At 69.7% G+C, this 57,193-nt stretch carries 47 protein-coding genes, 1 tRNA gene, 2 pseudogenes and 1 riboswitch (1 of these 51 cut by a window edge); of the genes and pseudogenes, 28 read left to right on the forward strand and 22 right to left on the reverse strand.

The features are described from left to right. Positions 1-3 precede the first annotated feature (3 nt). Positions 4-651 (forward strand): TetR family transcriptional regulator, encoded by a 648-nt coding sequence (locus ACZ4VI_RS11860; protein WP_467999013.1) that lies wholly within the window; start codon positions 4-6, stop codon positions 649-651. An 8-nt stretch (positions 652-659) separates the two neighbouring features. Here the strand turns inward: ACZ4VI_RS11860 and ACZ4VI_RS11865 are convergent, their stop codons facing one another. The 3 genes from ACZ4VI_RS11865 to ACZ4VI_RS11875 form a co-directional block, all read right to left on the reverse strand. After that, a complete protein-coding gene (locus tag ACZ4VI_RS11865) occupies positions 660-1,196 on the reverse strand; it encodes a hypothetical protein (RefSeq protein WP_467999015.1) in 537 nt (178 codons plus the stop codon). Positions 1,197-1,280: 84 nt separating this feature from the next. Beyond that, positions 1,281-1,514 carry a ferredoxin gene (locus ACZ4VI_RS11870; RefSeq protein ID WP_467999016.1) on the reverse strand — a complete coding sequence of 78 codons (234 nt, stop codon included), beginning with the start codon at positions 1,512-1,514 and terminating at the stop codon, positions 1,281-1,283. Continuing rightward, positions 1,514-2,983, reverse strand: coding sequence for an aldehyde dehydrogenase (locus ACZ4VI_RS11875; RefSeq protein WP_467999018.1), 1,470 nt, complete (start codon positions 2,981-2,983; stop codon positions 1,514-1,516). Before ACZ4VI_RS11875 ends, ACZ4VI_RS11870 begins: the two co-directional genes overlap by 1 nt. Before the next feature lie 133 nt (positions 2,984-3,116). On the opposite strand from ACZ4VI_RS11875, the gene ACZ4VI_RS11880 reads away from it, so the two are divergent. From ACZ4VI_RS11880 to ACZ4VI_RS11910, 7 genes are all read left to right on the forward strand, one after another. Further along, entirely contained in the window at positions 3,117-4,157 is a 1,041-nt protein-coding gene (locus ACZ4VI_RS11880; RefSeq protein WP_467999020.1) for an MBL fold metallo-hydrolase, read from the forward strand. A gap of 85 nt (positions 4,158-4,242) precedes the next feature. Continuing rightward, a riboswitch (cobalamin riboswitch) is annotated at positions 4,243-4,314 on the forward strand. 99 nt (positions 4,315-4,413) lie between these two features. Further along, entirely contained in the window at positions 4,414-5,673 is a 1,260-nt protein-coding gene (locus ACZ4VI_RS11885; protein ID WP_467999021.1) for a prenyltransferase/squalene oxidase repeat-containing protein, read from the forward strand. Beyond that, positions 5,670-6,329, forward strand: coding sequence for an SCO2322 family protein (locus tag ACZ4VI_RS11890; protein WP_467999023.1), 660 nt, complete (start codon positions 5,670-5,672; stop codon positions 6,327-6,329). Before ACZ4VI_RS11885 ends, ACZ4VI_RS11890 begins: the two co-directional genes overlap by 4 nt. Continuing rightward, positions 6,326-7,417 carry an energy-coupling factor transporter transmembrane component T gene (locus tag ACZ4VI_RS11895; RefSeq protein WP_467999024.1) on the forward strand — a complete coding sequence of 364 codons (1,092 nt, stop codon included), beginning with the start codon at positions 6,326-6,328 and terminating at the stop codon, positions 7,415-7,417. Before ACZ4VI_RS11890 ends, ACZ4VI_RS11895 begins: the two co-directional genes overlap by 4 nt. Then, entirely contained in the window at positions 7,414-9,438 is a 2,025-nt protein-coding gene (locus ACZ4VI_RS11900; protein WP_467999025.1) for an ABC transporter ATP-binding protein, read from the forward strand. Before ACZ4VI_RS11895 ends, ACZ4VI_RS11900 begins: the two co-directional genes overlap by 4 nt. Beyond that, positions 9,435-10,301, forward strand: a complete 867-nt coding sequence (locus tag ACZ4VI_RS11905; RefSeq protein WP_467999027.1) for an ECF transporter S component — start codon at positions 9,435-9,437, stop codon at positions 10,299-10,301. Before ACZ4VI_RS11900 ends, ACZ4VI_RS11905 begins: the two co-directional genes overlap by 4 nt. 263 nt (positions 10,302-10,564) lie before the next feature. Further along, positions 10,565-10,990 carry an aggregation-promoting factor C-terminal-like domain-containing protein gene (locus tag ACZ4VI_RS11910; RefSeq protein WP_467999028.1) on the forward strand — a complete coding sequence of 142 codons (426 nt, stop codon included), beginning with the start codon at positions 10,565-10,567 and terminating at the stop codon, positions 10,988-10,990. A gap of 85 nt (positions 10,991-11,075) precedes the next feature. Here ACZ4VI_RS11910 and ACZ4VI_RS11915 read toward each other — a convergent pair whose 3' ends face one another. Further along, positions 11,076-11,669: a TetR/AcrR family transcriptional regulator gene (locus ACZ4VI_RS11915; RefSeq protein WP_467999029.1), complete on the reverse strand. Its 594-nt coding sequence runs from the start codon at positions 11,667-11,669 to the stop codon at positions 11,076-11,078. A 122-nt stretch (positions 11,670-11,791) separates the two neighbouring features. Here ACZ4VI_RS11915 and ACZ4VI_RS11920 point away from each other — a divergent pair, with 122 nt between their 5' ends. After that, positions 11,792-12,412 (forward strand): flavodoxin family protein, encoded by a 621-nt coding sequence (locus ACZ4VI_RS11920; protein ID WP_467999031.1) that lies wholly within the window; start codon positions 11,792-11,794, stop codon positions 12,410-12,412. Continuing rightward, complete coding sequence (locus ACZ4VI_RS11925) at positions 12,409-13,494, forward strand: NAD(P)H-dependent flavin oxidoreductase (protein WP_467999032.1); 1,086 nt, start codon at positions 12,409-12,411, stop codon at positions 13,492-13,494. Before ACZ4VI_RS11920 ends, ACZ4VI_RS11925 begins: the two co-directional genes overlap by 4 nt. 132 nt (positions 13,495-13,626) lie before the next feature. Here ACZ4VI_RS11925 and ACZ4VI_RS11930 read toward each other — a convergent pair whose 3' ends face one another. Next, a complete protein-coding gene (locus tag ACZ4VI_RS11930) occupies positions 13,627-17,157 on the reverse strand; it encodes a DNRLRE domain-containing protein (RefSeq protein ID WP_467999034.1) in 3,531 nt (1,176 codons plus the stop codon). Positions 17,158-17,553: 396 nt separating this feature from the next. Between ACZ4VI_RS11930 and ACZ4VI_RS11935 the strand changes: the two genes are divergently transcribed. Continuing rightward, the gene (locus ACZ4VI_RS11935) at positions 17,554-24,876 is read left to right on the forward strand and encodes a polymorphic toxin-type HINT domain-containing protein (protein ID WP_467999036.1); all 7,323 of its coding nucleotides are present in this window, start codon (positions 17,554-17,556) and stop codon (positions 24,874-24,876) included. Positions 24,877-25,240: 364 nt separating this feature from the next. Here ACZ4VI_RS11935 and ACZ4VI_RS11940 read toward each other — a convergent pair whose 3' ends face one another. Beyond that, complete coding sequence (locus ACZ4VI_RS11940; protein WP_467999038.1) at positions 25,241-26,419, reverse strand: steroid 3-ketoacyl-CoA thiolase; 1,179 nt, start codon at positions 26,417-26,419, stop codon at positions 25,241-25,243. A gap of 265 nt (positions 26,420-26,684) precedes the next feature. Here ACZ4VI_RS11940 and ACZ4VI_RS11945 point away from each other — a divergent pair, with 265 nt between their 5' ends. From ACZ4VI_RS11945 to ACZ4VI_RS11960, 4 genes are all read left to right on the forward strand, one after another. Then, the gene (locus tag ACZ4VI_RS11945; protein ID WP_467999040.1) at positions 26,685-27,932 is read left to right on the forward strand and encodes a cytochrome P450; all 1,248 of its coding nucleotides are present in this window, start codon (positions 26,685-26,687) and stop codon (positions 27,930-27,932) included. A gap of 136 nt (positions 27,933-28,068) precedes the next feature. Next, positions 28,069-29,157, forward strand: a complete 1,089-nt coding sequence (locus ACZ4VI_RS11950) for a DUF2330 domain-containing protein (protein WP_467999042.1) — start codon at positions 28,069-28,071, stop codon at positions 29,155-29,157. Then, positions 29,154-29,822, forward strand: a complete 669-nt coding sequence (locus ACZ4VI_RS11955; protein WP_467999044.1) for an O-methyltransferase — start codon at positions 29,154-29,156, stop codon at positions 29,820-29,822. Before ACZ4VI_RS11950 ends, ACZ4VI_RS11955 begins: the two co-directional genes overlap by 4 nt. Positions 29,823-29,911: 89 nt before the next feature. Continuing rightward, positions 29,912-30,397 (forward strand): GNAT family N-acetyltransferase, encoded by a 486-nt coding sequence (locus tag ACZ4VI_RS11960; RefSeq protein ID WP_467999306.1) that lies wholly within the window; start codon positions 29,912-29,914, stop codon positions 30,395-30,397. On the opposite strand, the gene ACZ4VI_RS11965 is transcribed toward ACZ4VI_RS11960, so the two are convergent. Beyond that, the gene (locus tag ACZ4VI_RS11965; RefSeq protein WP_467999045.1) at positions 30,394-32,451 is read right to left on the reverse strand and encodes an MDR family MFS transporter; all 2,058 of its coding nucleotides are present in this window, start codon (positions 32,449-32,451) and stop codon (positions 30,394-30,396) included. The two genes, ACZ4VI_RS11960 and ACZ4VI_RS11965, sit on opposite strands and share 4 nt — an antisense overlap. A gap of 138 nt (positions 32,452-32,589) precedes the next feature. Here ACZ4VI_RS11965 and ACZ4VI_RS11970 point away from each other — a divergent pair, with 138 nt between their 5' ends. Both ACZ4VI_RS11970 and ACZ4VI_RS11975 read left to right on the forward strand, forming a co-directional pair. Continuing rightward, complete coding sequence (locus ACZ4VI_RS11970) at positions 32,590-33,465, forward strand: peptidoglycan-binding domain-containing protein (protein WP_467999047.1); 876 nt, start codon at positions 32,590-32,592, stop codon at positions 33,463-33,465. A 134-nt stretch (positions 33,466-33,599) separates the two neighbouring features. Beyond that, entirely contained in the window at positions 33,600-34,250 is a 651-nt protein-coding gene (locus ACZ4VI_RS11975) for an HAD family hydrolase (RefSeq protein WP_467999049.1), read from the forward strand. A 194-nt stretch (positions 34,251-34,444) separates the two neighbouring features. On the opposite strand, the gene ACZ4VI_RS11980 is transcribed toward ACZ4VI_RS11975, so the two are convergent. Next, complete coding sequence (locus ACZ4VI_RS11980) at positions 34,445-35,191, reverse strand: ABC transporter permease (RefSeq protein WP_467999051.1); 747 nt, start codon at positions 35,189-35,191, stop codon at positions 34,445-34,447. Between the two features lie 244 nt (positions 35,192-35,435). Between ACZ4VI_RS11980 and ACZ4VI_RS11985 the strand changes: the two genes are divergently transcribed. The 4 genes from ACZ4VI_RS11985 to ACZ4VI_RS12000 all read left to right on the forward strand — a co-directional run bounded on the left by ACZ4VI_RS11985 (position 35,436) and on the right by ACZ4VI_RS12000 (position 39,230). After that, positions 35,436-36,098 (forward strand): HNH endonuclease family protein, encoded by a 663-nt coding sequence (locus tag ACZ4VI_RS11985; protein WP_467999052.1) that lies wholly within the window; start codon positions 35,436-35,438, stop codon positions 36,096-36,098. Between the two features lie 91 nt (positions 36,099-36,189). Further along, a complete protein-coding gene (locus tag ACZ4VI_RS11990) occupies positions 36,190-37,839 on the forward strand; it encodes an alkaline phosphatase D family protein (RefSeq protein WP_467999054.1) in 1,650 nt (549 codons plus the stop codon). A gap of 185 nt (positions 37,840-38,024) precedes the next feature. Beyond that, positions 38,025-38,492 (forward strand): DoxX family protein, encoded by a 468-nt coding sequence (locus tag ACZ4VI_RS11995; protein ID WP_467999056.1) that lies wholly within the window; start codon positions 38,025-38,027, stop codon positions 38,490-38,492. Positions 38,493-38,612: 120 nt separating this feature from the next. Further along, the gene (locus tag ACZ4VI_RS12000; protein WP_467999307.1) at positions 38,613-39,230 is read left to right on the forward strand and encodes a DedA family protein; all 618 of its coding nucleotides are present in this window, start codon (positions 38,613-38,615) and stop codon (positions 39,228-39,230) included. Here the strand turns inward: ACZ4VI_RS12000 and ACZ4VI_RS12005 are convergent. Next, positions 39,184-39,438 carry a DUF2277 domain-containing protein gene (locus tag ACZ4VI_RS12005; protein ID WP_467999057.1) on the reverse strand — a complete coding sequence of 85 codons (255 nt, stop codon included), beginning with the start codon at positions 39,436-39,438 and terminating at the stop codon, positions 39,184-39,186. The genes ACZ4VI_RS12000 and ACZ4VI_RS12005 overlap by 47 nt on opposite strands. Positions 39,439-39,469: 31 nt before the next feature. Next, a complete protein-coding gene (locus tag ACZ4VI_RS12010) occupies positions 39,470-39,694 on the reverse strand; it encodes a hypothetical protein (RefSeq protein ID WP_467999059.1) in 225 nt (74 codons plus the stop codon). Between the two features lie 192 nt (positions 39,695-39,886). Here ACZ4VI_RS12010 and ACZ4VI_RS12015 point away from each other — a divergent pair, with 192 nt between their 5' ends. Continuing rightward, on the forward strand, positions 39,887-40,645 hold the full coding sequence (locus ACZ4VI_RS12015; RefSeq protein ID WP_467999061.1) for a GntR family transcriptional regulator: 759 nt from the start codon (positions 39,887-39,889) through the stop codon (positions 40,643-40,645). A gap of 52 nt (positions 40,646-40,697) precedes the next feature. Here the strand turns inward: ACZ4VI_RS12015 and ACZ4VI_RS12020 are convergent, their stop codons facing one another. Beyond that, positions 40,698-41,456 (reverse strand): MBL fold metallo-hydrolase, encoded by a 759-nt coding sequence (locus ACZ4VI_RS12020; RefSeq protein ID WP_467999063.1) that lies wholly within the window; start codon positions 41,454-41,456, stop codon positions 40,698-40,700. After that, positions 41,453-41,986, reverse strand: coding sequence for a DUF4231 domain-containing protein (locus ACZ4VI_RS12025; RefSeq protein ID WP_467999064.1), 534 nt, complete (start codon positions 41,984-41,986; stop codon positions 41,453-41,455). Before ACZ4VI_RS12025 ends, ACZ4VI_RS12020 begins: the two co-directional genes overlap by 4 nt. 148 nt (positions 41,987-42,134) lie before the next feature. Here ACZ4VI_RS12025 and ACZ4VI_RS12030 point away from each other — a divergent pair, with 148 nt between their 5' ends. After that, positions 42,135-43,520, forward strand: coding sequence for an FAD-binding protein (locus tag ACZ4VI_RS12030; RefSeq protein ID WP_467999066.1), 1,386 nt, complete (start codon positions 42,135-42,137; stop codon positions 43,518-43,520). A 7-nt stretch (positions 43,521-43,527) separates the two neighbouring features. Here the strand turns inward: ACZ4VI_RS12030 and ACZ4VI_RS12035 are convergent, their stop codons facing one another. After that, the gene (locus tag ACZ4VI_RS12035; protein WP_467999067.1) at positions 43,528-44,223 is read right to left on the reverse strand and encodes an MOSC domain-containing protein; all 696 of its coding nucleotides are present in this window, start codon (positions 44,221-44,223) and stop codon (positions 43,528-43,530) included. 701 nt (positions 44,224-44,924) lie between these two features. Between ACZ4VI_RS12035 and ACZ4VI_RS12040 the strand changes: the two genes are divergently transcribed. Both ACZ4VI_RS12040 and ACZ4VI_RS12045 read left to right on the forward strand, forming a co-directional pair. Next, positions 44,925-46,172 carry a GTP pyrophosphokinase gene (locus ACZ4VI_RS12040; protein ID WP_467999069.1) on the forward strand — a complete coding sequence of 416 codons (1,248 nt, stop codon included), beginning with the start codon at positions 44,925-44,927 and terminating at the stop codon, positions 46,170-46,172. Positions 46,173-47,308: 1,136 nt separating this feature from the next. Further along, positions 47,309-47,821, forward strand: coding sequence for a CHRD domain-containing protein (locus ACZ4VI_RS12045; protein WP_467999070.1), 513 nt, complete (start codon positions 47,309-47,311; stop codon positions 47,819-47,821). 1,420 nt (positions 47,822-49,241) lie between these two features. On the opposite strand, the gene ACZ4VI_RS12050 is transcribed toward ACZ4VI_RS12045, so the two are convergent. Beyond that, entirely contained in the window at positions 49,242-49,661 is a 420-nt protein-coding gene (locus tag ACZ4VI_RS12050) for a DUF6578 domain-containing protein (protein WP_467999072.1), read from the reverse strand. Between the two features lie 130 nt (positions 49,662-49,791). Here ACZ4VI_RS12050 and ACZ4VI_RS12055 point away from each other — a divergent pair, with 130 nt between their 5' ends. After that, a complete protein-coding gene (locus ACZ4VI_RS12055; RefSeq protein ID WP_467999074.1) occupies positions 49,792-50,325 on the forward strand; it encodes an SMI1/KNR4 family protein in 534 nt (177 codons plus the stop codon). 88 nt (positions 50,326-50,413) lie between these two features. On the opposite strand, the gene ACZ4VI_RS12060 is transcribed toward ACZ4VI_RS12055, so the two are convergent. The 6 genes and pseudogenes from ACZ4VI_RS12060 to ACZ4VI_RS12085 all read right to left on the reverse strand — a co-directional run bounded on the left by ACZ4VI_RS12060 (position 50,414) and on the right by ACZ4VI_RS12085 (position 53,713). Then, the gene (locus ACZ4VI_RS12060; RefSeq protein WP_467999076.1) at positions 50,414-50,662 is read right to left on the reverse strand and encodes a hypothetical protein; all 249 of its coding nucleotides are present in this window, start codon (positions 50,660-50,662) and stop codon (positions 50,414-50,416) included. 344 nt (positions 50,663-51,006) lie between these two features. Next, positions 51,007-51,431 (reverse strand): annotated as a pseudogene (locus ACZ4VI_RS12065) (UTRA domain-containing protein); the annotation flags it as partial. A 13-nt stretch (positions 51,432-51,444) separates the two neighbouring features. Then, positions 51,445-51,590 (reverse strand): annotated as a pseudogene (locus ACZ4VI_RS12070) (helix-turn-helix domain-containing protein); the annotation flags it as partial. A gap of 36 nt (positions 51,591-51,626) precedes the next feature. Further along, the gene (locus ACZ4VI_RS12075) at positions 51,627-52,577 is read right to left on the reverse strand and encodes a reverse transcriptase family protein (protein ID WP_467999077.1); all 951 of its coding nucleotides are present in this window, start codon (positions 52,575-52,577) and stop codon (positions 51,627-51,629) included. 126 nt (positions 52,578-52,703) lie between these two features. Beyond that, complete coding sequence (locus ACZ4VI_RS12080) at positions 52,704-53,405, reverse strand: hypothetical protein (protein ID WP_467999079.1); 702 nt, start codon at positions 53,403-53,405, stop codon at positions 52,704-52,706. 233 nt (positions 53,406-53,638) lie between these two features. Further along, positions 53,639-53,713: transfer RNA gene (locus ACZ4VI_RS12085), tRNA-Val, on the reverse strand. Between the two features lie 594 nt (positions 53,714-54,307). Here ACZ4VI_RS12085 and ACZ4VI_RS12090 point away from each other — a divergent pair. Both ACZ4VI_RS12090 and ACZ4VI_RS12095 read left to right on the forward strand, forming a co-directional pair. Next, positions 54,308-55,687, forward strand: coding sequence for a hypothetical protein (locus tag ACZ4VI_RS12090; protein WP_467999080.1), 1,380 nt, complete (start codon positions 54,308-54,310; stop codon positions 55,685-55,687). A 10-nt stretch (positions 55,688-55,697) separates the two neighbouring features. Next, positions 55,698-55,910 (forward strand): FmdB family zinc ribbon protein, encoded by a 213-nt coding sequence (locus ACZ4VI_RS12095; RefSeq protein WP_467999081.1) that lies wholly within the window; start codon positions 55,698-55,700, stop codon positions 55,908-55,910. A 21-nt stretch (positions 55,911-55,931) separates the two neighbouring features. Here ACZ4VI_RS12095 and ACZ4VI_RS12100 read toward each other — a convergent pair whose 3' ends face one another. Beyond that, complete coding sequence (locus ACZ4VI_RS12100; protein WP_467999308.1) at positions 55,932-56,759, reverse strand: HAD family hydrolase; 828 nt, start codon at positions 56,757-56,759, stop codon at positions 55,932-55,934. Positions 56,760-56,776: 17 nt separating this feature from the next. After that, positions 56,777-57,193, reverse strand: partial view of a phosphoribosyltransferase gene (locus tag ACZ4VI_RS12105; RefSeq protein ID WP_467999083.1) — the 3' end only. It continues 2,115 nt past the right edge of the window; 417 of the gene's 2,532 nt are visible here — the last part of the coding sequence; the start codon falls outside the window, past its right edge; its stop codon occupies positions 56,777-56,779.

A 57,193-nucleotide genomic window follows, 5' to 3' on the forward strand; every position in this document is an offset into this window, starting at 1 on the left:
CTCATGACCGCGGAAGACAGACCCGCCTCGCCACCCCTGACAGAGCGCCAGGAGGCACGACGCCGCCGCATTCTGCACGCCAGCGCGCAGCTCGCCGGGCGGGGCGGTTTCGACGCCGTACAGATGCGTGAGGTCGCCGAGGCGGCCGGGGTGGCCCTGGGCACGCTGTACCGCTACTTCCCCTCCAAGATCCATCTGCTCGTCGCGACCATGCAGGACCAGCTCCAGCACATGCACACGACGCTGCGGAAGCGGCCGCCGGCGGGCGAGACCTCGGCGGAACGGGTGGCGGAGACGCTGATGCGGGCGTTCCGGGCGCTCCAGCGCGAGCCGCAGCTCGCGGACGCGATGGTGCGGGCGCTGACGTTCGCGGACCGCAGCGTGAGCCCGGAGGTGGACACGGTCTCGCGGCTGACGACGGCGATCATCCTGGACGCGATGGGGCTCGAGCACCCGACGCCGCAGCAGCTGTCGGCGGTACGGGTGATCGAGCACACCTGGCACTCGGCGCTGATCACCTGGCTGTCGGGGCGGGCCTCGATCGCACAGGTGAAGATCGACATCGAGACGGTCTGCCGGCTGATCGACCTGACGGCGCCGAACGCGACGGCCACCGCGCCCGCGGCCCCGGAGGGCCGCGGGACGGCCTGAAGGAGCCCTTACGGCTTCTTGTTCTTCTCCAGGTCGGCCTTGAACAACGCCTCGCACTGCGCGGAGTTCTCCGTGCCGATGAACATCACCATGGAGAAGCCGGCGGCGCCGTGGTTGCTGGCCTTGACCGACCAACTGCCCTTGTTCAGCGTCTTGATGGTGGACCCGGCCTGCGCCGTGCTCTGGCCCTCCGTCCAGCCGCCGCCGGTCAGCGTCGCGACCGTGGCGCCGTAGGACTTCTTCGGGTCGGCCGCCTTCTTCGCGTCGGCGGTCCAGGAGACCATGCAGCTCTTGAGCTCGGCCGGGACCGGGTCGCCCGAGGGGTCCTCGGTGAACCCGGCCGCCGTGGCCGCCGCCTCGATCTCCTTCTCCACCGCGGCCGCGTCCAGGCTCTCGCCGCCGCCCGCCTCGGAACCGCCGGTCGTGGAGCCCGTGGAGGAGGACGAGCCGCCCTTGTTCTTGCCCGAGCCGCCGTCGCTACTCCCGCAGCCCGCGACCAGCAGCACCACACCGGCGGCCGCGGCCACCAACTTCGCCTTGCGCACAACTCTCCCAATCCCGAACGCACGCGGGCCTGTTGCCCCCGCGACCAAGGGAAGATTTTTGCACGCGTGAACGAGTGCTCGCGGCTACTCCTCCGGCGGGAAGACCGGTTCGCCGCCGTCGAGCAGGGTGATCAGGATGGCTTCCACCGGGCAGCCCTCGGCCGCCGCGAGCACGCGCTCGTTCGCGTCGGACTCCGGTTCGCGCGGGTGGGACTGGCGGGCCGAGTCGAGGCGGAAGCCGTCCGGGGCGTGGCTGACGCACATGCCCGAGCCGATGCAGACGCCCCGGTCGACCTCCACGTGCCAGCGGTCGCCCATCACGCGCCACCCGGACCCTCGTACCCGGCCGGCAGATGGATCATCTTGTGCTCCAGGTACTCGCTGAAGCCCTCGGGGCCGAACTCCCGTCCCAGGCCGGAGTTCTTGTAGCCGCCGAAGGGGCCGAGCATGTCCAGGCTGAAGGTGTTGATGTTGAAGGTGCCCGTGCGGACCTGACGGGCGAAGTCGATGCCGTGCTCCACGTCCCCGGTCCAGACGCTGCCGCTGAGCCCGTAGTCGGAGTCGTTGGCGATCCGGAGCGCCTCGCTCTCCTCCCCGTACGGAAGGAGGCAGATGACGGGCCCGAAGATCTCCTCGCGGGCGATCCGCATGGTGTTGTCGACAGCCCCGAAGAGGGTCGGCTCGACGTACCAGCCCCGGTCGAGGCCGGCCGGACGGCCGCCGCCCGTCAGGACCTTGGCGCCCTCGTCCTGCCCGAGCTTGATGTAGTCGAGGGAGCGCTGCCGCTGGCGCGCGGCGACGAGCGGGCCGACCTGGGTGGCCGGGTCGAGCGGGTCGCCGACCACGAGCGCGCCCGCGGCCGCGGCGAACGCCTCGGCGATCTCGTCGTACCGGCTGCGCGGGGCGAGGATCCGGGTCTGGGCGACGCACGCCTGGCCGTTGTTCATCCAGGCGGCCGGGACGATCCCGGCGACGGCGGTGGCCACGTCGGCGTCGGGCAGGATCACGGCCGCGGACTTGCCGCCGAGTTCGAGGGTGACGCGGGTGAGGTTGCGGGAGGCGACCTCCATGACGCGCTTTCCGGCCGCGACGGATCCGGTGAAGGAGACCTTGTCGACACCCGGGTGCCCGACCAGGTACTCGCTGGCCTCGCGGTCGGCGGGCAGGATGGACAGGACACCCTCGGGGAGCCCGGCCTCGGTCGCGATCTCGGCGAGGATGTACGAGTCGAGCGGCGTTTCGGGCGACGGCTTGAGGACCACCGTGCAGCCGGCGAGCAGCGCGGGCCCGAGCTTGGCGGCCGCGGTGAACTGCGGGACGTTCCACGGCACGACGGCCGCGACGACGCCGACCGGCTCGCGCCGCACCATGATCGGCCCGAGGACGCCGGCGCGCCGGCTCTCGTACGGGAAGTCGCGGGCGATGGTGATCGCCGCGTCCCAGACCATCATGGCGCCGAGGGCCTGGGCGAGGATGCTCCAGGAGTACGGGGAGCCGTTCTGGGAGCTGATCGAGCGGGCGATCTCCTCGTGGCGTACGGCGATGGCGTCCTTGATCCGGCCGACGACCTCGATCCGCTCCTCGACGCTCATCCGGGGCCAGGGCCCGTGGTCGAAGGCCTGGCGGGCGGCGGCGACGGCCCGGTCGACATCGGCCCGGGAGGCGTGCGGCACGCGCCCGATGACCTCCTCGGTGTGCGGCGAGATCACCTCGATGACGTCACCTCCGGCCGGGTCGGTCAACTCCCCGCCGATGTACAGCTTTCCGTGCTCCACAAGCTCGGTCATGGCCGACTGCCTCCCGGAACGGAACCCGCGATGTTTCTGACTGTGTTTCAGAACTGATACCAGTTCTAGTTATAGTGGGCAATGGCCGAGCAGGCGCCGTGCCGTCGTATCCGTCCTGGAGAGATGAGGGCCCATGAGCCAGGTGACCGAGCACGGCGGAGGCGTCTGGTCGATCCGGGTCCCCATCCCGGACAACCCCCTCGGGCACACCCTCGTCCACGTCCTCGACACCGACCGCGGGCCCGTCCTGATCGACACCGGATGGGACGATCCGGCGTCCTGGACCGAACTGTCCGACGGGCTGGCCGCGTTGGGGACCTCCGTACGGGCCGTGCACGGGGTCGTCATCACCCACCACCACCCCGACCACCACGGGCTCTCCGGGCAGGTCCGCGAAGAGTCGGGCGCGTGGATCGCGATGCACGCCGCCGACACTGCCGTCGTCCGCCGCACCCGCGCGTCCGAGCCCGGCACCTGGCTCGACTACCTCGCCCGCAAGCTGGCCGCTGTCGGCGCCCCCGAGGAGCACACCGCCCCGCTCCGCGCCGCCCGCGCCACCGGCCGCGCGAGCACCCTGCCCGGACTGCGCTCCGCCCTCCCCGACCGCGAGATCGTCCCCGGCGAACTCCTCGGCCTCGCGGGCCGCCGGCTGCGCGCGATCTGGACGCCCGGCCACACCCCGGGCCATGTCTGCCTGCACCTGGAGGAGGAGCACCCGGCGCGCCTCCCCGGACATGGCCGGCTCTTCTCCGGCGACCATCTGCTGCCCGGGATCTCGCCGCACATCGGCCTCTACGAGGACCCGGACGACGCCACTTCCGCCACCGACCCCCTGGGCGACTACCTGGACTCGCTGGAGCGGATCGGGCGGCTCGGCGTCGCCGAGGTGCTCCCGGCCCACCAGTACGCCTTCCCGGACGCGGCCGGGCGGGTACGGGAACTGCTCGCCCACCACGAGGAACGGCTCACCGGACTCCTCGACCTCCTCGCGACGCCGCTCACCCCGTGGCAGCTCGCCGAGCGCATGGAGTGGAACCGCCCCTGGGACCAGATCCCGTACGGCTCCCGGAACATCGCGGTCAGCGAGGCCGAGGCGCACGTACGGCGGCTCGTGAAGCTGGGCCGCGCGGAGGCGGTGGCGGGCACGGACCCGGTGACGTACGTGGCGGTGTGAGGCGGCGGTGTGAGGCCGCTCGCGCCCCCGGGGCGCGGGGAGTACGGGCCGGTAGAGTGTGCGAGTCGTCCTCACACCCGTACGGGGGGAAGCCGGTGCGAATCCGGCGCTGACCCGCAGCCGTGACCATCCCTTGCGGATGGAAGTCGGAATGCCCCGCCCGGGACGTGAACCGCCGGCACCGTCGAGGAATACGGAGCCGAGCCTGGTGCCTCAAGCGTGCCGGTGCCCGGCCGCAGGAGAGGCCACAGCTCGCATGACCACCGTCCGCCGCGGCGCCGCCGCGTTCGCAGCCGCAGCGGTGCTCTGCACCGGCTTCGCCCCCGCCGCTTCCGCCGCCCCCGCCGCGCCCTCGCCGTCCGCGACGCCCGCGCCCGTGATCCCCGCCGGGCTCTACGGCACGAAGGACCCGACGTACGACGGTGTGTGGCGCCAGTCGCTCGCCTTCATCGCGCAGACGACCAGTGGTGTTCAGCCCGCCGACGAGGCCGTGACCTGGCTGCGGACGCAGCAGTGCGACACCGGCGCCTTCGCCTCGTACCGCCCTGACCCCGCCAAGCCCTGCGACGCGGCCACCATGCTGGACACCAACGCCACCGCCGTCGCCGTCCAGGCGCTCGCCGGGGTCAGGGGCGCGAGCACCGACCCGGAGCCCGTGGCCAAGGCCGCCGCGGCCGGTGCGAGCTGGCTGAAGAGCGTGCAGAACAAGGACGGCGGCTGGGGCTACAACCCCGGCAGCCCCAGCGACGCCAACTCCACCTCGATCGTCATCAGCGCGCTCACCGCGCTCGGCGAGAAGCCCGGCGAGGTGAAGTCCGCGGAGGGCAGGACCCCGTACGACGCCCTGCTCGGCCTCGCGCTGCCCTGCTCCTCCAAGGAGGGCGCGGGCGCGTTCGCGTACCAGCCCGACAAGGAGGGCAAGCTGCTCGCGAACGCCGACGCCACCGCGGCCGCCACCCTCGCCGGGCTCGGCAAGGGCATCACCGCGCGCGGCGTGGCGCCCCAGCAGACCCCCGCCTGCACGGACCTGGCCAAGCCCACGATGGACCGGGCCGCGCTCAACGGCGCCTCCTACCTGGCCGCCGCGCTCGCGAAGACCGGCCACCTGAACACCCCGCCGCTGCCCGGCGCCACCGACCCGACCGAGCTTCCCGACTTCGGCAACACCGCCGACGCCGTCGTCGCCCTCGCCGCGAGCGGCGCCACGAAGGAGGCGTCCGGCGCGCTGACCTGGCTCCAGCAGAACTCCGCCGCCTGGGCGAAGGAGAGCGGCCCCGCCGCGTACGCGCAGCTGATCCTCGCCGCGAAGGCGATGCACATGGACCCGCGCGCGTTCGGTTCGACCGACCTCCTCAAGGAGCTGGGCGCCACCGGCCCCGCCCCGAAGGCCCTGCCGTCCTCGGCGCCGCAGGAGAGCGGCGAGGACTCCGGCTCGTTCGACGTGTGGTGGATCATCGGCATCGGCATGGTCGTCGGCGTCGGGATCGGCTTCCTGGTGAGCGGGCGCAAGAAGTGAGGGCGCGCCGGCTCCTCGGCGCAGCGGCCGGTGTCGTACTGACGCTGGCCGTCGCCGCTCCCGCGCAGGCCGCCGGATACCGGTACTGGTCGTTCTGGGAGAGCGACGGCGGCGGGACGTGGGCGTACGCGACGCAGGGCCCGGCGACGGCGCGGCCCGCCGACGGGGACGCGATCGGCTTCCGCTTCGCGGTCAGCGAGGACGCGAGCGACGCCTCGCGGCCCTCCGCCGCCCCCGACTTCGCGACGGTCTGCGGCGGTACGGGCGAGAAGGCGGGCACCAAGCGGGTGGCGGTCGTCGTCGACTTCGGCGGCCCGCAGGACGCCCCGCCGGGCGAGACGCCGCCGAATCCGGTGCTGAAGTCCGGCTGCGCGCAGGTGCGTGAGGACGCGACGAGCGCGGAGGCGCTGGCGACGGTGGTCAAGCCGCTGCGGTACGACAGCGCGGCGCTGCTGTGCGGGATCGCGGGGTATCCGGCGAAGGGCTGCGGGGAGCAGGTGGCGGAGCCGAAGCCGTCGTCCATCCCGTCGTCCACCCCGACGGTCTCCAAGACGGTGGACGAGGACGGCGTACCGACCGTCACGTTCTTCATGGGTGCCGCCTTCGTGCTCGTACTCGGTGGCGCCGCGGTCTGGAAGGCGCGCCGCCGCGCATGATCCGTGCCCCCGAGGCGAGCCGCTCCAACGCCCTGCACGCGGGCGCCTGGTGGCTCTGGGCGCTCGGCCTGGCCGTCGCCGCCTCCCGTACCACCAACCCGCTGCTGCTCGGCCTGATCGTCGGAGTCGCGGGCTATGTCGTCGCGGCCCGCCGCACGGACGCCCCCTGGGCGCGCTCGTACGGGGCGTTCGTGAAGCTGGGCCTGTTCGTGGTGGCGCTGCGGGTGGTGTTCTCGGTGGTGCTGGGATCGGCGATCCCGGGGACGTACCAGCTGTTCACGCTGCCCGAGGTGCCGATGCCGGACTGGGCGGCAGGCGTGCGGATCGGCGGCCGGGTGACGGCGGAGCAGGTGGTCTTCGCCGTGTACGACGGGGCCAAGCTGGCGACGCTGCTGATCTGCGTGGGCGCGGCGAACGCGCTCGCGAACCCGGCGCGGCTGCTCAAGTCGCTGCCGGGGGCGCTGTACGAGGTGGGGGTCGCCGTCGTCGTGGCGATGACCTTCGCGCCGAACATGGTGGCCGACGTGGTGCGGCTGCGGACGGCGCGGCGGCTGCGGGGGCGGCCGACGGGCGGGGTGCGGGCGGTGCTCCAGATCGGCCTGCCGGTCCTGGAGGGCGCGCTGGAGCGCTCGATCGCGGTGGCGGCGTCGATGGACGCGCGGGGTTACGGACGTACGGCACAGGTACCGCCGGCCGTACGCCGGACGACGAACCTCCTCACACTGGGCGGACTGCTGGGGGTGTGCGCGGGCTCGTACGGTCTGCTGGCGGCGCAGGGCGCGGGGTACGGGCTGCCGCTCGTCGTCGCCGGACTGGTCGCGGCCATGGCCGGGCTCCGGCTTGGCGGTCGCCGGGCGGTACGGACCCGGTACCGGCCGGACCGGTGGGGGGTACGGGCCTGGCTGGTGGCGGGCTCGGGTGTGGCGGTGGCGGCGCTGATGATCGCGGCGAACGGGTACGCGTACGGGGCGCTGCACCCGGGTGTCGTACCGCTGGTGGCGCCGGAACTGCCGGTGTGGCCGGCGCTGTCTTTGCTGGTGGGCCTGGTGCCGGCGTTCGTGGCCCCCGTACCGAAGGAGTCTTCGTGATCCGCTTCGAGAACGTCTCGGTGAGGTACGGGGAGGAGGCCGAGCCCACGCTGCGGAACATCGACGTGACGATCCCGGAGGGCGAACTGGTCCTGCTGGTCGGCCCGTCGGGGGCCGGCAAGTCGACGCTGCTCGGGGCGGTGTCGGGGCTCGTCCCGCACTTCACGGGCGGCACGCTGAAGGGCCGTGTGACGGTGGCCGGCCGGGACACCCGTACGCACAAGCCGCGGGAACTGGCGGACGTGGTCGGCACGGTCGGCCAGGACCCGCTCGCGCACTTCGTGACGGACACGGTCGAGGACGAGCTGGCGTACGGGATGGAGTCCCTGGGCCTGGCGCCGGGGGTGATGCGGCGTCGGGTGGAGGAGACGCTGGACCTCCTGGGCCTCGCGGAGCTGCGCGACCGCCCGATCGCCACGCTCTCGGGTGGGCAGCAGCAGCGGGTGGCGATCGGCTCGGTCCTGACCCCGCACCCGCGGGTGCTGGTCCTGGACGAGCCGACGTCGGCGCTGGACCCGGCGGCGGCGGAGGACGTCCTGGCGGTCCTCCAACGCCTGGTGCACGACCTCGGCACGACGGTCCTGATGGCGGAACACCGCCTGGAACGGGTGGTCCAGTACGCGGACCAGGTCCTCCTGCTCCCGGACGGGGTGATGGGCCCCCCTCCCGAGATCATGTCGATCTCCCCGATCCACCCCCCGGTGGTAGCCCTGGGCCGCGTGGCGGGCTGGACCCCGCTGCCCCTGACGATCCGCGACGCGCGGCGCGCGGCGGGGCCGTTGCGGGCCCGCTTGGAGGGGCGCGTGCCAACGGGTGACCCTGCGGGGCTTCTCCCCCACCCCGCCCCTTCCCGTAACCGGGGGCTCCGCCCCCAGACCCCCGCGCCTCAAACGCCGGCGGGGCTGATTCTGCCCGTGGGGCAGGAACCCGACAGCCGGCCGACCCAGCGCGAACCCGCCGCGCCCGATGCCCACACCCCACGGCACGAGGCCGCCGCCGAGCAGGCGCGGCCCGAGTCGCCCCTGCGGCACGAAGCCGCCGCCCAGCAGGCCCAGCCGGAGTCGCCCAAGCGGCGCGAAGCCGCCGCCCAGCGGGGACCCGCCGCGCCCGAGGCCCACGCCCCGCGGCGCGGAGCTGCCGCTCGGCGGGGGCCGGGGGCGGCAGCCCCCGAGTATCAGCCCTCCCCCAGCCCCCGGCAGGGTTTCGGGAAGGGGTGGGGTGGGGGAATCTCCCTGTTCCGGCGGCGGCCCCCGGCAGACGCCCCCGCGTCCGGACCCCTCGTCGACGTTCAAGCCCTCGGCGTCCGCCGCGGCCGCGTCGAGGCGCTTCGGCGCGTGGACCTGCAGGTAAAGGCCGGCGAGGCCGTCGCGCTCATGGGGCGCAACGGGGCCGGCAAGTCCACGCTTCTGAACACACTCGTCGGCATCGTCACGCCCACCTCCGGCACCGTCCTCGTCGCCGGCCGCACCCCCCACCGCACCGACCCCCGCGAGCTGATCCGCCACGTCGGTCTCGTACCGCAGGAGCCCCGCGACCTGCTGTACGCGGACACGGTCGGCGAAGAGTGCAGCGCCGCCGACACCGACACCGGCGCCGCCCCCGGCAGCTGCCGGGCGCTGGTGTCCGAGCTGCTGCCGGGTGTCGCGGACGACACCCACCCCCGCGACCTGTCCGAGGGCCAGCGCCTCGCCCTCGCGCTCGCCGTCGTCCTCACCGGCCGCCCCCCGCTCCTCCTCCTCGACGAGCCGACCCGCGGTCTCGACTACGCCGCCAAGGCCCGCCTCGTCGCGCATCTGCGCGAGCTCGCCGCCGCCGGCCACGCCATCGTGCTCGCCACGCACGACGTGGAGCTGGCCGCCGAGCTGGCGCACCGGGTGGTGATCCTCGCGGGCGGCGAGGTCGTCGCGGACGGCCCGACGGCCGAGGTGGTCGTCTCCTCCCCCGCCTTCTCCCCGCAGGTCGCCAAGATCCTCGCCCCGCAGCCCTGGCTCACCGTCGAGCAAGTCAAGGACGCGCTGTGACCGCCCGCCCCATCCGCCTCGGCGCCCGTTCCACAACCGCACTCGCCCTCGTCTCCCTCATCGGCCTGGTCGCCATCGCCTGGCCCCTCTTCGCCGACAGCACCTCCGCCGTCACCACGCACGCCGCCGACGCCCCCTGGCTCTTCGCCGCCCTCCTCCCCCTCCTGATCGCGGTCGTCGTCGCGACGATCGCCGACTGCGGCATGGACGCGAAGGCGGTCGCGATGCTGGGCGTGCTCGCGGCCGTCGGAGCCGCGCTGCGGCCGCTCGGGGCCGGGACGGCCGGTCTGGAGCCGATGTTCTTCCTGATGGTGCTGAGCGGCCGGGTCCTCGGGCCGGGCTTCGGCTTCGTCCTCGGCGCCGTGACGATGTTCGCGTCCGCCCTGCTCACGGGCGGTGTGGGCCCCTGGATGCCGGTGCAGATGCTGGCCATGGGCTGGTTCACGATGGGCGCGGGCCTGCTGCCGGGGCCGGAGAAGGTCCGGGGCCGGGGCGAGCTGCTGATGCTGTCGGCGTACGGGTTCGTGGCGGCGTTCGCGTACGGCACCGTCACCAATCTGTACGGCTGGGTCACGGTCAGCGGCCTCGATGATGCGGGGATCTCGTTCCAGCCCGGCGACCCGGTGCACGAGAACCTGATCCGTTTCCTCGCCTTCCTCCTCGCCACCTCCCTCGGCTGGGACCTCGGCCGCGCCGCCCTCACCGTCGTCCTCACCCTGACCGTCGGCGGCGCGCTCCTGAAGGCGCTCCGGCGTGCCACGCGGCGCGCGAACTTCGAGGCCCAGGTCACATTCGAGGGCCCCGAGAAGCCGCTCCAGGGTGAGGCGCCCCACAGGACCTACGTCACGTACGAAGCGAAATAGGAGAGGTCCCAGACCCTCCCAAATCACCCCATACACCCACGCGACCTGCGAAAACACCCACCACCCAACCCCCCGGCAGCCCCGCCCGCCTCCGACCCCGCTTCGTACATGGGGTCGTTGCCACGCCGCCCCCGCCCTGCTTCTCTGGTGGACGTCGCCAGGCAGGCAGCGCTCAGCGCAGCGCCTCGGACAGGCCGATTCCCCGCAGGATCCGGGTTCCCCGGGCTCTGGTTCCGGCTTGCCGAAAACGCCCGGCGCACCCCATGTCCCCGACGTTAGGTGCCTACGTGTTCCGCTCCATCGCCACTCGTGTCTCCACCCACAAGAAGTCCCTCGCCGCCTCCGCAGCCGTGCTGCTGGGCGCCTCGGGTGCCGTGCTGGGTACGACGGGTACGGCCTCGGCCGCCACCCCGCAGGAGATCGCCCGACAGATCGTGCCGGCGTCCCAGTACGCGTCGTTCAGCAAGATCGTCGAGCACGAGTCCGGTTGGAAGCACACCGCCACCAACTCCTCCAGCGGCGCCTACGGCCTGGTCCAGGCCCTGCCGGCCTCCAAGATGGCCTCGGCCGGTTCCGACTGGAAGACCAACCCGGCCACCCAGATCAAGTGGGGCCTGAACTACATGAACGAGCGTTACGGCTCCCCGAACGCCGCCTGGGCGTTCTGGCAGGCCAACGGCTGGTACTAAGAGTCGCCGCCGCAAGCCACGCACACCCGCAAGGCCCCGCCCTCCTTCCCGGAGGAGCGGGGCCTGCGGCGTTTCCGTCCGCGACTCAGGCGCCGAGCAGCATCAGCGTCTGGGACCAGAGGTCGTCGAGCACCGCGGGGTCGTTCTTGAGCTTCGCGAGCAGGACCATGCCTTCGAGCTGAGCGACAACAGCCCTGGCTGTCGCGACGCCGGCCCGGTCCGCCGGGATCGCACCTTCGGCCGCCGCCTCGGCGAGGATTCCCGCCACCAGGGCGATCAGCTCGGTGAAGATCTCGTCCAGGCGGGCCCGGACATCGGGTTCCTGCGTACTGAGCTCCAGGGCGAGATTGCCGAGCAGGCACCCGTCGACCGTGCCGGAGGTCTCCTTCATGTGCCGCTGCACGGCGACATTGGCGTCGAGCAGCCGGTGGAGCCGGTCGATGGCGGGCGCGGGGCCGGCCAGCTCACCGGCCCAGCGGGTGCGCTCACTCTGCCAGTAGACGTCGACGACCTCGACCGTGAGGGCCTGCTTGGACTCGAAGAAGTGGTAGAAGCTGCCCTTCTTCACCTCGGCACGGGCGCAGATCTCGGCGACGCCCAGGCTGCTGTAGCCGCGGCTCCGCATGAGGCCTTCAGTGGCCTCGAGGAGCCGTTCGCGTGCCGTGCTGGTGCGTCCCATGGCGGCCACTATACGGCCGGTCAACTATTTCCCGGGTCTCCAGGGTGCCTTTTAGTTGACCGGTCGTCTAGTGTCCTCGACATCGGCGGGCACACGGCCCGCCGCGATGCAGGAGGCTGCGCATGTCCGCCGTACCCATCACCGTCGTCGTCGCCCATCACAGCGGGTACGGGCACACGGCCCGCCAGGCGGCTGCGGTCGCCGAGGGCGTCGCCTCCGTGACCGGGGTGGAGGCCGATCTACGCAATGTGTCGACCCTCGACGACGCGCTCTGGGCCGCCCTCGACGCGGCCGAGGCGATCGTCTTCGGCTCCCCCACCTACATGGGCTCGACCTCGGCGGTCTTCCAGCGGTTCGCCGAGGCGAGCGCGCCGGTCTGGGCCGAGCGGGGCTGGCAGGACAAGCTGGCGGCCGGCTTCACCAACTCGGCCGGGGTGAACGGGAACAAGGACAACGCCCTGCTGTCCATGACCGTCTTCGCCGCCCAGCACGGCATGACGTGGGTGCCGCTCGGCCTGACGCCCGGCTGGGTGTACACCTCCGGGGGCAGCGCCGAGGACCTGAACCGGCTCGGCGGCTTCGTCGGCGCCATGGCCCAGTCCCCCTCCGACCTCGGCCCGGATCAGGGGCCCAGCGCGTCCGACCTGCTGACGGCCCGCCACCTGGGCGTGAGGGTCGCGCGGGCCGCGCTGCGCCAGGCCCTGGGCCGCGAGGCGGAGCTCGCCCTGACGGTGACGGCGTGAGGCCGGGCCGTCTGGGGGATCTCCTGGGCATCGAGCTCCCCATCGTCCAGGGCCCGTTCGGCGGCGGCCTGTCCACCATCGAACTGGCCGTCGCGGTGTCGGAGGGCGGCGGGCTCGGCTCGTACGGAGCGCACATCCTCACTCCGGAGGAAATCACCCGCCTGGTCGCCCTCCTGAAGGACGTCACGGACCGGCCGTTCGCGGTGAACCTGTGGGTACCGCTGGCGGAGGAGACCGGGCCACGGCCGTCCGACACCGAACTCGCCCCACACGTCGAGCGGTTGAAGCCGTACTACGAGCAGCTCGGCGTGGCTGCGCCGACCGCCGCCGACGTGGCGGCATGGCCGGACTACGACGCGCAGACGGAGGCTCTGCTCGCCGCCGCGCCGCCGGTGATCAGCCTGGTGATGGGGCTGCCGACCCGGAGGCTGGTCGAGGAGACCCGGCGGCGCGGCATCGCGCTGATCGGTACGGCGACGACGGTGGACGAGGCCGTCGCCCTGGAGCGGTCGGGTGTGGACGCGATCGTCGCGTCCGGCAGCGACGCGGGCGGCCACCGGGGCGCCTTCCTGCGTCCCGTAAGGGAGTCCCTGGTCGGCACGTTCTCGCTGGTCCCGCAGGTGGCGGACGCGGTCACGGTGCCGGTGATCGCGGCGGGCGGCATCGCCGACGGCCGCGGGATCGCGGCGGCGCTCGCCCTCGGCGCGGACGCGGTCCAGATCGGCACCGGCTTCCTCGCCACGCGCGAGTCGGGCGCGAGCGCGGTCCACAAGCGGACCCTGGGCACGCCCGAGTCCCGTACGACGGTCCTGACCCGCCTCTTCTCGGGCCGCACGGCGCGCGGCATCCCGAACCGCTTCGTCCGCGACATGGCCGCGCACGAGGATCACGTACCGCCGTACCCCGTCCAGAACGCCCTGATGCAGCCCATCCGCCGCGCGGCGGGCGTACAGGGACGCCCCGAGTACGTAAACCTGTGGGCGGGCCAGGCGGCGGCGCTGGCCACCGGATCCTCCGCGGCGGAGTACCTGGCGGAGCTGGTCGCGGACGCGGAGAAGCGGCTCAGCCCTGACGGGGCTTGACCGGAGGGGGCGCGGCCGACCAGCTCGCGCCCCCAGGAGCGAGCCCCGAGCACAAGGCCGCGCGGCCCTGCCCTCCTTCCGGAGTGCGGGGCCGCGCGGCATCCTCTCAGGCTCCAACTCAGGTCACCGGCCTCAGCCGATGGCCAGCTTGTTCTTCCAGCCGACGCCGTTGGTGTTGGCGACGATCGTCACTCCGGCGTGCTGCATCTCGCCCGTGGTGCCGGCGTAGAAGCGCACGTTGCCGTCCGCGCGAATCGTCCAGACATCCGGGATGTTGTCGCCGTTGACGTCCGGCGTCCCGAGCAGTAGCCGGACACTGCTGGAATGCCAGCCGCTCGCACCGTAGACCAGATCGGCTCCGTCCGCCGAAGCGACACCGGATGCCAGCGAGGCCAGGTCGACCCCTCCGCCCGCCGCAGGCTTGCCCTTGCGGAGATACAGCTTGGAGTATGCGTCGCTGCGGTAGATGAGGTCGGTGACCCCGTCGCCTGATATGTCCATGGCCGACACGATGTCGCGGTCTTCCCATACCGTCCCAGCCACCTTGACGACCTTGTCGACGGTCGCGCCGTTGTAGCCGATCAGCAGCCAGAGGTCGGCGCCGATCGTGACGAAGAAGTCGGGCTTGCCGTCCCCTGTGGCATCACCGGCGGAGGTGATCTGGGTGTACGTCGACGGATCCGGCGCACCCGCCGGCAGCAGGATCTGCTGCCGCTTGTCGATGTTGACGGCCCCGTAGCCGTCACCCGGGTACACCCACAGCTTGCCCTCGCGCCGGACGATCAGGTCCTGGAGACCGTCACCGCCGTAGACGTCGCCGAGGTGGGTGATCAGGGTGTCCTTCCAGTACCCGGACGGCGCGGCGGCGTAGACGGGCAGACCGTCGTCGCCGTTCGGGTCCTTGGCGGGATTGCCCCGGTAGGCACCCGACATCGAGTAGCCGATGTCGCCGCTGCCCTTGGCGAGGTCGTCGCTGCGCGCCTCGCCGGGGTACAACCGGAGGTTGCCGTTGCCGTCCACGATGAACATGTCGGCGATGTCGTCACCGGTGAAGTCGCCGGGCTCGTCCGCCTTGTCGCGCGGGGCGAGGTAGAAGAAGTACTTCGTCGGCGGGGACACGTGCCCGGCGTCGTCCACGGCCCTCACGTACAGGACGTTCGGCCCGGCCATCGGCGGCTTGACGGTGGTCACGCTGGTGAGCGTGGTCACCGCCGCACCGGACGTGCGGGAGGCCGAGAACGGGTAGTTGCCCTGGTTGAAGCCGTACTCGTAGCGGATCACGTCCGTCTGGCCGGCCTTGAACGTGAACGTGCCGGCCGTGCCGAACTTGACGGTGCTCCAGGTGGAGTCCTCGGCCTCGTTGTTGAAGCCGTTGTCCCGGGCGTCCGCGTCCGGGAAGTGCGGGGACGTCACGATCGGCGCGGTCGGCGCCGACGAGTCGAACACGAACCGGCAGGGCACCTTCGTGTGCGAATAGCCCGAGGTGGAGCCGAACTTGTCGACCGACTTCGCCCGCCACGAGTAGGTCTGGCCGTTGACCAGCTTCAGCCCGCCGGTACTGCTGTCGGTCAGGAACGAATCGGTGTGCACACGGGCCGAGGAGGTCTGACTCCCCACGGACACCTTGCCCTTGCTGCCGAGCAGATTGGAGCCGCCGCTGCTGAGCCACAGCTCGAAGTTGACCGAGGCGAGGTTGCCGTCCTTGTCGCTCGCGCTGGCCCACAGCGACAGCGAGGACGCACCGAGGTTGATGTACGGGTACGTCGTGTCGCAGCTCAGCTCGGGATCGAGGTCCAGGCTGGTGGGCGCGTTGGGCGGACGGTTGTAGCTCAGATCGATATACGGGTCGCTGCCACCGTTGGCCTGGAACTTCTTCCAGGAGTACTGGGAACCCTCGTCCGTAGCCCGGAAGCCGAGCGTGATCGTCGGCCAGCCGTTGTCGACCGCGCGCTGCGCCGTCGGCTTGACGTCGAACGACTCGTAATCGTCACGGCAGTTGGTCTTGTAGCCGTGGGCGAAGCTGCGCCGGGCGATCTTGTTGCCGTCGTTCATCGACGGCGCGTTCTTCCAGTGGGTCTTGGAACTGATCGTGCCGGTGAGGTGCACGGACATGCTGCGCGCCTGGCAGGACCAGGAGTACGTGTTGAGGGTCTTCAGCACGGCCTTGGTGACGAGCGCGCCCTTGAGGTCGGGGTCCCAGTCGATCGTGAAGAACGAACGGGACGTGCCCCAGGTGTCGGACTCGAAGCCGACGCGGGCCTCGTGGGTGCCGCCCTTGTTGAAGTTCTTGCCGTTGTAGAAGTTCGCGTACGGATGCTTGCTGTACGCGGTGGTCCAGTCGTCGGTGTGCTTGCTCACCGACGGGTCGATGAAGACCGGGTAGACGGTGGTCGCGTCGGCCAGGAATTCCTGGTCGGGGATGAGCACCCAGTTGCCGCCGTCGAGATGCGTCTCGACGAGTGTGCCGTTGGACGCGGGCTGCGGCCCGTTGAGAGAGGGCAGCGACAGCGTCGCGGCGGCACCCGTCTGCGAGGGCTCCGGCGTCGGCTCGGCCGGTACGGGCGGAACCGTCGACTCGGGTTCGGTGGCCGAAGGGTCCGGCGCCTCGTCGGAGGCATCGGGCAGCACCTCGTTGAACGGGTCCTCGACGTCGCCGTCCTTGATCGCGTCCGTCGGCTCCGCGGTCGGGGCCTCCGTCGCGTCCGGATCCAGCGGGGTGCCCACGGACTCGGACGGCAGCACCTCGGGCGGCGCTGTGGCATCGGTGCCGGCCTGGCCGTCGGTGGTCGCTGGGACACCCGCGCTGTCCCACATCAGCGGGGTGGGCGACTCGGCGATGTCCTCGCCGCCCTGGTCCTGCGCGCTGACGATTCCGGACACGGGGTCCAGGGAAAAACTCAGGTCGGGCGAGGACAGCCCGTACGCGAGGCGCGCGACCCGGGGATCGGCGGCGGCCGCACGGGTCTTGACCACGAGCAGCTGCGCGAAGCCGTTGTCGTCCGCGGTCAGTACCAGGTCGGCCCCGGGAAGGATCTCCGGGTAGAGCGCGCGGGACCCGTCCACGATCGGCGTCGGAATGGCCTCGGGCCAGGTCAGGATGATGTCGTGGCCGTCGACCGTGATGGTGGCGAGGGTGTTCCCGGTGCCCGGCGTGATGCCGTCGGACAGCAGCGGGACACGTCGGACGGAGGCCCGGGAGGCACGCTCTGGCTCGGAGCCGGAACCACCCTTCGTGCCGGGCCTCTTGCCGGCCTTCGAGCCCGCTGAGAAGACCATCGCGGTGTTCGTCGCCTTCGGAGCCCAGCCGGCGTCAACCCGTTCGAGGGTCGGGTCGATGGCCTTCCAGACGCCGCCGACCTTGGCGCGCACCGGGCTCGCGTGCATCCGCCGGAGCATCGAGCCGTCCGGCTGTGCCCAGGTGGTCGTGTACGCGCTGCGCAGCGCGGTCGCCTCCACCGGCTTGCCGGTCTTGGCCGCCCGCAGCGCCGCGTCCGCCTCGGTCAGCGCGACGCGGTCCTGTTGCGCGGCTCGGGGTGTGGTCGAACCCGGACCATCCCCGGACTCGTTCAGCCCGACGTACGTCAGTCCGGACGCCAATACGACGGCCGTCGCAACGGCCGCGAGCGACCGGCGACCGGACGGCAGGCGCCATCTGCTCGTCATGAGCACGAATTCCTTCCCCCCAACCCGACAATGCGAGCGAAGCATGACCCATGCGACGGATGTCGTCACGCGCCGGAGCTGCCCCGATGAGGGAGAACGGAAGGCTGGGGCATGGTCGGGCGGGGAATCGACCGCCTCCCCCAAACAGGGGCATATATCGCTCAACGTGCCCTTGATCTCCGACACTTGACCCGATTTGATACAGGAGCAGTACAGCTGCGGCAATCTCCCCAGAACAGGCTGTGATGGACAGGTTACGTCTTGTGATCCTTTTCACTTGATTCCGTTTATGCTGGCTTTACCGGCATATGGCTACGCACAATCACGCTGTTTTCCGATCGGGAATCACGTGAGCTCTGCCCGGGCTCCGTTTCAGCAGTCCGGGGGGACTTCTCCGTGCCATCCCTGCCGTTCGTTCACCGTCGCCTGCGCGCCTTCGGGTTGCCGGCGGGTGCCGTTCTGCTCGCCCTGCTTCTCCCAGCCACAGCTCTGGCGCAGCCACCGGATCCGGCCAAGGACGAGATACCGCGCGATGCGCTGGTCCTGGAGAGCCTCCAGAAGGGCCAGTTCGTCCCAGAGAAGGCGAACAACACCGGCCTTGAGCGCATCGGCGCCGAGGCCCCCGTCACCCAGAGCGAACCCCCGGCGGGCACCGCCACGCCGCCGAAGGCCGGCACCGGGGTTGTCGACTTCAGTGCTCCGGTCCAGCCGGCGACGTACTACAGCGGTCAGAGGACCACCGCGGCCACGTTCTCCGGAAGCACGACTTCCGGAAGTACCGTGCCCGTGACCCCCGTCGAGCTCAAGCCCGCCGCGGACCTGCCGGTCAAGCTCGGGCAGGCGCCCGGCGCGACCGCCCCCACCGGCACCTGGCAGGTCGCGGTCGCCGATCGCGCCGATCCGCTCACGCAGGGCGTCGACGGCGCGCTGCTCACGGTGACCGCGCCCGTCACCGGCTCCGTTCCGGTCGCCGTCCAGCTGGACTACAAGGCGTACCAGAACTTCTACGGCGCCGACTGGGCCTCCCGCCTCCGCTTCGTGCAGTTCCCCGAGTGCTACCTGACAACGCCCGAGGTCGAGGCGTGCCGGGCGTACGAGGAACTGGAGACGGTCAACGACACCAAGACCAAGTCGATCACGGCGACGGTCGACACGGCGGCGGACGGCACCGTCACCCCCGCCGTGGCCCCGAACCTCGCCCCCTCCGCGGAGGGTGTCATGCAGGCCGCGTACGTAAGGCCGGCCGCGACGGCCGCCTCCACCGGCGGCGACCGCGCGGTCCTCGGCGCCGTCGACTCCGGCGCGGGCGAGGGCGGCTCCTTCAAGGCCACCCCGCTGATCTCCAACGGCCAGTGGGCGGCGGGGAGCTCCTCCGGCGGCTTCAGCTGGACGTACCCGATCGACGTGCCGCCGACCCCTGCCGGTCCCGCGCCGAAGATCGCGCTCGGATACAACTCCCAGTCCGTGGACGGCAAGACCGCCGCATCCGCGCCGCAGGCCTCCTGGATCGGCGAGGGCTGGGACTACGACCCCGGCAACATCCAGCGCCGTTACCGCACGTGCAAGGACGACACCAAGAGCGCCGGCGGTCAGGCGCCCAACAACACGGGTAAGGCGAACGAGACTTCCGACCTGTGCTGGGTCTCGTACAACGCGGTGATGTCCCTCGGCGGCAAGACCGTAGAGCTGGTCCGCGTCGGTGCGACGAACGAGTACCGCCCCAAGGAGGACGACGGAACGCGTGTCCTGCTCAAGACCGGCGCCACCAACGGCGACAACGACGGCGAGCACTGGGAGGTCACCACGCGTGACGGCACCAGGTACTACTACGGACTGAACCAGATCGGCGGCGGACACGCCGACACCGAGTCCGTCTTCACCGTCCCCGTCTTCGGCAACCATCCCGGTGAGCCCTGCCACGCGTCCACGTTCGCGGACTCGCGCTGCAACAGCAGCACCAGTAAGCAGCAGGCCTGGCAGTGGGGCCTCGACAAGGTCGTCGACGTCCACGGCAACGTAATGATCGTCAACTGGCACCGGTCGACGAACTACTACGCGGTCAACGAGAAGACCGAGACCCCCGAGAAGTACACCCGCGGCGGCCTGCCCGACTCCATCGAGTACGGCCTGCGCGACGACAATCTCGCCGGCACCCCGAGCGCCAAGATCAACTTCTACCTCTCGCAGCGCTGCCTGGAAGGCGGCACCGTCTGCGAGTCGGCGAACTTCGACAAGACCGACCCGGCCGCGTACCGCTACTGGTGGGACTCTCCCGGCAACCTCAACTGCAAGTCCACGTCGAAGCTCTGCCCCCAGTTCCCGTCCTTCTGGAACCGCATGCGCCTCGGCAAGATCGAGACGTTCGCGCACCGCCCCGGCACCACAGGGCTGCAGAAGGTCGACACGTACGTCCTCAACCACTCCTTCCCGCGTGACTGGTACGACACCTCTCCGGGCCTGTGGCTGAACTCGATCACCCGCTACGGATATCTCCCCGGTGCCACCAGCGGCACCCTGATGTCCAAGTCGGGCGTCAGCTTCAAGGAGTACGTGGTCGGACCGAACCACCCGCTGCGGCATCTGAAGGACCAGCAGCTGCCCAACCTCGTCCCGCGCGACGCGAACGACGCCCGTCCGGGCTTCAAGCGCCCGCGCATCGGTGGGATCTCCACCGAGCACGGCGGTGACATCGAGGTCATCTACCGCGGCGGCTGCAAGGTCCAGCCGGCCGTGGCCCCCGAGAGCAACCACGGCACGTGCTATCCCACGCGCTGGTCCCCGGACGGTGACGAGAAGCTTCCCCAGCTCGCCTGGTTCAACAAGTACGTCGTCGACACCGTGATCGAGACGGACCGGATCACCGCCCTCTCGGCCCGCGTCGTGACCAAGTACAAGTACGCGGACGCGGCCTGGGGCAAGAGCGACGACGAGTTCACCAAGCCCGACCTGCGCACGTACAGCGAATGGCGTGGCTACCAGACGGTGACCACGATCAAGGGCAACGAGACCAAGAGCGCCAAGAGCACCGATCCGGAGACCCAGTCGTACGGCGTCACGCGCTACTTCCGCGGTGCGGGCGGTGCCGTCAAGGACTCCACCGGCAAGGTCACCCTCGTCGACGACGACCAGCCGCAGTACGCCGGGCAGGTCGCGGAGACCATCGCGTACAGCGGAGCGGGCGGCCGCGTCCTCAGCCGAACCCTCAGCAAGCCGTGGTCGGTCGAGACCGCCTCACGCGCCCGCGACGGAGGTGCGGGCGACCTGCTCGCGCACCGTGTCGGCGTGCGGCAGACGGACACCATCCAGACCGTCGGTGCGAGCTGGCAGGCGGTGCGCACCGAGACCGAGGTCGACCCGACATACGGTCTGCCGATCCAGGCGCAGACCTCCGTGGTCAAGCCGAACGGCACCGGTGAGACGCTCAGCGACCAGAACTGCACCAAGACCGAGTACGTGCACAACCCCGAGGCCGGCCTGATCGGCCTGACCAAGTCCGTGCGCGCCACCGCGACTTCCTGCGCCGACTACGCGACCGCCGATCCCGGCACCCAGCTGCTCAGCGCCGCCCGCACCGCGTACGACGGCCTGGCCTACGGCACGGCCCCGGTCAAGGGCATGGCCACGAGCCTGTACGAGACCAACGGCGAGGGCACCTCGCACTCGGTGGTCACCACCATGCAGTACGACGCCCTGGGCCGTGCGACGAAGGCGACGAAGCCGCTGGTCGGCACCACGGAGACGCAGTACACGCCCGCGGAGGGCGGCCCGGTCACCTCGATCAAGATCATCAATCCCAAGGGGCACTCCAACACCTCGACGTTCGACCCGGGCCGGGGCCAGGCCCTGACCGTCAGCGACGCCAACGGCCGGACCGCGCGCAACGAGTACGACGCCTTCGGTCGCCTGGTCAAGGGCTGGTCCCCGGCCCGCTCCACCGGTACCCAGACGCCCGACGTGCAGATCTCGTACCAGCTGGCGGACGCGTCCACCTCGGTGACCAAGCCCTCGGCCGTCACGGTGCAGAGCATCAAGGACGATGGCACCTACGCCAAGCAGGTCACGATCTACGACGGCCTGATGCGCCCGGTCCAGACCCAGTCGCAGGCCCACGGCCCCGGCCGTATCGTCACCGACACCCGTTACAACGATCACGGTCTGGCCTGGGAGCAGACGAGCCCCTACCTGGCCAAGGGCGAGCCGGCCACCAAGCTGTTCAAGCGCCAGTCGGACACCCTGGTCCCCAGCCTTCGCAGGACGTTCTACGACGGTCTCGAGCGACAGGTGCGCGTGGCGACGTACCACGGCATGACGTTCCTGCACAACGCGTCGACGACGTACGGCGACACCACGACGTACCACCGCCCCGCCGGAGTCAGCGACCCCGCGACGAAGTCGTTCACGGACGCGCTCGGCCGGGTGGTCAAGATCCTCCACTACACCAACACCAGCTCGACGCTGTCGCGTGCGACGACGTACGAGTACGACGCGCGGGGCAACCAGTACAAGGTCACCGACCCCGCGGGCAACGTGTGGACCCGCAGCTTCGACGCCCGTAAGCGCGTGGTGTCGAGCACGGACCCGGACACCGGCACCACGAACACCACCTACGACGCCGCCGACCGCGCGATCACCGTCAGCGACGACATCCGCGGTTCCACCCACACGTCGTACGACGAGCTGGGCCGCGTCACCGCGGTCCGCGAGGGCTCCGCCACGGCTTCCCCCGTCACGTCGTTCACGTACGACACGCTGCCGGGTGCTCTGGGTCTGCCCGTCTCCTCGACGCGGCACGACGCGAGCGGCGACTACATCGACCGGGTCACCGGCTACGACATCGGATACCGGCCGACCGGCCGCGAGACGGTGATCCCGGCCAACACCATGACCGCCGGTGTCTCCGGCACGTATGCCTCCGCCTTCACCTACACGCCGACCGGCAAGCCGCTGACGACCACCCTTCCCGCGAAGGGCGGCCTGGCGGCGGAGAAGCTCGTCACCCGCTACAACGAGGACGGTCTGCCCGAGTCCACCTCGGGCGACACCTGGTACACGGCCGACGTCACGTACTCGCCCTACGGCGAGCCCCTGCGTACGGTCAGCGGCCCGCAGCCCCACCGGGTGTGGACCACCAACTTCCTCCAGAACAACACCGGGCAGCTCCAGCGCACCGTCGTCCACCGGGAGACGGCGAAGAACCAGATCAGCGACACCCGTTACTCCTACGACTACGCCGGCCGGATCACGTCCATCGGGCAGAAGATGTCCGACCCGACCACCGGCGCCGCCACGAACGACAACCAGTGCTACACCTACGACGCGATGGGTGAGCTGGTCCACGCCTGGACCTCGAACGTCGTGGCCGGCCCGGGCGGCGGCGCCGCCTGCCAGAGCCCGGGCGGCTGGTCCTGGGGCTACCGCTCGGACGGCAAGGCCACCCGTGGCCCCGTCGCCGACGCGCCGGACACCGTCGGCGACACGACGACGCCGGACGCCACCCTCACCAGCTCGCTGACCGCCTCAGGCCCGGTGACGGGCACCGTGTCCGGCGGCACCCTCGGGTACTGGGACAGCTACACCTTCGACGTCATCGGCAACCGCACCACGCTCACGGTGCACAACCCGGCCGACGCGACGAAGGACGTCACCAACACCTACGGGTACGGAATCCAGGTCCCCGGCAACGGCACCCAGCCGCCCACCGAGATCCAGCCGCATGCCTTGGCGTACGTGAACTCCACGGCCGCCGACCAGGGCAGCTCGTACCAGTACGACACCGCCGGCAACACCACGGTCCGTGACCTGCCCGCCACCACGCAGCAGCTGACCTGGAACCGGGAGAACAAGCTCGCCACGATCACGGACGGCGGAGTCACCACGAAGTACGTGTACGACGCCTCGGGCAACCGCCTTCTGGAGAACACCCCGTCGGGCAGCGTCCTCTACCTCGGTGAGACCGAGCTGACCACGGCCGCGGGCAAGATCACCCGCGCCACGCGGGCCTACGGTCACCCCGGGGCCCCGACGGTCCTGCGTTCCACCGACAACGGCGCGACCACCGGTCACAAGCTGGACGTCCTGATCAGCGACCACCTCGGCACGTCGAACACCGTGATCGCGATGGCCACCGGCCAGGCGGTCAGCCGACGCGCCTTCAAGCCGTACGGCGAGGTCCGCGGCACCAAGACCGCCTGGCCCAACAAGCGCGGCTACCTGGGTGTCGGCATCGACGACCCGTCCGGCCTCACCCATATGGGCGCACGTGAGTACGACCAGTCGACGGGCCGCTTCATCTCGGTCGACCCGATCATCGACTTCGCGAGCCCGCTCCAGATGAATGGGTACGCGTACAGCAACAACAGCCCGATCAGCTCCTCCGACCCCTCGGGTCTCTTCTGCGACGGCTGCAGCGCGAACGACGACAACTCGGCATGGGGCCCGGACCACGGCCCGGGCTGCACGACCCAGGGCTGCTACGACACGGACGGCAACTACCTCTACAACCCCAACACCAGCAGCGGTAACGGTCAGTCGCCCACCCAGCCCCAGCAGCCGACCACGACCGTCACGGTCACCAAGGACTCCAACGGCAACACCTTCATCGAAGGCACGCGCCAGCCGACGGCCCAGGAGCTCATGGCCCGCTACCCGCTGGTCCCGGAGGATCAGCGGTACGAGAAGTGGGCTCAGCACCACTGCGAGTACATGAAGTTCGAGGGTGGCTTCTGTGCCACGGCCGAGAGCTCGGGCCTGGTCAGCTCGGAGCAGACCCCCTTCCAGAAGGCCGTCACCGGGATCGTGGTGGGCATCGTCGCCCCGGACGTCGACGCGTGGGTGGGCTGCGCCACCGGCCCCAACTTGTCCGACTGCGGGTCTGCGGCCCTCGACCTGCCCTTCCTCAAGGCCCTGAAGGGCCTGAAGGTCACCTACAAGCTGGTCAAGAAAGCCGACACCGTCTGCGAGGTGAACAGCTTCGTCCCCGGCACCCTGGTGCTGATGGGCGACGGCACGACCAAGCCCATCGAGGACATCAAGGCGGGTGACAAGGTCCTCGCCACCGACCCGGAAACGGGCGAGACCAAGGTCAAGACGGTTGTCGTCCCACTGAAGAACACCGCTGAGAAGCATCTGGTCCGCGTCACCATCGACACGGACGGGGAACGCGGGAACGAGACCGAGCAGATCGTCGCGACCCAGGGCCACCCGTTCTGGGTACCGCAGCTCGGCGAGTGGCTGGAAGCAACGGACCTGATCGCCGGCCAGACGCTTTCCTCTGGTTCCGGCACCGAGGTCCGCATCGCGGCGGTCCACCGCTGGACCGAATACGCAACGGTGCACAACCTCACCGTTGCGGACCTCCACACGTACTATGTGCTTGCGGGGGCCACTCCGGTACTCGTTCACAACAGCAACTGTGGCCCTCGGTTTGAAGTCGATTCGAAGGGAACTGCTACTGATCGAACCGATCCAGGTGGCAGGGTTGGAGTACCGAAGCTTGAGGGTGGAACCCTGCAAGAGGTCGGTGGGCGAGTATGGGGCAGTGGAGATCCCACCCATCTCATAGGTACGCGATCCCCTGCCGAACTTCGGTCACTGGCAAGCAGGGGCGATGCGGAAAAGTTGCAGGACTTCTATCAAAGTGCGGCCCTCGCTGGGAGGGGCGGAGTAACTGCTCCAGCGCGCGTGGTGCTGACTCAGGAGATCATCGATGCTTGGAGATAGCCGACCAGAGGCCGGGGAGCAGCGTGTGGACTTGAAGTTCACGGCAGCTCAAGGGGAAAGCGTTGAAGTGTGCTTCGAACCGGTAGGGACGACGTTCGCCTTGACTGATGGACAGTCGATCTATCTTCGAACTCCCGTTGAAAGTCTGGCCTCGCTGGAGATTGTTTCTTGGCCCAACGGAATAGGTGTATGGGTTCCGTATCCCGGGGAATACGCAATTCTGGACTCTGCGGGTGAAGAGCTCGACACGCTTTAGTTCATTCCTGTACCGAGACGCAGGCGGCGCCTCTTCGGAAACGAAGAGGCGCCGCTTTCGCGAGAAGGGCCGGTCCGGAACCCCTTCCCCCACTCCCCCGTACCGCTCCTACAACCGCTGGATGATCGTCCCCGTCGCCAGCGCCCCGCCCGCGCACATCGTGATGAGGGCGAACTCCTTGTCCGTGCGCTCCAGTTCGTGCAGGGCCGTCGTGATCAGCCGCGCCCCCGTCGCACCCACCGGGTGGCCGAGTGCGATGGCGCCGCCGTTGACGTTGACCTTCACAAGCCCGTCCAAGTCCCCGTCGAATTCCTGCGCCCAGCTCAGCACCACCGACGCGAACGCCTCGTTGATCTCGACGAGGTCGATGTCCTTGAGCGACATCCCCGCCTTGCCGAGCACCGCGCGCGTCGCGTCGATCGGGCCGTCGAGGTGGAAGTGCGGGTCGGCGCCGACGAGGGCCTGGGCGACGATCCGGGCGCGGGGCCTGAGTTTGAGCGCACGGGCCATCCGCTTGGACGCCCACATCAGCGCGCACGCCCCGTCGGAGATCTGGGAGGAGTTCCCGGCCGTGTGGACGGCGGTCGGCATGACCGGCTTGAGCCGTGCCAGCGCCTCCATGCTCGTGTCGCGCAGCCCCTCGTCGCGGTCGACGAGCCGCCACATGCCCTGCCCCGCCGCCTGCTCCTCCTCGGTGGTCGGGACCTGGACGGCGAAAGTCTCGCGCTTGAAGCGTTCCTCGGACCAGGCGATCGCGGCCCGTTCCTGGGAGAGCAGACCGAGGGAGTCGACCCGTTCGCGGGTGAGGCCGCGGTGCCGGGCGATCCGCTCGGCGGCCTCGAACTGGTTGGGCAGGTCGACGTTCCACTCGTCGGGCCACGGCTTTCCGGGCCCATGCTTGGAGCCGGAGCCCAGAGGTACGCGTGACATGGCCTCCACACCGCAGCTGATGCCGATGTCGATGACCCCGGACGCGATCATGTTGGCCACCATGTGGCTCGCCTGCTGCGAGGAGCCGCACTGGCAGTCGACGGTGGTGGCGGCCGTCTCGTACGGAAGCCCCATCGTGAGCCAGGCGTTGCGCGCGGGGTTCATGGACTGCTCGCCGGCGTGGGTGACGGTGCCGCCGACGATCTGTTCGACGCAGTCGGCGGGGATGCCGGTGCGGCCGAGGAGTTCACGGTAGGTCTCGCCCAGGAGGTAGGCGGGGTGGAGATTGGCGAGCGCGCCTCCGCGCTTGCCGATGGGGGTGCGTACTGCTTCGACGATGACGGGTTCCGCGGCCATGAGCTCGTCCTCTCCTCGCCCGGGCGGGGTGTCCCGGCACTCCGCGACGGGGGCGGTACGGGGGCGGTACGGGGGAACTAGTACGCGTTCTAGTTCTGCTTGCAGTCTTATGACTGCTACCGCCGGTACGCAAGGGTTGTGCACGCACCCGCGCGCGCCGATTACCCGCAACAGTTCCGGCCGCATCCCTTGCCACTTGTAGAACCGGTTACTACCTTGCCGTCACCTTCTGATGGTCCGTCAGAGAAGCTGGAGTGTGTTGCCGATGCCCTGCCCTCACCTCCCCGAAGGGTTCGACGCCACCGACCCCGATCTGCTCCAGAGCCGCATACCCTTCCCCGAGTTCGCTCAGCTGCGGCAGACGGCACCCGTGTGGTGGTGCCCCCAGCCCCGCGGCATCACGGGCTTCGACGACGAGGGCTACTGGGCCGTCACCCGGCACGCGGACGTCAAGTACGTCTCCACGCACCCGGAACTGTTCTCCTCGACCGAGAACACGGCCGTCATCCGCTTCAACGAGCACATCACCAGGGACCAGATCGAGGTCCAGAGGCTGATCATGCTCAACATGGACCCGCCCGAGCACACCCGGGTCCGCCAGATCGTCCAGCGCGGCTTCACCCCCCGCGCGATCCGGAACCTGGAGACGGCGCTGCGCGAGCGCGCCCGCGCGATCGTCGAGGAGGCGAAGCGGAACGCCGCGGGCGACGGCTCCTTCGACTTCGTCACCCAGGTCGCCGTCGAGCTGCCGCTCCAGGCGATCGCCGAACTCATCGGCGTACCGCAGGAGGACCGCGCCCGGATCTTCGACTGGTCCAACAAGATGATCGGGTACGACGACCCCGAGTACGCCATCACCGAGGAGATCGGCGCCGAGGCCGCCATGGAGCTCATCGGCTACTCGATGAACATGGCCGCCGCCCGCAAGGAGTGCCCGGCCAAGGACATCGTGACCCAGCTCGTCGCCGCCGAGGGGCAGGGCAACCTCTCCTCCGACGAGTTCGGCTTCTTCGTGCTGCTGCTCGCGGTGGCCGGAAACGAGACCACCCGCAACGCCATCAGCCACGGCATGCACGCCTTCCTCACCCACCCCGACCAGTGGGAGCTCTTCAAGCGGGAGCGCCCGGCGACCGCGGCCGAGGAGATCGTGCGCTGGGCGACGCCCGTGGTCTCCTTCCAGCGGACGGCCACTCAGGACACCGAGATCGGCGGCCAGAAGATCCGTGGGGGAGACAGGATCGGACTCTTCTACTCCTCCGCCAACAACGACCCGGAGGTCTTCGAGAACCCGGAGACCTTCGACATCACACGCGACCCGAACCCCCATCTGGGGTTCGGCGGCGGAGGCCCGCACTTCTGCCTCGGCAAGTCGCTCGCCATCAACGAGATCGAGTTCATCTTCAACGCCCTGGCGGACGTCCTGCCCGACCTGACGCTCGCGGGCGAACCGCGCCGGCTACGCGCGGCCTGGCTGAACGGGATCAAGGAGTTGCAGGTCCGGGTCGGCTCCTGACGGACGCTCACGACAGACACTCCTGACAGACCGGGAGGCGGGAGCTCATCCCCCCTACGCCTGGGGCTCCCGCCTCCCGTCGACCGTCGCCCGCCGGAACCGGATCTTCCCCCACCGCGTCTGATGCGGCATGTACATGCGGGGGACACAGAGACTTCTGGCCGTGCTCGTCGCGCTGCTCGCGCTCCAGCTCGGCTCGCTCATCGCACCGGCGTACGCGTGCGGCTGCGGGGCCATGGTGCCCGACCGGAACCACCGGATCGGCGTCGACCGGGAGACCTCGGCCGTGCGCTGGGACGGCCGTACGGAACAGATCGTCATGCGCTTCACCGTGCGCGGGGACGCCGAGAAGGCCGCCTGGATCATGCCCGTACCCAGCCGGGCGGACGTGACGCTCGGCGACCCGGAGCTCTTCGACGAGCTCGGACGGCTCACCGAACCGGAGCACAAGAAGAGGCACTACTTCTGGCCGCGCGGCCGCGACTGGCCCTTCGACCTCGACTACGGGGACAGCGCCGGGGCCACCCCACCCGGGAAGGGCTCGGACGTCGGTCTCGTCGGGCGCGAACGGCTCGGCCCCTTCGACGTGGCGCGGCTGACCGCCACCGACCCGAAAGCGCTGAGCGGCTGGCTGGAGACGAACGGCTTCGAGCTCTCCGACCGCCTGGCGACCGAACTGACGCCCTACGTCGAGCAGAAGTGGGAGTACGTCGCGGTGCGCCTCGCGCCCGACGCCACGGGCGCGGCGCTCCGGGGCGAGCTCACCCCGCTCCGGATCAGCTTCGCCAGCGACAAGCTCATCTACCCGATGCGGCTCTCCCGACTGGCGCAGACCCCGCAGTCCCTCGGCCTGTACGTCCTCGCCGACCACCGCATGGAGCCGCGCGACGACATCGGCGGGCAGGCGCCCGAGGTGACGTTCGCGGGCGGGATCGAGGAGACGGAGGGCGCGGTGGCCGCGCTCACGGGCGGCCGCCCGGTCTATCTGACCGCCCTGGACCAGGAGTTTCCCGAGCCCTCGCGGATCGACGGTGACCACGAGCTGACAGCGGCGGCCGCCGACACCCCGTACCGCGAAGTGGTCTACCACGACCGGCTGCTCACGGTCGGCGACGGCATCCCGGTCTGGCTCCTGACGGTCACCGGCGTGCTGCTCGCGGCGGCCTGGACGGTCGTGGCGGTCCACCGCCGACGGCAGCGGCCTGCGGTACGTTCGGCCGTATGACACAGGATCAATGGACCGCTGTCGACCACTACTTCACCGACCTGCTCGCCCCGGCCGACGAGGCGCTCGCCGCCACGCTCGCCGACTCCACGGCCGCCGGACTCCCGGAGATCGCCGTGGCCCCGAACCAGGGCAAGCTCCTCAACCTGCTCGTCACCATGATGGGCGCCCGCAGGGTCCTGGAGATCGGCACGCTCGGCGGCTACAGCACGATCTGGATGGCCCGGGCGCTGGGCGCCGAGGGCCGGATGATCTCGCTCGAGTACAACCCGACCCACGCGGACGTGGCCCGCGCGAACATCGCCCGGGCCGGGCTCGACAAGATCGTCGAGGTCCGGACGGGCGCGGCCCTGGACACCCTGCCCCAGCTGGAGACGGAGGGCGCCGGCCCGTTCGACTTCGTCTTCATCGACGCCGACAAGGTGAACAACCCGAACTACGTGGGGTGGGCCCTGAAGCTCTCCCGCCCCGGCACGGTCATCGTCGTCGACAACGTCGTGCGCGGCGGATCGGTCCTCGACGACGAGACGGACGACCCGACGGTCACCGCCACCCGCGCGATGTTCGAACTGGTCTCGCGCGAGCCCCGCCTGGACGCGACCGCGTTCCAGACGGTCGGCGTGAAGGGCTACGACGGAATGCTGCTGGCCCGGGTCGTGGCGTAGCGGGCACGCAGGCGTCCGCGCCCAAGAAATGACGAGCGAGACATGACGAGCGAGAAATGACGAGCGCCCCGGGCCGTGAGCGCCTCACAATGGCGCGCATGACCTGGTCTTTCGTACCCGAGCACGTCCACACCCCCGAGGCGACCGCCCTGCGCCGTGACTACTACGACGACGTCGCGAGCCGCTACTGGCAGCGGCCGGCGACCGAGGCGGAGATCGACGAGGGGCTGGCGAACGACGGGGTGGAGCTGCTGACACCCCCGACCGGCCAGTTCCTCGTGGGCCGGCACGAGGGGAAGCCGGCGGCCTGTGGCGGCGTGCTGCTCCTCGACGAGGAACGTGCCGAGCTGACCCGGGTGTTCCTGCGCCACGCCTTCCGGGGCACGGGCGGTGCCGGGGCCCTGCTGGAGCACCTGGAGGACGCGGCCCGTGAGCTGGGCGCCCGGCGGATGGTCCTCAACACCCGCCTGGACCTGATCGAGGCCCGCACGCTCTACACCCGCCACGGGTACGTGGAGATCCCGGCGTACTGCGAGGGCCCGTACATGGACATCTGGTACGGCAAGGATCTCTAGGGCGCGTGGTGGTCGCGGGGCGGTTCGGGCAGGTGGGGCCGCTCCGCGTCCGAGCCGCTCAGCTCGGCCGTCAGCTCCTCCACCAGCTGGACGAGATCCGTGGGCCGGTCCGGCCCCCACCAGTCGCCGAGCAGCTCCGCGAGCGACTCCTCGCGCGCCTTCGCCAGCCGGGTCGCGGTCTCGACGCCCTCGTCGGTGAGGATCAGGTGCAGCCCCTCCCGGCGCGCCAGATGCCGCTCCTCGACCTGGCGGGACGCCTCCGTGATGGCCCGTAGGGGTACGGGGGTGGTCTCGGCGAGCCGGGCCGGCTCCACGGTCCCGTGGCGGCGGATCCGCAGCAGCAGCCAGCTCGCGGCGGGAAGCAGATCGAGCCCGGCCTTCGCGGTGATCTTCTCGTAGACCGCCTTGCGCCCCTCGCGCGAGCCGAGCACGGAAAGGGCCCGGCAGCACTCGTCGTACGAGGAGCGCTCCACCGGGTTGGAGGCCAGCGTCTGGCTGGTGTCGGGGGCGGTCACCGAGCCGCGCAGCTTGTCCTCCCTGAGGAACCAGGCGACGACGCAGCCGATGAAGACGACGGGCGCGGCGTAGAGGAAGACGTCGGTGATGGAGGTCGCGTAGGCGTGGACGACCGGCGGCCGCAGCTCGGCCGGGAGTTCGGCGATGGCGCGCGGGTCGGCGGCGATCTGCTCCGGTCCGGTCCCCGGCGGAAGCGGCTGTCCGGCGAGGGCGTCGTCGAGTTTGGTGTTGAGCCGGTTGGTGAAGATCGTGCCGAAGACGGCGACGCCGAACGAGGCTCCGATGGACCGGAAGAAGGTCGCACCCGACGTGGCCACCCCGAGGTCCTGGTACGAGACGGCGTTCTGCACGACGAGGACGAGGACCTGCATGACGAGTCCGAGTCCGGCGCCGAAGACGAAGAAGTAGGCGCTCATCGCCCACGTGGAGCTGGTCTCCGTCAGTTCGTTGAGCAGCAGCAGCCCGAGGGCCGTGACGCCGGTGCCCGCGATGGGGAAGACCTTCCAGCGCCCGGTGCGGGAGACGATCTGGCCGGAGGCGGTGGAGGTGAGGAGCATGCCGAGGACCATGGGCAGCATGTGCACGCCGGACATGGTGGGGGTGATGCCCTGGACGACCTGGAGGAAGGTCGGCAGATAGGTCATCGCCCCGAACATCGCGAAGCCCACGATGAAGCTGATGACCGAGACGAGGGTGAACGTCCGGATCCGGAAGAGCTTCAGCGGCAGCACGGGCTCGGCCGCGCGCTGCTCGACGTACACGAACCACACCAGGAGTACGGCTCCGAGGACGGCGAGCCCGATGATCTGCGGGGAGCCCCAGTCCCAGGTGGTGCCGCCGAGGGAGGCCACGAGGACCAGACAGGTGGCGACCGAGGCGATGAGGAGCGTACCGAGATAGTCGATGGTGTGCCGGGTGCCGCCCACCGGGATGTGCAGCACGGCGGCGATGACGAAGAGGGCGACGACGCCGATGGGCAGGTTGATGTAGAAGACCCAGCGCCACGACAGGTGTTCGGTGAACAGCCCGCCGAGCAGCGGGCCGAGGACGCTGGTGGCACCGAAGACCGCGCCGAACAGGCCCTGGTACTTGCCGCGTTCCCGGGGCGAGACGAGGTCGCCGACGATGGCCATCGACAGGACCATGAGCCCGCCGCCGCCGAGGCCCTGGAGCGCACGGAAGCCGATGAGCTGCGGCATGTTCTGCGCGATGCCGCAGAGCGCGGAGCCGATGAGGAAGATGACGATGGCCGCCTGGAAGAGCTTCTTGCGGCCGTACTGGTCACCGAGCTTGCCCCAGAGGGGTGTGGCGGCGGTCGAAGCGAGCATGTAGGCCGTGACCACCCAGGAGAGGTGCTCCATGCCGCCGAGTTCGCTGACGATGGTCGGCAGGGCGGTGGAGACGATGGTCTGGTCGAGCGCGGCGAGCAGCATGCCGAGCAGCAGCGCGCCGATCGCGACCATCACGGAGCGGTGGCTCCGCCCGTCTCCGGGCGCCGGGCCACCGCCGAGGTCCGCCGTAGGTACTTCCTGGGCCATGGGCATCTCCTCGCGTCCGTTCCACTCCATCCTGATCGGAATGTCCATTTACGGCCTGCGGAAGGGCACGGCTGCCCGCGGGGCACGGGAGGGTGGCCTGCATAATCGCTGCCAGTTGGACTGGGGAGGGGACCCACGATGGTCGGACATGTATGTCCTGAATGCGGTGCACACAGACCGCGCTGTGCCTGCGTCGAGGCGGAGATCGCCGCGGCGGAGGACTTCGACCCGCTGCGGGTCCGTCCGTACGTGACGCTGGAGGCCCCGGAGCAGGGGGAAGGGCCGCCGCCCACCCCACCACCGGCACCGATAGCGACACCGGCGCCGGCGGACCCGCCCGAGACCACGCCCACCGAGGCCGGGGAGCACGCCCCCGAGGTCCTGCCGTACGAGCTGGACGGGCCCTACGAGCCCGAGCGGCCGGTCACACGCCGACGCGGCGCGCTGGTGGCGCTCGCGGCGGCGGTCGCGGTCGCGGTGGTCACCACGGCAGCGCTCGCGGGAGACCTGCTCGGCGGCGGGGACGCGACGGACGACCGAGCGGCCGTGCCCACGCTCACCGCGAGCGCCTCGGAGAACATCGCGGTGTCGGAGGCCCCGCCCTCCCCGTCCCCCTCGGCTTCGCGGTCCGCGTCGCCCTCGTCCTGGCCGTCCGCCTCCGCCTCTGCCTCCGCCTCTGCCCGCCCGACGGAGGCGACCGAGCCGGGCGGACCGCCGTCCCCCTCGACGTCCCGCACGACCACTACGTCCGCACCGGACCCCACGCCCACCGAGGACGCCCTGGGGCCCACGCTGCGCGTCGGGGACTCCGGCGCCGAGGTCCAGGAGCTACAGAAGCGCCTCAAGCAGGTGTGGGCCTACGACGGACCCGCGAACGGCGAGTACACGAAGAAGGTCGAGGACGCGGTCGCGAGGTACCAGTCGTACAAGTACATCCAGGGGGACGCGAAGGGCGTCTACGGGCCGAACACCCGCCGCGCGCTGGAGGCGGAGACCACGGCCGAGGGGCGCTGAGGTCCGCGATACGGACGGACTGGCGCCGCGGCTCCCCGTTTTGTATCGTCGAGGAACAAAGTGGCCCCGCCCGCACACCCTGACCGGCGGGCGGGACCGCTCTGTTCTCCTCCCACCCCTCTGGAGACCCCCTGATGCCCGCGCTCACGACCCGCGCCCTCCTGCTGGACATGGACGGCACCCTCGTCAACTCGGACGCCGTCGTCGAGCGCTGCTGGCGCCGCTGGGCCGTACGCCACGGGCTCGACCCGGAGGAGGCGCTCAAGGTCGTCCACGGCCGCCAGGGGTACGCGACGATGGCCGTCCTCCTCCCCGGCCGGCCCATGGAGCAGAACCACGCCGACAACCGGGCGATGCTGGCGGAGGAGACCGCGGACCTCGACGGCGTCCTACCGGTCCCGGGCGCCCCGGCCTTCATGGCCGCACTCGACAGCCTCCCGCACGCCCTCGTGACCTCGGCGGACGAGGCCCTCGCCCAGGCCCGGATGGGCGCGGCGGGGCTGCGGATGCCGGAGACCCGGGTGACGGCGGAACGCGTCGGCGCGAGCAAGCCGGACCCGGAGGGCTTCCTCAAGGGCGCGGCGGAACTGGGATTCGACCCGGCCGACTGCGTGGTCTTCGAGGACTCCGAGGCCGGCATCCAGGCGGGCCGCGCGGCGGGCATGCGCGTGGTCGGCGTCGGCCCGAGGGCGGCGGCCTTCGCCCCGGACGTCCACGTCGCGGACCTCACGTCCGTAAGGGTGAAGTCCCTGCCGACCGGCATCCGCCTGACGTTCCCGGCGTAACGCCCACGCGGTACGGGCCCGGGCCCTCGGCCTGAACGCCCTTGAACGGCCCTGGCCCCCGTGGGTTGTGCCCACCCGTTCCGCCCTGCGGAACGATTGCTCACAACGGCGGCGGCCGAGATGCACCACGCCGCCCGCCCAAGGGCCCCGCCCACGGGGGACCAGAGGCTCACGGGCCCCAGGACCGCGAGCCCCTACCCCCGCCCCCGGACAAACGCGCCACGCGCCACCAACTCCAGCACCACCCCCACCGCCACCGCCTGCACCACCATCAGCGCCACCAGCACGAAGAGCTGCACCGCCCCCGCCTCCCAAGGCGACGCCCCGCCCAGCAGCATCCCCACGAACGCCCCCGGCAGCGTCACGAGCCCCACCGTCCGCGTCTGGTCGAGCCCCGGCAGCAGCGCGTCCGACGCCGCGCGCCGCGCCACCTCGAGCCGCGCCTCCCGCTCCGGAAGACCGAGCGCGAGCCCCGCCTCCACCTCGCCGCGCCGCGTCTCCAGCTCGTCCAGCGCCCGCCGCCCACCGAGGACCGTGGCGGTCAGCGCGCCGCCGATGAGGATGCCGGTGACCGGGATGAGCGCCACACCCCGTACCGGTACGAGCCCGGTGAGCAGCAGCACCCCGACGACCGGCCCGACGCCCGCCGCGATCGGCACCCCCGCCCACCACCATCCGCGCCCCGGACCGGGGACGATGCGCCGCCCGGCGGTCCAGACGGCCACTCCGTACATCACCACCAGGAATCCAAGGAGCAGCGGCAGATACCGCATCACCCAGCCGATCACGAGTGACACCGCGACCAACTGGACCGCCGCGCGCCCGCCCGCGACCAGCGAGTCGCGGGCGCGCCCGAGCCGGGCGAGGGCGACTGCGCCGGCGGCCACGACGAGCAGAACGGCGAGAACCACGCCAAAGGTGACGTTCACGTCCAGAAGCACAGGCCAACCCTAGAACCAGGAAACGGAATTGTCGTTCCGTCACAACCCTTGATGTGACGTGCTCATGTCGCCACCCTGTTACCTGGCGCACCCCCCACCGAAACCTGGCGCCGCCACGATGACCGGGCCGCCGGGCACCCACCCGGACGCGCACGCGCACCCACCCGGGCGCGCACCCGCGCACGCACCCGGGCACCCGCCCGGGACGGAACGGCCAAGGACCCTCCACCCCAAGGGAGTTCGCATGCTCGCCGCAAGCATCTACGCGCGTCGAATAGCCCGTCGCGCGACCGTTCTCGCCGCCACCGCCGCCCTCTCCGTCACCGGCCTCCTCGCCACCGCGCCGACCGCCCAGGCGGCCATGCCCACGCCCGTCAGCGCGGCCACCGCCCGTACGTACCTCGCCGCACTCACGGTCAAGGCGGAAGGTTCCTCCACCGGCTACAGCCGTGACCTCTTCCCCCACTGGATCACCCAGTACGGCGCCTGCAACACCCGCGAGGTCGTCCTCAAGCGCGACGGCGTGAACGTCGTCCAGGACTCCAGCTGCGCCGCCGTCAGCGGCAGTTGGTACTCGGAGTACGACGGCGCGACCTGGTACGCCGCCTCCGACCTCGACATCGACCACGTCGTGGCGCTCGCCGAGGCGTGGCGCTCCGGCGCGAACTCCTGGACCACCGCCAAGCGCCAGCAGTTCGCCAACGACCTGACCCGCCCGCAGCTCATCGCGGTGACGGACAACGTCAACCAGGCCAAGAGCGACCTCGACCCGGCGGAGTGGCTGCCGCCGCGCACCTCGTACCACTGCACGTACGCCCGCGCGTGGGTCCACACGAAGTACTACTGGGGCCTGAGCGTGGACTCCGCCGAGAAGAGCGCCCTCCAGTCCGTCCTGAACGGCTGCTGACCCACCTGCTGAGACGGCTTCCGCCGCCCCTCTGTCGTTCCGTACCGTACGGCGGGACGACAGCGGGGACGGGACGGGGGCGGAAAGAACAATGGCGGCCGGACTGAGACTCGGACCAGCGCTTCGGTACGTCGACGGGGTGCGGGGCGACTCCGCGACGATCTGGGTCGAGACCGACCGCCCCTGCACGGCGGAGGTCCACACCGGCTCCGGCGCGGGCGGAAGCACCCGCACCTTCCAGATCGCCGGCCACCACTACGCCCTGATACCGGTGACGGGCCTGACTCCCGGTACGACGACGGAGTACGAGGTACGGCTCGACGGCCGCACGGTCTGGCCGCCACCGGACTCCCGCTTCCCCCCGAGCACGATCCGCACCCCGTCCCCGGACGACGCCGTCAGGGTGGCGTTCGGATCGTGCCGCTGGGCGGCGAAGCCGGCCGAGGGCAGGGACCCGGTCGGCCCGGACGCCCTGGACACGCTCGCGCAGCACCTCTCCACCCACCCGAACGCCGAACGCCCGGACGTACTCGTCCTGTTGGGCGACCAGGTGTACGCCGACGAGACCTCGGCCGCCACCCGCCGCTGGCTCGCCGCCCGCCGGGACCCGCGCGACGCGCCGGGTTCGGAGGTCGGGGAGTACGAGGAGTACACCCGGCTCTACGACGAGTCCTGGGGCGACCCCGAGGTCCGCTGGCTGCTCTCCACCGTCCCCAGCTGCATGATCTTCGACGACCACGACGTCATCGACGACTGGAACACCAGCGCCGCCTGGCTGGCGCGGATGCGGGCCACGCACTGGTGGCGCGAAAGGGTCCTCAGCGGCCTCATGTCGTACTGGGTCTACCAGCACCTGGGCAACCTCTCCCCGGCCGAACTGGCCACCGACAAGCTGTACGCGGAGATCCGCGCCGTGCCCGACGGTACGGACCGGCTGCGGCGGTTCGCGTCCGAGGCGGACGCCGATCCGGCCTGTGTGCGGTGGAGTTACCGCAGGGACTTCGGCCGTACCAGGCTGCTGGTGATCGACACCCGCGGGGCGCGCCTCCTGGAGGAGGACGCGCGGGCGATGCTGAACCCGGCCGAGGCGGCCTGGTTGCGCGAGCAGGCACTGTCCGACAGGAGCTCGTACGACCATCTCCTCGTCGGCACCTCGCTGCCCTGGCTGCTGCCCCCACTGATCCACGAAGCGGAGACGTGGAACGCGGCGCTGTGCCGGGGCGAACGCGGCGGGCCGGAGGGCCGGTGGGCGCGGTTCGCGGAGGATCTGCGACAGCGGGCGGACCTGGAGCACTGGGCGGCGTTCCCGTCGTCGTTCGAGGCCCTGACGCGGCTGCTCGCGGAGGCGGGCAGCGGCCCGGACGCGCCGGCGACGGTGTGCGTCCTGTCCGGGGACGTCCACCACGCGTACGTGGCGGAGCCGCACTGGCCGGACGAGCGGCCCGAGGCGCGGGTGGTCCAGCTGACCTGCTCGCCGCTCCACAACGCGATCCCGCGTGCGGTACGTCTGGGCTTCCGCTTCGGCTGGAGCCGCGCCGGCCGCCGCCTGGGCCGCGCCCTCGCCCGCCATGCCCGCGCGGGCCGGCCCCTGATCAGCTGGCGCAGAACGGGCGGCCCGTGGTTCGGCAACCAGCTCATGACCCTCACCCTCGACGCCCGCTCGGCCCACCTGACCCTCACTCAGGCCCGCCGGGGCGGCCGCCTGGTGACCGTCGACGAGCGGATGCTCAGCGGCAGTTGAGCAGGGGGGCGGTTCGACGGTTCAACCCCACCCCCGGCGCGTGACACTCACCACAGATCACCATATGACCGAATGTTGAACTTGCAAGTATCGCTGAGGGGTGCCTAACCTGACGGCCTCATCGGTTCCGTCCCCCCACGTTCCGCTTCCTCCGGAAGCGGACCGACCGAAGGGTCCCCGTCCCCATGAACAACCTGGCCAACCGCCTGAACCAGGCCCAGCCGTACGCGCTCGGCCTGTTCCGCATCGTCATAGGCCTGCTCTTCGCCTGCCACGGCGCCGCCTCGCTCTTCGGCGTCCTCGGCGGCGCGATGGGCGGTGGCACCATCCCCACCGGCACGTGGCCGGGCTGGTACGCGGCCGTGATCCAGCTCGTCGGGGGTGTGCTCGTGCTCGTCGGCGTGGGTTCCCGTACCGCCGCCTTCATCGCCTCCGGCTCGATGGCGTACGCGTACTTCAAGTTCCACCAGCCCTATGCGCTCTTCCCCATCCAGAACACCGGCGAGTCCGCGGCGCTGTTCTGCTGGGCGTTCCTGCTGATCGTCTTCACGGGCCCGGGCGCTCTGGCGCTCGACGGGCTCTTCGGGACCCGCGGCGCCCGCGGTGCCGACGCCGGGCAGCGCGAGAAGCAGGACGCGCCGGCCGCCGCGTGACGCCCACGCACACTCCACGGGGCAGGGGGCCGGAAGCCGTCCGAACGGTTTCCGGCCCCCTGCCCCGTTTTCGCTGCCCGCCCCCGCGTACGCTCTAGCGCTGTGAACGTGCTCGACAGCATGGGGTCACTGCGGTCGCTGACCGCGGGCCCGTGGATCTACGCGGCGGTGGCCACGTCGGTACTGCTCGACGTCTTCCTGCCGGTGCTGCCGAGCGGGGTCCTGGTGATCACGGCCGCGACGGCGGCGGCGACCGCCACCGCGGCCTCCCCGGACGTGCCGTCCGTCCTCCCTCTTCTCCTCTGCGCGGCAACGGCCTCGGTGCTCGGCGACTTCGTCGCGTACCGGCTGGCCTGGCGCGGTGGGGCCCGGCTTGACCGGGCGATCGCCCGTTCACGCCGGCTGACCCGGGCGCAGGAACGTCTTGGCACGGCCCTCGCGCGCGGCGGCGGCCTGCTCGTGGTGATCGCGCGCTTCGCCCCGGCGGGCCGCTCGGTGGTCTCCCTCGGCGCGGGCGCGGCGCGGCGCCGGATCGTGGAGTTCCTGCCCTGGTCGGCGCTGGCGGGCGTGGCCTGGGCGAGCTACAGCGTGGCGCTCGGCTGGTTCGGCGGGCTGTGGCTGGGCGCGACCTGGGTGAGCGCGGGCGTCTCCATCCTCGCCCTGTTCCTGGCGGGCGCGCTGGCCGCCTATGTCATACGGCGTCCGGCTGCGGCTCCCGCACCGGCTCGGGCTTCCTGAGCCCGCGCACCTCGAGGCCGTCGAGGAGCCGGGCGGTCGCGGCGGCGACCTCGTCCACGGCCCGGTCGAACACCTCCCGATTGTGCGCGGCGGGTCTGTGGAAGCCGGAGACCTTGCGGACGTACTGCAGGGCGGCGGCGCGGATGTCGTCCTCGGTCGCCTCGTCGGGCAGGACCGGCGGTCGGAGGGTCTTGATGCTGCGGCACATGTCTCCAGTGTGACGCGCCCCACTGACAGCGTCAGCTCCCGAAGCCGCGCCTGCTCCGTGCGTTGATCTCGGCGGCGCGCGCCCGCAGCTCTCTCATGGGCGTGGCGAGCTGTACGTCCCCGGGTTCGGCCTCCCACTCGCGGCCGCCGTGGACGGGCCGGATCAGATACCGCCCGGCGACGCTGTCCACGTAGAAGCCGACCCGCCCGGTGGCAGTGTCGCGTACGAGGTCACCGACCTCGGGCAAAGGCTGCACGAATCCCCTCCGTCCCGGAATCCCAGATCTCTAGAGATACACCCAGAGAAACCCGGCGCCTCCCCCCTGTCAACGTATCTCTAGAGATGTCCCCCGATGGACGGATCACTCGCACAGGTCGGCGCACACGCGTGCACCACCTCGTCGGACCGCGCCGTAGGGTGTCCCGCAGACGAAGGGAGTGGTCCACCCATGACTGACCGGGACAGCGGTCGTCGGCCCAAGTACCAGCGCATCGCCGACGAGTTGAGAACCGCCATCCAGTCAGGCGCCTTCGCCCCCGGCGACCGGCTCCCCGGTGAGAACGATCTGATGACGACGTACGACGTGGCGAGGATGACGGCCCGCCAGGCGCTCTCCGTGCTGCGCAACGAGGGCCTGGCCGAGGCCCGGAAGGGCGCCGGGGTCTTCGTCCGTACCTTCCGCCCGCTGCGCCGGCGGGGCATCCCCCGGCTCGCGCAGGACCATTGGGGCACGGGCCGTTCGGTCTGGTCGGCGGACATCGAGGACCGCGCGCTGGTGGTGGACCAGATCGAGGTCGGCCGGGCGACGGCGGACTCCCGGGTCGCCGCGGCGCTCGGCCTGCCCGCGGGCTCGCCGGTCTGCGTCCGCAGCCGGCGCTTCGTCCTGGACGACAAGCCGGTCCTGCTCTCGGTCTCGTACCTCCCGGCCGACCTCACCCAGGACACCCCGATCGCCACCCCCGACACCGGCCCGGGCGGCACCTACGCGCGGCTGGCCGAACTCGGCCACCAGCCCGTCCACTTCCGCGAGGAGATCCGCTGCCGGATGCCCAAGGCCGACGAATCGGCCCGACTCGCCCTGGAGTTCGGAACGCCGGTGATCCTGATCGCGCGTACGGCCTTCACTGAGAAAGGGGTTGCGGTGGAGCTCAACGAGATGACGCTGGACTCGGCGTCGTACGTCCTGGAGTACGACTTCGACGCGTGACGGCTTCGACGGGTGACGGCTTCGACGCGTGACGGCTTTAGCGCGTAACGGCTCAGCGCGTGACGGCGAAGACGGCGCCGGGCGCGGCGTACGCGACCTCGCCACGGAACACCCGCCCGGCGCTGGACACGGCCTGCTCGGGCGCGACCCCGGGCCCGACATGCGTCACAACAAGCCGCCCGGCACCCGCCTCGGAAGCGCTCCGCCCCGCCTGCTCGGCGGAGTGGTGCCCGAACCCATCGCCGTCGGCCTCGCAGAGGAACAGCTCGCAGTCCCGGGCGAGTTCGGTGAGCGCGGGGCACGGCTCGCAGTCACCGGAGTACGCGATACGGCCCCCGCCCCCGTCCCGATCCTCGATCCGCAGCGCAAAGGCGGGCAGTCCCCCGTGCTCGACGGCCCGCGCGCGCAGGCTGAGCCCGCCGATCCGCACCTCGTGCCCGTCGTACAACTCCTCGAAGGCGAAGGCGTCTTCGACGGGGCTTCGGGTCGGCCCGTTGGTCAGGAACCCGGCGAGCCGGTCGGCGGTGCCGGGCGGTCCGTAGAGGGGCAGGGGCGCGTCGCGCCGGATGTCGGCGTAGAGGAGCCCGTAATAGGCGGTGAGCAGGTCGGCGCAGTGGTCGGCGTGGAGGTGCGAGATCCACACCGCGTCGATCTCCCCGAGTCCGGCGTACCGCTGCAACTCCCCGAGGGACCCGCTGCCGGCGTCCACCCACACGCGGACGCCGCCGCCCTCAACGAGGTACCCGGAACAGGGGTTCCCGGGCCGCGGGAAGGGCGTGGCGGACCCGAGCACGGTGATCCGCAGGCTCACGCGCCCTCGGCCTCCCGCCGGGCGGCGGGGATGCCGTGCTGCTGGACGTCGGCGTTGACCTGCCCGCCGAGGGTCATGACGTTGAGGGTCGCGGAGTTCTCGCTGGCGATGGCCTTCTCGACGCGGGCGACTAACGTCGTGAAGCAGTCACGGTCCGAGAGCTTGTGGTACGGCCCCACCTTGGCGGCGAAGTAGACCCGCTCGTGCCCGAGCAGCTGCTCGGTCGACCGGTAGTTCTTCCACTGCTCCCGATACCGGTACACGCTCTCGAGCGACACCGACGCCACCACGACGAGGCTGAGCACGGTGGCGGTGATCTTCGCGAACCCCAGATCGAGATTGACGAGCACGGGCACGAGCGCACCGCCGACGACGGAGAGGGTGCGCATGCGCAGATGCATGGCCTTCATCTTCGTGGCCTTGCGGTCGTACCACTCCTGATACTGCGTCAATCTGCTCTCGATATACCGCTGTGGCGTCATCTCGCCACCCTGCACCTCGACCTCGGGCGCGTCCCCCACGTCAGCCATGCCCGGAGTACACCCCGCAGCCCCCCACCCCGTCAATCTCGACTCCCGCCAACTTACCGATTCCGTGGTCCTTCTGGCACAGGACCGATCACAATGTGCGGAAACTGTGCAGCCGCATCCCCTGGGCCTGAGTTGATCTGGAGTAAGCGTGACGCGTCCGCACGTTCCTGCCGCCCCACAGCCCGACCCGGCCTTCGACGCCGTTCCCGCACTGGACGGGGAACTGCGCTTCGACGGGGCGGCCCTCGAAGCGGCGTCCACCGACTTCGGGGGTCTGGTCCACCGGCCGCCCGCCGCGGTCCTCAGACCCGGCTCCGTCGAGGACATCGCCACGATGGTCCGCTACTGCCGGGAGCGCGGACTGAAGGTCGCCGGGAGAGGCCAGGGCCACTCCACCAACGGACAGGCCCAGGTGCCCTCGGGGCTGGTCATCGACCTCACGTGCCTCGACGCGATCGAAATCCGCGAGGACACCGCCGTGGTCCAGAGCGGGGCACGGTGGAGCGCCCTGGTCCGGGCCTCCCTGCCCAAGGGCCTCACCCCGCCGGCCTTCACGGACTACCTGGAACTGTCCGTGGGCGGCACGCTGTCGGCCGGAGGCCTGGGCGGGCAGATCGGCCGCTACGGCACGCAGGTCGACAACGTGCTCGAACTCCAGGTCGTCACCGGCGAGGGCGAGATCACGACCTGCTCGCCCGCCGTGCGTCCCGACCTGTTCCGAGCCGTCCTCGGCGGCCTCGGACAGTGCGCGATCGTCACCCGCGCCACGCTCTCCCTGGTCCCCGCGCCCACGTCCGTACGGCACTACGTCCTGACGTACGACAGTGTCGCCGCGCTCACCGCGCAGCAGGCCAAGCTGATCAGGGAGGGCCGTTTCGACTACCTCATCGGCCAGGCCCGGCTCACCCCGGCCGGCTGGACGTACCTGCTCGAGGCCGCCGCCTACGACGGGACCCGCGCCGACGATGCCCGGCTCACGGGCGACCTGGAGCACACCTCGGCAGAGGTCCAGGACGTGCCCTATTTCGACTTCCTCAACCGGCTCGCCCTGATGGTGGACACCTTCACGTCCCTGGGCGAGTGGCAGCGCCCCCACCCCTGGTACGACAGCCTGCTCCCCGCGTCCACGGTGAACGCCGTCGTCACGGAGACGCTCTCCGGCCTCAAGCCGACCGCGATCGGCGCGAGCGCGGTCATCCTCCTCTACCCCATACTCACCGCCAAGTGCAGGACCCCGCTCCCGGTCATGCCGGACGAGGAACTCGTCTACCTCTTCTCCCTCCTCAAGACCGCTTCCCCCGGAGCGGACTCCGCCGAGGAAATGACCGCCGCGAACCGCATCCAGCACGACACGACCCTCGAAGCGGGCGGCCACTGGTACCCCATCGGCTCGGTCCCCCTGACCCCAGCCGACTGGGCCCACCACTTCGGCCCCTTCTGGCCCGAATTCCGGAAGGCCCGCCACCGCTACGACCCAGCCGGCATCCTCACCCCCGGCCACCACATCTTCCCCTCACGGGGAAGCCGCCCGTAGCGTCGGCTCAGGACACCACGTACGGCGCCCCGACGATCCAGCCGCCGCGGACCGGTTCCGGCCACTCCTCGTCGGTCAGCCGGACCTGGTCGCCCTCGGCGACGGTGCCGGGCGAGGCCACCCAGCAGTCCAGTGCGAAGGTGCCGTCGTACAGCCGGTGGATGTCGCGCAGGACGTCGTAGTTCCGCTCGCCCGTGTCCGGGTCGACCGTCGTCATGACGCAGCGGGACCGCAGCTTGAGGACACCGATGACGGCGTCGCCGATGCGCAGGGTACGGCCGGGCCAGTCGCGTTCGGCGAGGCCGGGAACGCCACCGATCACCAGGTTGGACCGGAGCCGCCGCGGGTCGTGGCCGAGGGCCTGGGCGGCGCCGTCGGTGATGACGGTCAGGTTGAGGACGTCGAACCTCTCCCGACCGGTGTAGTGCACCGCCTCCGCGTCCGGGCCGGCCGCGCCGCGAATCAGTTCCGCCGCCTCCGGGCTGTCCCAAGGGTGCCCGTCGACGAGCATGCTGCCGTCCTGCGCCGTGGTCGCCGACAGACCGAGCAGCCGGGAGCGCACCCGTGCAGTCAGCAGGCCGCGGGAGTCCCGGACGTGAACGTGCCGGTCACCGACCAGTCCGTTGTCGGTGAGTCCGACACTCTTCAGCTGCTCCCCGCGCATGGACTTGACGGGGAATCGCCAGATTTCTCGAAGGTGCACGTGAATCTCTCTCGAATCCCAGACCGGCACGGTCAGAAGAACCGGACGAGAACGGCAGCCCGGCCCCTCCGCTCAGGGGCGTGCGTGTCATACGCGCCACGCACCCGACCATTCTCGTGCCGACCGACACCGAGCTCCAGTACCTCCCAGGTCACCCGTGGTCGTCTTCCTGCCATGCGTCGACGCCGGCCCGAGCAAGCGCCTGCCGTATCCGCAGTTCGTCGGCGACCGTTCCGCGGTTTCCGGGCCGCCCTGTGTTGTCCACCGTGGGCGCGGACGGTTTCGAACCGCGGACATCTGCTTTGTAAGCCTGGCAGCAGCCTCCAAGCCGTCACCCCAGCTCAGCCTGTCTCTGCGTTGCGACGACTGTCAGCAGCCGCGGACGCCGTGGCGTTCCTCGAATGACCGTGGCTGACCGCCCGATCTGGCACGCATCTGGCACGCGTTCTCAGAGCTCAATCCGCTCGTCCCACCTGAAAGCATGCGATCCAGGAGCCTCCGGCAAGTCGAACCCGCGCGAGGGCACCCTTCCACCGGGGGCTCGAGGTAACTCCGGCGGCAGCGCAGCCTTGGGCTCGGAGTACGTAGCCGGCGAAGCACCGAGTGGGGCGTTCACCCACGCGTCAGCCCCCGCTTGCGGCATCCTACTCATACGCATAGACGCAGTACCGGAAGGTCTAGCGCTGCGCCTTGGGGGAGCCATGGAAATCATCGATCACTTCATTGCACGCTACGCGAAGGAGTATGACTTTTACAGCAGGGCGGCACGCCTCGTCGCCCAAGCCCTAGAGAGAGACCTCAAAGAATCAGGCGTCCGCTGCATCGTCACTTACCGCGCGAAGGACATCACGCGCCTGGAAGAGAAGTGTCGCCAGCGTGCACCGAGAAAGAAATACAAGACAGTGGAGGACATCTACGAGGACATCGTCGACCTGGCAGGCGTCCGCATCGCTCTCTATTTCCCGGGGGAGCAAAACCAGGTAGAAAGAGCCGTCAATCGCCTGTTCGATCTGGCAGAAAAGAAGAATTTTCCGGAGTCAAATAAGAGGCTGGCCGGGAAGGAGTTCTCTGGGTATTCAGCAACCCACTATCGCGTTCGCCTCAAGGAGCGCGAACTAGTCGATCTGGATAAGCGATACGCCAAGGCCCGCGTCGAGGTTCAGGTCGCTTCAGTACTTATGCACGCCTGGTCAGAGGTGGAGCATGATCTCGCCTACAAACCGATGTCAGGCGACTTGTCTGAGGCAGAAAGCGCGATCTTGGACCAGCTCAATGGTTTGGTTATCGCTGGTGAAATGTCACTCAGAATGCTGCAAGAGGCGAGCGAAAATAGAGTGGCCAGAAATGGTCGGTTCCTCAATCACTACGAACTCGCCGCATACCTCCTGAGTCAGGCGGGCAAGGTTTTGGACGAGCCGGTTGGGGACTCGGGTCTAGGTCGAGTCGACCTCTTGTTCAATTTCTTGAGTGAACTAGGCAAAGAGACACCTGCCGACCTGACTCCGTATTTGGCATCACTGCACGACAACGTCGAGATGCGCCCCCTGGCCGAGCAGGTAATTGATGCCCTTCTGGCCGAAGATCCTTCGCGATACGAGCACTTCAACTTGATTCAAGTTGACGCAGATGCCGCTCCACTTGATCCTCGTTCTCAGAGTGCACGAATGCATCAAGAGATCGGCCATTTCCTTACGAGCTGGGTAGAGCTTGAGGAGTCGTTGCGGAACATCTCACCGACGGAAGGTGACGAGCGGATCGCACCACCGATCTTCCGGCTTCTCGATCGCCTGCCGATGCTGGACCCGGAAACTCGTCACGAGATCAATTTGTTGCGAAGGGTGCGCAACAATGTAGTGCACGGCAGAGACGTGCCGCCCCCCAGCTACCTAGCCGACGCCACTGAACGAGTTAAGGAAATTACGGAAAGGGTGCGCCGGATACTCCCCTGACGAAGCGATTTCACTATCCCCACCATCGCTGTCGGACAGTAGGTCGGCGGAGCGGCTTTGGGCTGGAGCTGCTTTGGGGCGAGAGATCATGGCCCCTTACGCTCGCCCGCGGATCGGGCAGGCTTCACCGCCTGCCCCTAAGGCCCGATCTGGGGCCATGATCTTAGAGGCTCGCCCCAAAGTGGCTGCCTAAAGCCGTGGAGCCGACCGCCCCAGCCACAGAGGGGTTCACTCATCCAGCCCTCGCCTTGGCGCGCGGCCGGCGGTCCGGGCTGGAGCGGGGCGGAGACAGGAGCGCAGGCCCGGGGCGACGGGCGCGCGACGCCGCGTTGTCGCGGCGGAAGCGCCCTTGATGACGTAAAGAAACTCTCACCGCACTTTGGCTAGACGCTCCCCAGCATCGCCCCTGACGTACGGGCCCGCCCCGTCCAGGACGTTGAGCAGCCTGATCGCGTCGGCCCCTCCCATGCGCGCTTCGCCTTCAACGGGCGTCAGTCAGTCGACTGTTGTCGACTCGTTGCCCAGGGGCGTGTTCTCGTAGACCCGGTCAGATCGTCCACTTCGCCACAGGGACCGGCTGCTCAGGAGCCGACCCCGGTCGTGATCGACTGGGGCCCGTTGATGTCAGAAGCGGATACCACAGGCCCCTCGCCATGATCGGCGAGGGGCCTGTGAGCTGGTGGGCGCGGACGGTTTCAAACCGCCGACATCTGCTTTGTAAGCCTGGCGCCACGCGTGGATACGTCCTCGCTGGTCGTCGTGCGTGGCACGGTGTCGAGTCTGCCGACGGGCGTTCGCCCCACGCGCTCCGAGTGTCCGTGGTTGACCGCTCGATCTGGCACGGATCTGGCACGGGAGCGCGCTGAGGCGAGGGGGGTCAGTCGTGTCGCGAAGCTGGTACGCGGGTGCCGGAACCAAGGTCGGTAGAAGCTGCCAACAACTTGGCTGCCGCTTGTAGATCGTTGTCCCATGCCGGGAGATCGGGCTGCCTGACACGGCGATGTACCCCAAACGCCTGGAATGGGTGCGAAAGGTAGAGCTAGCGGCTTAGCGTCAACTCCGGATCGAATTCTCCGGGAGCGCGGCGTGTGAGTCCACAATGTGCCCGCTCGCGAACCAACGACAGGAGCATTGGTATGCGTGTCTTCACTGCTGCCGCGGGAGCCGCCGTCGGTGCCACGGCCATGCTGGCCTCGCTGGCGATACCCGCCAGCGCCTCGACCGGAAACCCCGACGCGCCGGTAGGGAGTAGCAACGGGGACGTCTCCGGGGATGTGCGACTCGATGGCGGGCAGGAAGTGCCCGGGCCGGGCGACCCGGACGGTAGTGGCCAGTTCCAGTTCAAGGTCAGCGGTCACACACTCTGCTACAAGCTCAGCGTGCGTGACATCCGTCCTCCCACCTCGGCCCACATCCACATCGCTCCCAAAGGTGAGGCAGGACCCGTCGTCGTCACGCTGAAGACACCCCCCGAGAACGGTTCGGTCAGCGACTGCATCCAGGCCCAGAAGAAGCAGAACCCCGAGAATGCCGCTACAGTGCTGACTTTCTGGGAGCTCAAAGGCATCAAGGAAGACCTCTTCCTCTTCTACACCAACGTCCACAACCAGGAGTTCCCCGCCGGAGCCGTCCGCGGGCAGCTCTCATAACCTGACCTCTGGGCGGTTGCGGCAATCTTGAAAACCGTCGTGGCGCGAGTCACCGGGGTTCACATCCCACACCCACCGCCAGGTGGAACGGCCACTGACCAGGTACATCGGTCAGGGGCCGTTCTCATGCTCGCTGCCCGTCCATCACCGTAGTTCGGTCGGTTGCCGCTAGATGGGGCACGGGAGGGGCACGGCGGCACGGCCACCTTCTGATCCGTAGCTCTAGCCGGATCGGTCAACGGCGGTCATACAGGCTACGTCGAGGCGCCCAGCGGGGGGCGCCGCTGAATGGGGACGATCGCTGTGGTGCGGTACTCAGCTGCTGTACAGCTGCGAGTAGTCCATTGGCTGGGCGAAGTCCCTACCGTCTCGCCCACCGCCGCAGCTTCCCGAGGGCGTGCCTCTTGTGAAGCCGGGTTGCCGAGATTTCGTCCGGGCTCGTCAGGAACGCCGTGATAGGGGTCCATCGCCTGCGCCCCGTGTGAGTCGTCCATCTGACCGCCGGAAAGTCCGTGATCCCTGTGATGCTGTCTCGGGCAATCAAACGCGTGCGCAGATATCCACGGATCACCAACGTCGCGTGCTCGCACCTCGCGCCGAGCCGGTATCCCCTGATGGCGATCACCGCGAACCCGATCACGGCGAGGCAAGCCGCGAGTCGCGGAAGGGTGTCGCTGGCCTGCACCGCATATGCAATGCCCCCAGCCGCCGGGACCGCTCCGGGGATGCTGTTCGCGAGACGGTTCAGCGTCAACGGCGACAGCTCCATGACGCTCCTCATCTGCACCAGCGGCGGGTCGGCGAGCCTACAGGCAGCGAGGCGTGCACCGACAACAGCGCCAGGCTCCCATCCCGCAGACGCACGCGGTGCCCCTCCATCCCGGAGTCTGAGCGCCCCCGATTACGTAGAGAAACTCTCACCGCAGTTTGACCAGACGCTGCCCAGCATGGCCCCTGACGTGCGGGCCCGCCCCGTCCAGGACGTTGAGCAGCTTGATCGCGTCGGCCTCTCCCATGCGCGCTTCGACTTCAACGGGTGTCAGTCAGTCGACTGTTGTCGACTCGTTGCCCAGGGGCATGTTCTTGTAGACCCCAGTCAGATCGTCCACTTCGCCACAGGGACCGGCTGCTCAGGAGCCGACCCCGGTCGTGATGGACTGCGACCCGTTGATGTCGGAAGCGGATGCCGAAGGCCCCTCGCCATGATCGGCGAGGGGGCTGTGAGCTGGTGGGCGCGGACGGTTTCAAACCGCCGACATCTGCTTCGTAAGCCTGGCACCCGCCACCGACCCGTCACAGCCGCTCAGCCCCTCCGCGCGCCGCGACGGCTGCCACGAGGAGTGGACGCCGTAACGATCCTCCAGTGACCATGGTTGACCGTTCGATCTGGCACGCATCTGGCACACGTCCGCCGGCTCCCTCATCGACCGCGAGCAGCCGCACCTTCGGGCGGGTCGGTGACACGCCGGGCGGTCACCAAGTAGCCCGCGAAGCTGACATCCGTCCTGGCCTCCGCCCACCCGTCCGCCTTCTCAACCGGTACCAGTACGGTCGTGCCCGGAACGGGGTAGTTCACCTTGTCCGTGACACCCGGGGGTACCCCATAACGGCAGTGCGCCTCGACGATCGACACCACTTCCACCGAGGTGGGCGCGTTTCCCTCGTCCTGGCCGTGATGCTCTTCGCAGAAGTCGATCTCATCCGCACGTTCGCTACCGACGATGTCGGCGTAGTCCTCCGGATCGGCCTCCAGCAGGGTCCACGAGACAACATCGCCTGGCGCGAAGCTCTCTCCACAGCACTGCATCTGCCAGTCATCGACCCAAATCGTCAACGTCATGACGCCATTGTCCGCCGCCCGCGGGCGGCTGCTCACGGCTGCTCTTACAAGCCTCCTACGAACGCCAACGTGCACAGCCGGTGATGCCAGAGGCCTCGTGGGCCTCCCGGGCGGTCACTAATCTGTTCGCATGATCCCGAACGAAGACCGCCAGTTTCCCGCTGCGCTCGCCGCTGCCATGGCGGTCCGGCTCGACTGCATAGGCGAGGACGGCGTCGACTTCGAACCCTACGAGTCCTTCCTGACTGCCGACGAGACAACGGATTGGCTCCGTGCATGGACGGGGAACAGCGACCTGACCGGCGATGACTTCCGCGTCTTCGGCCAGGACGGCACCGGCGGGAACGCAGCCCTCTGGCTCGTCCGTCCCGGCCGGGACCTGGCAGAGCAGCCCGTTGTCTTCATGGGCTCCGAAGGGGAGACCGCCGTCGTTGCCCGCGACCTGGGCACCTTCCTATGGCTGCTGGCCGACGGCTTCGGCCCGTGGGAAGCAGCCGCCTTCTACGAACCCGAACCCGCCTGGGCTCCGCAGGTCAACGAGGACCTAGCGGCCATCGCGGAGCAGCACGCTCCCGGCCGGCGGGCATCGGCGCCAGCGATCATCGCGGAGGCCGCACAGGAGTTCCCCGACTTCGACAACATCATCATGGGGCTGTGCCGCTGAACATCGCCAGGTGAGCTGGATTGGGCTGCTACGCCTGCGGGGTCGGGCCGCAGCTCGCGAAGGCCATAAGCGGCCGTGAGGACTGTTGTCATTCACCGTCGATGAGGTCAGGTGTGGATGTCGGCTGTCGCCGGTCCGTGAACGGCCGCCGATAGTCCGAGGCGTCCCCGACCGGGGGATAGTCCCTGCCGAACACCACGTAGACGGGGTGCTCGGGATGCCCGACCTCCATGTTCAGGGAGATGTCCACGTCATGGTTGGCGAACCGGTGCAGGTACTGGGTGAAGAGCTTCAGCTCCTCGTCCGATAGTGGATCGTCGAGCCCCTCGTTGTGCATGCCGCTCCCGCCAACTGCTCTGCTGATCGACCGGGTCGGACGATACCCGGGCCGTAGGCGCCATACTCATCGCGTGCGCATAGATGGACATGCTCAGGTGGCCCTTCGGTGCGGTGTCTGGGTCGGTGCGACTCTTACCGCGCCCCTGCTGCTGGTGGCCGGCGATCCGGCGTACGAACGCCTGATGCGGCATCTGTGCCGCGACGAGGGTCCGGGACTCCTGTCGAAGGAAGAAGGTTGGGTGCACCCGGGGTACTGGGTCGTGACCAACGGTCTGGTCCGGGCCCTGACCTGGCCGACCCGGCGTGATGGGCTGTTGAGGGCAGGCCTGATGCGTTAGGCCTCTACCGATTGATCGGGATCTCGTAAACGATCTCGCACAAGGCAGTCGGGACGACGATGTCCGCCGTCTCCACCGGCCGCCCTTCGACGCTGTAGTCCGCCGGATGTGGGTGACGAGCGCGGCCTTCTGGATCCCGAGGAGTGACGCCTCCTCGGCGGTCGCCTGCCGCGGCTCGGGCTGCTCCACGGCATGGCTGATGGTGACGCCGATCTGGGCCATCCGGTTCACGACGCTGGCCCCAGCGTGCGGCCCGCCCTCGGGAAGGACGATGAGCGTCCCGCCGGTGAGGTCGTACGGCTCCCAGCTCGTCGACAGCTGCACGGGCCGCCCGTCGGCGAGGAACTCGTACATCGTCCGGACGCACAACTCGCCCTCACCGATCCCGAGCCGCGCAGCGATCTCCGCTGGCGCGGGCACCTTCGCATTGCCCTTCAGGCGGGACAGGGCGCAGGTGATCGAGGATGCGGTCAGCGGCAGACTTCGAGATCGCGAACAGCGGCGCCACCTGTCGTAGCGTCAGGTTCGTGCGCAGTACGTCGCTACCAGCAACACTCGGCCCTCCAGCGGCAGCCGCCACGGCCAACCAGCGCACCAACTTCCCCACCGGCTACGTAATGATCTCTAGGTCAGGTCATACAGGTCCTCTTCATCCCCCTTCGGAACCAGTTCATCGAATGCTCGCAGTAGTGGGTAACCCACTTCTGGCTCGACTGCAGCGATATAGCATGCCCAACCCAACAGGCGACGACGAGTCATCCTCTCGTCGCAGCCGCCAAACTCCGCCATATAAGCGTCGTAACCGAATTTCGATATCACGTGCAAGATCCATCGCATCTTACGCTTCACTTTGCGCGGAATTCGCGGCCCGTCTGATTCTCCGACGTACAGGCCAGTAACATATTGCGGGCCACCGCGGCGCATGAAAGCGGTCTTGCGCGTGTTCACCGACCAGCCAGCGTCGTCGAGAATGCGAGCGATATCCACTGAATGGCGGTCAGTGACGTCGCCAGAGAATGCGAGATCATCCACATAGCGTGTAAACGACAGACCCTCCGACTGTGCGTATTCGGCAAGGGAGCGGTCCGTGCTCAGGAAGACCAGATTAGACAAGAAGGGCGACGTGCTAAGTCCGATTGGCAGCTTGCCGCCGATAGTGACGAGATTGACAGCAAAGTCCGCGGCCTTCTCTTCGTAACCTTGCTCCAGCAACGAAGCCTTTACGGTTTCGGCGCTAATCGACGGAAAGAAATCCTCAAGGTCCATACGCAACACGCACGCTTTTGCTAGGTGCTGACTGGCATTGCTGACCGTAGAACGCTCGCGAACAAATCCGTGAACATGATCAGGAGCCTCATATGAGAGCAGGCTTATAAAGCTCCGGTGCAAGTTCTTACTAACGGCGTCGAAAGGCCTCTTCGGCTTGAACACTTCTCGTATTCCGCCGTGCTTCTTGCGGTATATCTGCTGAACATAGAGGCGCCCTGCGCCCGCAGGAAGACTCGAAGATAGCCGTTCCAGAATTTCAACCGATACGCCGGCTTGCTCCGCCAGGTCATCAACCGAGTACGGCATTGCCCCCCTTGCGATGGGGCGCCAAGAGGTAGGGTCGCACTCCCGTGCAAGGGCTATCATGCAACGCACGCGAACTCGCGCACAAAGTTGACTGCAACCCTACCTCGCAAGTAATCGTATCACACGTCAATGAAGGGGGTCCTTTCGACTAGAGATTCGACCGCGCTCGAACGAATAGAGCATAGAAATGGACGGCTCAATCTCGCGGAATGCCCTATAGGGATAGTCTTTCGGGTTCGTGGTACAGCCCGCTTGGAGCCATCTACTTACGGCCGCCATGACATAGTCGATGATGGCCGTAGACATGTAAGCCTGCTTAGCGACCATCGTAATGTTCAGCTGCGGCAGCGGTGCTGCTTTTCCGATCGTTTTGCAGGACTGCCTGAAGACGCTATCGGGAAGTCGGCGAATAATCGACTCCATGCCCTCGCTCTGCTCTATATAGCAAAGCAACTCGGGTTCATGGCGATGCTTGATCGATAGGTCACTCAACAATTTTACATACATAAACTCAATTAGCTCGGATTCCGTGCCGCCGGGAACGCGCGTTCGATCGGTTGTAACCATATATGACCGAAAGAAGCTCTTCCCCATGAGCTCTAGAAAACGGTCGGATACCTCTCGCGGATTAGTCGAGCTGTGAAAACCGTTCTTGCGAAATTCTTCGAAGCTGGCAAGCCCGATCAAACTGCTCCTCGCGGATAGGCTTTTGTGCAAGTCCCGAATTCGTTCCTCTACATCATCCGCATCTTCACCCAGTTCAACCGCACCGACGATCAACGGCTGAGAGGCATTTCCGTTTCCTGACTCGTCCATAAATAGCTTCACCGCAAATAGCCTTTCGTGAGGCCTGCCGCAACGCCGTCAATCCGTCCGCGTCGTCGCGTGAGACACGTTGGCCCTACGAAGACACTTCGCGCTGTCACGCTACCCCGCGCGTCTGGCCTAGGCGGTCCGTTGAAGAGATCCGGTGCCGGCCCGCTCTCGCGTCGAAGGTGGCACTGCCGTCAGCCTCTACCGTCAAAGGCCCCCGCAGCGATGAGCTGCGGGGGCCTTTGTGCTGGTGGGCGCGGACGGTTTCGAACCGCCGACATCTGCTTTGTAAGAGCAGCGCTCTACCCCTGAGCTACGCACCCGTGGAGTGAGGCAACAGCGTACATGGCCCATGGGTGGGTCCCGCAAACCGGTGGTTTCCGGGGGGGCAGCCCCACCATCGGGGGGTGGGCCGCCGGATCGTCGGCGCGATGGGGGTCCGTGGCGTGGGCAGACAGCGCTTTGCCTGGGGGCTTGATCGTCATGGTCGCTCCTTGTCTCCGGCGCGGTCCTCGTCGGGGCACTCGGGGTTGCCGGGTGGGGGACGGCCCGGCACGAAGCGGGGCTGGAGGACGGGCGGCTCGCGCTGCGGGTGGAGTGCGATGCCGTCGTGAGCGACTGCGGCTCCCGCCACCGGATCAAGGTGCCCCGCAGCGTGGCCGTCACCGTCGGCCGACGGGCCGACGACGGCAGCGTCGGCGTGCGGGGCGCCTCGGTGAGCTAGATGTCGTGGGGCCGTGCCCGGGCTCGCCGTGCCCGGCGCCTCGTGTGGCAGCGTCCATGTCGTGATCGTGCGCAGTGGTAACGGGGAAGTCGTCGTCCGTGGCGTGAACTGATGGGCCCGTGTGTTCGTCCTTAGCTGGTGGGAGAATGAACCAGACCGGGCAGGGCGGGCGGATACAGCACGGGAGAGGGACGTGGCGGCGACTCACGCGAGGGGCAGTTCCACGAGCGCCGCGACGGGGGCGGGGGTCGTGCGCGTGGCGCTCATGTTGCCGCTGCTCGCCGTCGCCCTCCTTCCCTCCGCCTTCGCGAGCGGCGGCAACCGGCGCTGGTTCGGCGGCGGGCGCGGCGGGAGTCAGCGGGCCGAGGCGCAGGCCGCCAAGGACGACGCGGCTGCCGCGTTCTACGAGCTGGACACCGCCCAGCGCGATCTGCGGATCTCCATCGAGACGATCACGGCCGTGGACGACTCCCCCGGCGCCCGGCGCGCCGTCGACGGCTTCGCGGCCCTCGGCCGGCGCATCGACGAGGTCAGCCACGCCTACATCACCGCCGTCGACGCGCACGACCTCGACCGGGACGAGCTGGACGCGGCCACCGCCAGCCGGGCCCGCTCCGAGCTGACCCGGGCCAAGGACGAGCTCGTACGGGTCAAGGGGGAGCTGGACCGGTTCGCGCAGGGGCTCGGGCCGCTCCTCGACACCGCCGAGACCCAGCTCGCCCGGCTCGCCCCCGCCGTCGAGCGGGCGCGACAGGCGCTCCGTAACGCGAGCACCGCTCTCGACAAGGTGCGCCAGGCCGGGCTCCGTGCCGATGATCTCGCCGCGCGGCTCGCCGCCCTCGGGCCCGAGCTCACCAAGCTCAACGAAGGCGCCGGGCGCCACGGCGTCACCGAGACCCTCCAGCGCGCCGACCGGGTCCTGCGGGACGCCGAGGCCGTCCGCACCGAGGCCGAGCGCCTCCCCGAGCGGGCCGCCGAGACCGGAAAGCGGCTGGTCTCCCTCCGTACCCGCGCCGAGGCGCTCACCACCCGGACCGGCACCGTCGAACCGGTCCTGTCCGAACTCCGCCGCCGCTTCTCGGCCGCCTGCTGGCAGGACCTCCAGTACGTCCCCGCCCAGGCCGCCGACAACGTCCGCAAGGCCGAGGAGAAGCTCCGCGAGGCGGCCAAGGCCCGCGACGAACAGCGCTGGCCCGACGCCACCAGCCTCCTCGCCACCGCCCGCGCCCTGCTCAACGCCACCGACGAGGCCGTCTCCGCGGCCGGCGACCGGCTCCGCCGCCTCGACGCCATCGCCAAGGACCCGCAGGCCGAGATCGGACGCGCCCGCTTCGCCGTCCGCGACGCCCAGCGCCTCGCCATGACCGGCCGTACCAACCCCGACCCGCGCCATGCCCGCCCCCTCGACGACGCCGTCGCCCGGCTCGACCGGGCCGTCGCCACCCTGGAGGAAGGCCGGCACCCCGACTACTGGCACTTCCTCACCGAACTCGAAGCCGTCCGCGCCGCCGCCGCCCGCGTCGTCGAGCAGATCCGGGAGGAGCGGGGCGCCGGACAACGTGGGCAGCGTTAACCTCGTCCCTATGCCTCGTTACGAGTACCGCTGCCGTTCCTGCGGCGAGACCTTCGAACTCAATCGGCCCATGGCCGAGTCCTCCGCCCCTGCCTCCTGCCCCGCCGGGCACGACGACACCGTCAAGCTGCTCTCCGCCGTCGCCGTGGGGGGTACGGCAGCCCCGCAGCAAAGCGGCGGTGGCGGTGGCGGCGGGTGCTGCGGTGGTGGGTGCTGCGGCTGAGCGCCCGGCCCCTCGCGCCCCTCAGGCCTGAGCCGGCAGCGCCGACGCCCGGTGGTTCGCCACCGCCGTGCGGAAGCGGCGCAGGATCTCCTCGCCCGCCGCCACACCCCGCTCCGCGAGGACGTCCAAGTGCGGGGCGGTCCAGGACGTGTCCGCCAGTTCGCCGTGGCCCGGGCGCCAGGCGCGGTCGGCGGCCCGCAGCAGGTCCGCGTCGAGCAGCGAGTCCCCCGCGGCCAGGACGAGGCCCGCGCCGCAGCGGCGGGCCACTTCCCGCATCGCCGCGCTCTTGGTGAGCGGCTTCGGCACCGCGTAGACCTTCCGGCCCTGGAGCGAGACCGTCCAGCCGCGTTCCTCCGCCCACTCGCCGAACCGCTTCAGCCACTCCTCCGGCATCCGCTCCCGCTCCACGACGAGATACGCGAACAGATCCTCGGCGACCCGGTGCTTGCGCACCCAGGACGGGTCCGTCGTCGCCGTGAAGTACGCGCGGATCTCGGAGAGCGGCGCGCACTCCTCGGCGAGCCGGCGCACCACGGTCTCGTGCCAGTCTCGGTCGGCGACGCCGTCGACGAGGATGTGCCCGCCGTTGGCGCAGATCGCGTACTCCGGAGCGCGGCCCGGGAGCTGGATGCGCTGGTACTGCTTGCGTGTGCGGGTCGTGGTGGGCACGAAGACCGCTTCCGTGGCCAGTTGCTCAAGGAGCGCGGCCGCGTCCTCGGTCATGTACGACAGCGGCCTGGACTCGTGCACCTCGATGCTGAGCAGCCGGGGCGCCTGCGCGTCGGGCATGCCGAGCGCGAGGGCGGCCGAGGAGTAGATCAGCGTACGGTCGAGGTCGCTGGCGACCATCACGACGGGGGCGGTACTCACTGCGAGATCACCGCCTTTCCGTCGGCGCCCGTGGCGCCTCTCGTGAACTGGGGGTGGATCAGTCCCACGCAGGTGTACGGGAGTCCGTCGACCTCCTCGACGGGCACCCCGCGCTGCTCGGCGAGGAGACGTACGTGCGCGAGGTCGGCGCCCGCGCCGCGCTGGGCGAGGATCTTCCAGGGGACGCGGCGCAGCAGGACGCGGGTGGTCTCGCCGACGCCGGGCTTCACCAGGTTGACGTCGTGGATGCCGTACTCCTCGCTGATCCGCTCGACGGCGGCCCAGCCCTCCCAGGTGGGCGTGCGGTCGGCGGCGAGCAGCTCCTTCACGGCCGGGCCGACCTCCTCGGCGACCTCGTCGAAGCGGGCGGCGACGGCGTCCAGGAAGTCGTTCGAGACATCGGCGCCGGCCAG

The organism is Streptomyces sp. NPDC029169, from assembly GCF_055563935.1.

Excerpts from the sequence above, each read along its gene's own strand:
- ACZ4VI_RS11860 (WP_467999013.1), top strand. The coding sequence starts at position 4 with ATGACCGCGGAAGACAGACCCGCCTCGCCACCCCTGACAGAGCGCCAG.
- ACZ4VI_RS11870 (WP_467999016.1), bottom strand. The coding sequence starts at position 1,514 with ATGGGCGACCGCTGGCACGTGGAGGTCGACCGGGGCGTCTGCATCGGC.
- ACZ4VI_RS11875 (WP_467999018.1), bottom strand. The coding sequence starts at position 2,983 with ATGACCGAGCTTGTGGAGCACGGAAAGCTGTACATCGGCGGGGAGTTG.
- ACZ4VI_RS11880 (WP_467999020.1), top strand. The coding sequence starts at position 3,117 with ATGAGCCAGGTGACCGAGCACGGCGGAGGCGTCTGGTCGATCCGGGTC.
- ACZ4VI_RS11885 (WP_467999021.1), top strand. The coding sequence starts at position 4,414 with ATGACCACCGTCCGCCGCGGCGCCGCCGCGTTCGCAGCCGCAGCGGTG.
- ACZ4VI_RS11895 (WP_467999024.1), top strand. The coding sequence starts at position 6,326 with ATGATCCGTGCCCCCGAGGCGAGCCGCTCCAACGCCCTGCACGCGGGC.
- ACZ4VI_RS11910 (WP_467999028.1), top strand. The coding sequence starts at position 10,565 with ATGTCCCCGACGTTAGGTGCCTACGTGTTCCGCTCCATCGCCACTCGT.
- ACZ4VI_RS11915 (WP_467999029.1), bottom strand. The coding sequence starts at position 11,669 with ATGGGACGCACCAGCACGGCACGCGAACGGCTCCTCGAGGCCACTGAA.
- ACZ4VI_RS11920 (WP_467999031.1), top strand. The coding sequence starts at position 11,792 with ATGTCCGCCGTACCCATCACCGTCGTCGTCGCCCATCACAGCGGGTAC.
- ACZ4VI_RS11930 (WP_467999034.1), bottom strand. The coding sequence starts at position 17,157 with ATGACGAGCAGATGGCGCCTGCCGTCCGGTCGCCGGTCGCTCGCGGCC.
- ACZ4VI_RS11940 (WP_467999038.1), bottom strand. The coding sequence starts at position 26,419 with ATGGCCGCGGAACCCGTCATCGTCGAAGCAGTACGCACCCCCATCGGC.
- ACZ4VI_RS11945 (WP_467999040.1), top strand. The coding sequence starts at position 26,685 with ATGCCCTGCCCTCACCTCCCCGAAGGGTTCGACGCCACCGACCCCGAT.
- ACZ4VI_RS11950 (WP_467999042.1), top strand. The coding sequence starts at position 28,069 with ATGCGGGGGACACAGAGACTTCTGGCCGTGCTCGTCGCGCTGCTCGCG.
- ACZ4VI_RS11955 (WP_467999044.1), top strand. The coding sequence starts at position 29,154 with ATGACACAGGATCAATGGACCGCTGTCGACCACTACTTCACCGACCTG.
- ACZ4VI_RS11960 (WP_467999306.1), top strand. The coding sequence starts at position 29,912 with ATGGCGCGCATGACCTGGTCTTTCGTACCCGAGCACGTCCACACCCCC.
- ACZ4VI_RS11965 (WP_467999045.1), bottom strand. The coding sequence starts at position 32,451 with ATGGCCCAGGAAGTACCTACGGCGGACCTCGGCGGTGGCCCGGCGCCC.
- ACZ4VI_RS11970 (WP_467999047.1), top strand. The coding sequence starts at position 32,590 with ATGGTCGGACATGTATGTCCTGAATGCGGTGCACACAGACCGCGCTGT.
- ACZ4VI_RS11975 (WP_467999049.1), top strand. The coding sequence starts at position 33,600 with ATGCCCGCGCTCACGACCCGCGCCCTCCTGCTGGACATGGACGGCACC.
- ACZ4VI_RS11985 (WP_467999052.1), top strand. The coding sequence starts at position 35,436 with ATGCTCGCCGCAAGCATCTACGCGCGTCGAATAGCCCGTCGCGCGACC.
- ACZ4VI_RS11990 (WP_467999054.1), top strand. The coding sequence starts at position 36,190 with ATGGCGGCCGGACTGAGACTCGGACCAGCGCTTCGGTACGTCGACGGG.
- ACZ4VI_RS11995 (WP_467999056.1), top strand. The coding sequence starts at position 38,025 with ATGAACAACCTGGCCAACCGCCTGAACCAGGCCCAGCCGTACGCGCTC.
- ACZ4VI_RS12000 (WP_467999307.1), top strand. The coding sequence starts at position 38,613 with ATGGGGTCACTGCGGTCGCTGACCGCGGGCCCGTGGATCTACGCGGCG.
- ACZ4VI_RS12005 (WP_467999057.1), bottom strand. The coding sequence starts at position 39,438 with ATGTGCCGCAGCATCAAGACCCTCCGACCGCCGGTCCTGCCCGACGAG.
- ACZ4VI_RS12015 (WP_467999061.1), top strand. The coding sequence starts at position 39,887 with ATGACTGACCGGGACAGCGGTCGTCGGCCCAAGTACCAGCGCATCGCC.
- ACZ4VI_RS12025 (WP_467999064.1), bottom strand. The coding sequence starts at position 41,986 with ATGGCTGACGTGGGGGACGCGCCCGAGGTCGAGGTGCAGGGTGGCGAG.
- ACZ4VI_RS12040 (WP_467999069.1), top strand. The coding sequence starts at position 44,925 with ATGGAAATCATCGATCACTTCATTGCACGCTACGCGAAGGAGTATGAC.
- ACZ4VI_RS12045 (WP_467999070.1), top strand. The coding sequence starts at position 47,309 with ATGCGTGTCTTCACTGCTGCCGCGGGAGCCGCCGTCGGTGCCACGGCC.
- ACZ4VI_RS12050 (WP_467999072.1), bottom strand. The coding sequence starts at position 49,661 with ATGACGTTGACGATTTGGGTCGATGACTGGCAGATGCAGTGCTGTGGA.
- ACZ4VI_RS12055 (WP_467999074.1), top strand. The coding sequence starts at position 49,792 with ATGATCCCGAACGAAGACCGCCAGTTTCCCGCTGCGCTCGCCGCTGCC.
- ACZ4VI_RS12060 (WP_467999076.1), bottom strand. The coding sequence starts at position 50,662 with ATGCACAACGAGGGGCTCGACGATCCACTATCGGACGAGGAGCTGAAG.
- ACZ4VI_RS12075 (WP_467999077.1), bottom strand. The coding sequence starts at position 52,577 with ATGCCGTACTCGGTTGATGACCTGGCGGAGCAAGCCGGCGTATCGGTT.
- ACZ4VI_RS12095 (WP_467999081.1), top strand. The coding sequence starts at position 55,698 with ATGCCTCGTTACGAGTACCGCTGCCGTTCCTGCGGCGAGACCTTCGAA.
- ACZ4VI_RS12100 (WP_467999308.1), bottom strand. The coding sequence starts at position 56,759 with ATGGTCGCCAGCGACCTCGACCGTACGCTGATCTACTCCTCGGCCGCC.